The following is a 57,671-nucleotide window of genomic DNA, read 5'->3' on the forward strand; positions in this document are numbered from 1 at the left end:
AAGCCCAACCATATCAATAACTGTAAGCAGATTATTCTTCTCATTTAATTTCTTTTTTAGGAATTTATGGAAGCAAAAATGACTAATTTAGATGTAGATCCTTCATTCATATTGAAGCAAAAAGTAGTATATTTCCTATCATGGTGTTATATTGTTCAAATTATCCCATAAAATGTTTTTTTATCTCATACCATATTTCTTTATATTATGATTATGAAGGTATGGTATATTTGGATGCCTGCAAATATTCCATTTCAAGATTATCACTCCGCCATATAAAAGATTCTCCTGAATTCTCTGTCAATAACCCAAACAGTCCGGTTTTGTGAGAAATCTTCAGTAATTGATTTTCATATCGGCAGGCAAACAAAGATAGAGAGATAACCCCTTACTGTATAAGATGTTTTAAAACAAATGCTAATATGTTTATGATAAATAGAGTTCATCCGACAAATATATGTTTTGTATCGTTCAGTGAAACCTCTCTTACAGATTCTTTACCCTTCTATTTTTAAATCTTATAATGCAAGGTTGAATAAGACTCACTTCTTCGGGATTATTTATTGCATTTTATAGGTTAATTTGAATCATAATTCTTTTTTTTAAGCAATGCAACGTAAAAGGATACCCCCTGTGTCTTTTCAGCCTAATTACTCTCAAAAAAAATTCCGTTCTTTGTAAACCTATAATTTGAAATAAATAATAGTTATTATATAAATAATTTTATGAATAGGAAAATTTTATTTTGCAACATTCTGACAGTAATGTTATTCTTATTGACAGAAGTACCTTTGTATGCGCAAAACAATATCGTCCATGCATACACACCATTTACCATCCCAGCCACAGGACCGAGCGGAGTATCCTACCCTTCACATGTAAGAAATGACGTTATATCCACACGATTTGATGTGAAAGTCGCAAATGTTAGTGTACCCGCCATCCGTTACGACAACACCATCAACGGGAATCAAGGTCATAATATGGATGTTGCCCGCTTTGCCTCAAACAGCTTGACACCTAAAATTGAGATCAATATCATAGGGGGGACCGAAATCAACAGTGTCACTATCCACCCAGTGCGCTTTTATCCACAAAAGGCACTTGCGATCAGTGCTGATAGAAAAACACTCACATTCGAAATGGCGAAAGACTTACCATATGCCATAGTGATTATCAACGGAGATGACCCACAAGATGCCTCCACAACCAACCCGCAACTTACGCTTATAAACGACCCTTTGGAGGAACCGGCAAAGAAACCCTCGCTTTCTGCCCCCAATGTACTTAACTTCAAGACGTTTTCTGAAAACTATCTGCGAGAGAATCCAATTACGGACTCAGTCGGACAGATCTGCCGTCCTGCCGGTAGCGTTATAGACGCCAGTCTTAATGACGGAAGATTATTCACATGGAATCACGAAGCAGGCCATTTCGTCTCATATACAAGCCAAAAAGTAGCCTTCCCCAACTTAAGAGCAAGAGACAGCAACGACCTCTCTGATGCACTACAAGCGGCTTTGGAAAAAATCAAAAATACATCCGAACTCAATACGCTATACATCCCCGCCGGAGTCTACCTCTGGTCAGGACTTAAGATACACAACTGGAACGGAGACACCAACAACGGTGGAAAACCACTTTTCGTTTATACCGACGAAAATGCACTCATGATAAACCGTCAGAAAGAATGTAGAGAGGCTATCGAGCCGGCAATTTACATCGCTTACTCCAGCTTTATAACGATTTCCGGTCGTGGAATACACGATGGGCAGGGCTGCCTCTCTTTCTCAACCGACAGGAAAGATGCCAAAAACACACCACATCAAGGTGGTGTCGTACTAAAAAAGTCCAACAACATCACATTCAATGACACATATATGCGAGACTCCCAGCAATGGAATTGGGAGACCCATGATGTTGCGGACGTTAATCTGAACAACATTAAAGGTCTTTCTCCTTACAATCATGGATGGATTGACGGACTCAATCTTTCAAGTGGTAAGAACATCACAGTCAATGGTTCCATAACTTTAGGAAATGATGATGCATTTGCAACTGGCCATTATAATCCGTCGGATGAATTTCCGAGACGCACCTACACAGAGAACAAATCCATTAATCTAACGAATACAGATGCGAATCCGGCAGAGATACGCAACACCTTCGCGGCTGCAGGTGTCTACAACAAGGATCGTCTCAACTGGAGCAATTCCGATACCGAGAACATTCGCGTTAGCAATGCCATCGGATGGACACGTTTAGCTCACTGTATACGCGCAGGAATCAATACGAAGAGTAACAATCTTGAAACCGACACGTGCGGCAGACTACTGAAAGGATTCTACTTTAATAATTTTCATGCCATAGTCGGCAGGAATGGAAATGGTGACATCCGATTCGTGAACTACAATGGTTCCACTTCTTGGCCTTTGTATGAAAAGATCGAAATTAAAAATTGTTCGTTCTGGAAACCGGGAAATAAATGGGCTCTTATCCAAACTATGGCAGACAACAACCAGATGATACAAAATTTTGTGATGAAAAATCTATTTTTTGTAAAGCCGATAACAAATCCCTCTTCAACATTTTCAGGAATCATGAACCTGAAAGTGAAGGGACTTTACATCGGAGGACAGCGGATACGAAAGTGTGAACATTAAGTAATTCTGTAAATCCACCTGCCGATCAAATTAACTTGACAGTATATTTGAGCACTACGTTTATCATGCCTATAGCGGAAGTTTATCTGAATTACCGCAGGAACTGACGTTTATCTGAACATAGGAGCGAATGCTGCCTACAAAGTGAATACCTATATCCCCAATCATTATTGGTACAATAATCCATATAACCACGCTACTTATTGTACCAATTGATTGGGTATATTTTCCACACCTTTCCACAATTTTTCCACACCGCCCCAATAATATCGTTTTTTCAACTCCGCTGTTAATCTGTATCTTATCTTTTCAGCATTTCTTTATATCCTATTGGTATATCCTTTGTATCGACTTTATAGCAAATGTATTTTTAAATATAAAAGTATGAAGATTAATCAAAGGTTAACATTATGTTTTAGCTTACTGTTTTGTTTGTTGAGTATTTCGTATGCGTCCGCTCAACAACTGAACATATCCGGTGTTGTTATATCATCAGAGGATAATGAACCACTTATCGGTGCCACCGTCAGTGTAAAGGGGAATCCCACCAAAGGAGTGATTACCGATATCAACGGTCAGTTTCAATTGTCCGTGGAAACCGGAACCAAGATGTTGGTCGTATCTTATGTGGGAATGAAGACACAGGAAATACGCGTCCCCCGCAAAGAGAAAGAACTCAAAATAGTACTGATCCCCGAAACGATGGATATTGACGAGGTAGTAGTAACAGGGTATGGTAATTTCTCCAAATCCTCGTTCACAGGATCGGCCAATACGCTGCGTACAGATATGCTGAAAGAAGTGCCTGTGATGAGCGTTGAGCAAAAGTTGCAAGGTATGACTACCGGTGTACAAATAACCAGCAGTTCCGGTCAACCGGGTGCCAACCAAAGTATTCGCATCAGAGGAATGGGATCGTTCAACGCTTCACAGGAACCTTTGTTTGTCATTGATGGAGTACCGGTTACTTCCGGAAGTATAAGCTCCGGTGATGCTGATGCTGCATATATGAACAATTCTAAGACCAATATAATGAGTACGCTGAATCCGTCGGATATTGAAAACGTGACTGTAATCAAAGATGCGGCAGCGGCTTCCCTGTATGGCTCCCGCGCCGCCAATGGCGTCATATTGATCACGACCAAAAAAGGAAATACCGGAAAGGTACGCGTGGACTTGAACGTATCAGGCGGGTTCTCTCATGCGGCCGTTGACTTCCGCCCTACCCTCAACGGTGACCAACGGGAAGAACTGCTCTATGAAGGATTGCTGAACTACGCAACAGACAACGGTATGGAGTCTCCGACTGAATATGCCAATTCCAATATCGGCACATATGCATATAAGCCGGCCATGGGATACACGGACTGGCGAAAAGAGCTGCTCCGCACCGCTATGCATCAGAGTTATGAAGCTTCCGTCTCCGGTGGTAACGACCGTTCTACATTCTATGCTTCGCTCGGCTACAACAATCAGGAAGGATTGGCCAAAAACTCCAGTCTGGACCGTTACTCAGCACGCTTGAACATGACGCAGAAAGTCGGCAAATACGGGGAAGTAGGAGCAAATATGATGTTCTCGCAAATGAATCAGGAAATGAATGAGGAACGCGGATCATCTATCAACCCTTTCCTGTGCGTAGCCATGACCATGACACCTTCCATGGTGGTGCGTGATGAAGAAGGAAACTACGTAGGAGTTTATGACGGCACCAGCCTGAACCCGTTGCGCGACATACTCACCGATTACAACCGCGTGCGTATGACACGTATGTTTTCAACCGGTTACGCAGCGATAGAGCCGATCAAAGGTCTCAAACTGAAAGAGACATTAAGCTATGATTATACTATCCAGAAGGATTCACGCTACTATAACCCTTTGAGCTCGGCAGGCCCTAAAAGCGGAAGCGACGCCCAGACAGCCAAAGGCTTCATTGAATACGGCAAACTGATCTCATCAACCTCACTGAACTATGTGCGTACTTTCGCCCGCAAACATCATCTCGATGTATTGGCGGCTTATGAAATAGAAAGCTACCAGACAGACCACGCTTCGGGTGAAAAGTCCAAACTGCCCAGTGATAAACTGACAGAACCGGATAATGCCGCCGTACTGAACAGTTTCAAGTCTGCCACCCAAGCCTATCGGATGATTTCTTATCTATCACGACTGAATTATGACTATGACGACCGTTACTACATCGCCGGAAGTTACCGTCGCGACGGAAGTTCACGTCTTTCACCCAACAACCGCTGGGGGAATTTCTGGTCTGTGTCGGGTATGTGGCATTTGGGCAACGAGAATTTCATGAAAGCCGTAAAGCCGGTTCTGAGTGATGTCAAGATACGTGCCTCGTATGGTGTAAACGGAAATCAGCCCGGTTCATACTACGGCTACAAAGGACTGTACAGTTATGGAGAAAACTACATGGAGGCAGCCGGATCATATGAATCGGCACAACCCAATGATCTGTTGACATGGGAAAAGAATTACAGCCTGAATCTGGGCATCGACCTTTCATTTATCAATCGTATTTTTGCGAGTCTGGAATATTACAACCGGGACACCAAGGACTTGCTTTACAGTCTCCCCATCAGCGCCACTACCGGATTTACCAGTTATTTAAGCAACATCGGACGCCTGAACAACAAGGGAGTAGAGTTTGAATTGCGTACGCTGAATGTTGTTTCCAACGACTTTAACTGGACCAGTGTTCTCAACCTGAGTCATAACCGGAATAAGATCGTTTCACTCAACGGACTATTAGACCAGACGATTGAGGGAACATGGTTCATCCATAAAGTGGGACTCCCCTATCATACGTTTTATGTAAAAGAGTTTGCCGGAGTAGACCCGCTGACCGGTTCTGCCCAATATTATCTGAATACAAAAAATGAGGACGGAAGCTACAATCGGGAACTCACCACCGATGCTGCCAAAGCAGAATCCATTCCGTACAAAACCGCTACTCCCAAAATATCGGGAGGATTCACCAATATTCTGAATTACAAATGGATAGACCTGACCTTTACACTGACTTATTCACTGGGCGGTTACTCGTTCGACAAACTGGGAACCTATATTGAAAACGGCAGCAGTTCCATCTACAGTTCACGATACAACTTGCCCGCATACATGATGAACCGTTGGCAAAAGCCCGGAGATCAGACGGATATCCCACGTTTCGTATATGGTGAACCGGCTACTTCCACCAACTCGTCCCGCTATATCCACAGCACCGATCATTTACGTCTGAAAAACTTTACCCTCGGCTTCACACTGCCCAACCAGTGGACTCAAAAGCTGATGATTGACAAAGTACGGGTATATTTCTCGGGAAACAATCTGCTGACCTGGGCCAAATGGAAACAGTATGACCCCGAAACACCCGTTAACGGTGAAGTCTTTTGTGAGGCTCCCGCCATGCGTACTTTCAGTTTCGGAGCTCAATTATCATTCTAACATCCCTATCATTCTAACTAAATAAACAACATAATGAAACGAATTCATATATACATACTTACAGCAATGGCTCTACTGAACAGCTCCTGCTCGGCAGACTGGCTAGACCTTAACACCACCAGTTCGGTAGAAACAGGACAGGCCATCGTCACATTGGACGATGCCCAGATCGCTCTGAACGGAATTTATCGTCTGGCATCCGGCCATAGCTATTACGGAGACAACTATTGGTATTACGGCGATTGCCGTGCCGCCGATGTACAGGCACGTATCACCAAAGGAGACGGAAAACGTGTATCTCCCTATTATGAATACAATGTGCTCGCTTCCGATAATCTGAATATTGTACTGCCATGGAATACTGTTTATAAAGTAATACGACAGACAAATAATCTGATACAGAAAATCGAGTCGGGCAGTATTCAAAGCAGTGATACTAAAGAATTGAACCGCATCAAGTCCGAAGCACTGGTGATGCGGGGACTTTCCCTCTTCAACCTGACCCGGTTGTTCGGAATGCCTTATACGAATGACAAGGGGGCTTCATTGGGAGTACCCATCGAGACCTCCCCTTCCGATCCCACACATAAACCATCACGCAGCACTGTAGCGCAATGCTACGAACAGGTAGTCAGCGACATGAGCAATGCACTGTCCGGATTGAGACGAGAGACATCCAATGGCTATATAAACTACTGGGCAGCTCAGGCATTACTGTCAAGAGTCTATCTGAATATGGGTGAATATCAGAAGGCTTATGATGCCGCTACGGACGTCATCAAAAACAACGGCGGACGTTATCAGCTTTACAGCTATGAGGAATATCCCAATATATGGGGGCAGGATTTCCAGTCGGAATCATTATTCGAACTTTACATCACTTTATCCGAACCTTCAGGAGGTACGGGCGGTGAGGGTGCTCCGATGGTTTATGCCAACGAAACAAAGGTCGACTGGAATAATCTGATCTTGTCGGAAGATTTCCTGAACCTGCTGAATGAAGACCCCAAGGATGTACGCCACTGCCTGACAAAGGAATCTGTCATCGAAAACAACACCGGACTTCCGGCTGCCGCTATGCACGAAAAAGTCTATCTTGCCAAATTTCCCGGCAAGACCGGAGATGATCCCAAAACTAATAACATTTGCATCATCCGCCTTTCCGAAGTCTATCTGAACGCGGCTGAAGCGGGACTGAAAAAAGGAACGGATCTTGAAGAAGCACAAGGTTATCTGAATGACATCATCAGCCGCCGTACGACGGATACCAGTCAGCAAGTATCAACGGAGACTTTTACTCTGGACAGGATTCTTAAAGAGCGCCGCAAGGAACTGGTTGGCGAAGGGGAAGTCTTCTATGACTACTTACGCAATGGTCTGGCTATTGAACGCAAGGGCAGCTGGCATCTTGAGACCTTGAAAGCGTCTAACGCACAAAAGATAGAAGCTACCGATCTGAGAATAGCCCTGCCTATTCCGCAAAGCGAGATAGATGCCAATCCGAATATACAGCAGAATCCAAGGTAAGCAACGTCAATTGATGTATACCGTTTCCGGAATAAGCTGGCTATACTCACGTGTTTAGCCTCTTCCCGATATCAAAGAAGGTACATTTCACCAAAGAATGAAGTGTACCTTCTTTGTCTTTCAGCAGCAGTTCCCACTCTCCTGTTTCTCTCCTCCTTAGTGAACGAATCGATAAAACACCCCCTTTTTCACCGGCATCTATTGTGGGCAGAATTGTTTTTCCTATTTTTGTACTTGACAGAAAATTATTAAGGACTACTTTATGAGAAACATTATAGATAAGATGAACTCTTTGTATCCCATTTCGGATGAAACGATACAAATACTAAAAGAAAATACAGTATTATGTCATTTTCCAAAGAGGCATCAACTGATAGAGGCTGACAAATTTTGCAAATCGGCTTATTTTATTGAAGAAGGAATGACCCGCTCTTTCTGGCTGGTAAACGGAGAGGAAATAACGACTTCCTTTGCGTGCGAGGGAGCGATTGTCTTCAGCATGGATGAATTGTATTATAATAAGATGAGTGAAGAATTTGTGGAAACGCTTGAGGACGTTGTCGCATACAGAATATCACTGACCGATCTGCTCCGGCTGTTTCAGACCAATATCGAACTGGCAAACTGGGGAAGAGTGATTCATCAAAACGAATACAGACGCCTGCACCGTTCGCACAAAGACCGCCTCACCCTGTCTGCAAAAGAAAGATATGAAGCATTCAAACTTCAGTTTCCTCAAATGTGCCAACGGATACAATTGGGATATATCGCCTCTTATCTAGGCATCACACTATCAACACTCAGCCGCCTCAGAGCATACAAATAATTCCCATATACGGCAAGATTTTGATGCAGGACAAATTTTTAAACTTATAAATTCCGTATTTTTGCGGCTTCTTCAATGACTAATACTAATTTGAACAATAATTTAAAACATGCAAAAAATCTCTTCCTCTGCATTTGCAGACTCTAAACCCCATTACGTACTCCTTGACGGACTGCGAGGGGTTGCGGCTCTTTTGGTGATATGGTATCATGTATTCGAAGGCTTTGCCACAAGTCCCATAGACCAAAAATTCAATCATGGGTATCTGGCTGTCGATTTCTTCTTTATTCTGTCGGGCTTCGTTATCGGCTATGCTTATGACGACCGCTGGAAAACAACGATGACCCCAAAAGAGTTTTTCAAACGCAGATTAATCCGTCTGCATCCGATGGTTGTTATGGGAGCCGTTTTGGGTGCTATCACATTTTGCATACAAGGCTGCGAGCAATGGGACGGTACCCGTGTTTCCATATCGATGGTAATGGTGGCTATGCTTCTCAATCTTTTCCTGATTCCGGCTGTTCCGGGCACGGGTCCCGAAGTCCGTGGAAACGGCGAGATGTATCCTTTGAATGGTCCCAGCTGGTCTTTGTTCTTCGAGTATATCGGTAATATTTTGTATGCCCTATTTATTCGCCGACTGTCTACCAAAGCACTTACGATACTCGTTGTGATAGCAGGAATCGGATTGGCTTCCTTCTCAATATTCAATCTTTCCGGCAACTATCATTTAGGAGTAGGCTGGTCGATGATTGACTATAACCTGATCGGAGGTTTTCTACGTATGTTATTCGCATTCTCTATCGGATTATTGATGTCACGCATCTTTAAACCGGTCCATATCAAAGGGGCTTTCTGGATATGCAGTCTGTCGATTCTCATTTTACTTACCATGCCGTATGTAGGCGGTGAGACATCTCCGTGGATGAATGGTATTTATGATGCTGTATGCACCATTCTTATTTTCCCACTACTTGTCTATCTGGGTGCTTCGGGAAAAACGACGGATAAAGGTACAGCCAAAATCTGTAAATTCCTGGGAGATATATCTTATCCGGTATATATCATACATTATCCTTTCATGTATCTGTTCTATGCCTGGTTATGGAGCAAAGAGCCACATATCACTTTCTCCCAGTCATGGCCGGTAGCCTTATGTGTCTTCTTCGGAAGCATTTTGTTGGCTTACCTTTGCCTGAAACTGTATGACGAGCCTGTAAGAAAGTGGTTGAGCAAGAAGTTTCTGACAAAGAAATAAGGTAATTATCATAACAGAGAAGGGCGAACACTCCATTATAGTTACTCTTCAATAAGGCATTTTGACACAAGGTATATAATAAAAAGAAGCTTTCAATATCACTGAATTCAGTTTTTTATCGAGAGCTTCTTTCATTATATAACCTAACCAGCATTATATTCATTAAACTTATCCGAAGGAAAAGTCAAAATGACCTTCATTATAAATTTCAATTAATCCATTCTTGCGTTCAATCACTACCTTGTTTTCACGAGCCAGCCAACCGACTGCCAGAGCTGTGCTTTCCACACTCAGATTTACTTTCCGGGCAAGTTCGGGAATCGAAATTCCATCAGCTTCATTAAGGGCGTGCCATACTTTGCCTGCGTTGGCACCTACGATTTTCTTATCCATAGTAGTCTTTTTTTAGTTTAATAAAAAGGAAAACTAACTCGTTAAAAAAGCAACGCACTTTTACGATAAAACCCAAAATGAAGATCTTTTCATATGTTTTGAATGTTATGTCAAGAATAGATATAAAAAAACGTGAGCCTTTTCTTCCCAAATGTAGCAACAGGAACTACCAATCCCTACAACACAAATGAGAAGAACGCCCACGCAAAGTATATGTATAACAAGCGTAGGCGTTCAGTCATTTTTACGTGTTGTAATATTTACCCTGAGGGTAAAAGAAATTGGTAGTTTCGTTACTACGTAAAAAAGCTGAACGCTTTTCGATATTTAGTCTCAATGAACGCACCTTTCAACGGCTATACAAATATAATAAAAATCAGAATTAAAAGTTACAGTATCCCTCCTTTTTTTATTCCATTACTATTAGATTATCACATTTTTTAGCACTACAGTCGTAAAAAGACATTGTTGAGCACGATTCGGCTATACTTTTATCTGATAAAAGTAATAAATAAACAGCTATAAAAGCCGGAATTATTCTCTGGCTTTCGTCTTTTTCTCACGATAAATAACCTTATCTCTCTGACTGATTGTCCACAATCCGTCTATAAACCGTACATTTTTCGTATCATCATCCTCCACGTTCCATGCATAACCTCCCGAAGGTAAGCCACGTCTTTCCAGAATCTCATTCGGTTGTTCATCAGAGAAGAAAAGTTCCAGACGTGTGGAATCGGGGCTGAACACAATAAAAGCAGAAGCAGTGCTTCCATCAACAGCTTCTGTCCGGATACCTTTTTCAAACAACCGGATGCAGTCTTGCTGCACTTCACACCATACATATCCGGCAGAGCCGATACAACCGTATTCATCCCGATCGCCTCCAAGTTTGGGAGATTGCGGATACTGGACTAATTTTGAGGCCTGCATCCCCGGTGTATATTTACCGGTATAGAATACTTCCAGAGTATCATTCAGAAGCAAGCCATCGACTTCTTCTTTATTCGCGTTCATCGTACTAAATGAAAGAGTATCATTCTTGTCTGTAACAATCGCCACTGTATTCATGGTCGCATCACAAACAATGCCTTTTGAACTTGTCATACCTGACGAACAACTTCCCATGAAACACAAAATTCCTAATGCTGCCAATACTGTTCTCATATCTTTTTTATATAATTGTTGGTTCTAATATCATGCAAATATAAAGGTTATATGGAAAAGATGTTCTCCTAACAATCAGAATAACAAACAAGTTTGCTTTTATAGAATGCAATTCCGCATATATTTCATTCATTTGTCTATATTTGCATTATTGCGCAGTTGTGCAAAAGAAACTTTAAAACAGAAAGAGAGGAATTATGCCAGAGTTTGATTTTTCCCCAATAACAGAAGGGATTTATAATGTTATAGAGACAGAAGAAAAAGTATTAACCAGCCTGTCGGAAGAGACAATCACACAAAAACGTAACAGGCAGAATCGTACTATCAAACAAATTCTCGGACATTTGATTGATTCCGCCTCAAACAATCATCAACGGATGATCAGGTTGCAATACAGTAAGGACCTGCTTTTCTTTCCTGATTATCGGCAGGATAATGATCTGTGGATAGCCTTGCAGGATTATCAGCATACGGACTGGAATAATCTGATTCAGTTATGGAAATTCTTTAATCTGCATATCATTCAGGTAATAAAGTCGGTAGATCAAACGAAACTAGATAGTTACTGGTGTGACTTCGAAGGGACAAAAGTCACTTTAAAAGAAATGATAAAAGGATATTTAGATCATCTGAATCTCCATATTCAGGAAATTCACGAACTGATTTAGCAGCCTGTTTGCTATATGATATAGTAGAGTACAGAGATAAGAAGATTAATATTTTCTTATCTCTGTTATTGCAGCAGATTGAGTCATTGTATCATAAGTCAATAATCCTTCCGTACTAATTTTGATGCTTCTCCGGTTTTATTTTTAGAATCCCATAGCCTCTTTTACCAAAGACATTTCACGATGAGAAGTCAGTTTCTCCAATAAAAGAAGGGCTACTCCCGAAGCAGTTTGAGGACCATAAGAAGTGATTATATTGTCGTCCACCACTATCGGTTCATTGACGATTATTGCTCCGAAACTTTGAAGAACCTTTTGCTTGACTGCCCCTCCAAGATGATAAGTAGTCGCCTTTCTATCTTTCAGCACACCACTTTTACCGACAGGCAAAGCACCTACACAAACTGTTGCAATCCATTTCTTCCGGGCATCAAACTGACGAATCAGATTTAAAAGTTTCTCTTCATAAGCCTCTTCATAAAAGCCGAAAACCTCAAAACCTCCGGGGATGGCAAGAGCATCATATTCATCAACAGATATCTCATCAATCGTCTTATCCACCAAAACGGGAATATTAAAAGAACTGATGACTTTCTCGTTAAAACCACCTGTTACCACCTCAACATCACAGCCAAAATCTGTTTTCGCCCATCCCATCACATCAATGAAACCACTAAATTCAATCGTCTCAAAGCCTTTAGCAAGAAAAACCAGTAACTTCATAATCGTCAGTGTTATAAATTAAACAAACCGTTTATACTGCAAAGATAGGCAGATACCTCATGAAACAATAATAATCCGCTAAAAACTGCTATATTTACTCCATCTTTCACACATAAAAAGACTTCTGCAAATACAGTGTAAGGATAAAATTCACAAGATAGTTAGCAAGAATAGACAAGCAGATCTGACAGACGGCAGCTATCTTTGCGATTAAAAACCGTCTGACATGAATATACAAGAAAAAAGTAAAATAGAATATCGTTCCAGGATCAATCGGGTGATGGACTACATTGACATACATCTCGACCAGCCTCTGGAACTGAAAAGTATAGCAGAAATAGCTAACTTTTCGCCTTTTCATTTCCACAGGATATTCACATTTCTGATAGGTGAAACACCGATTGATTACATCCAACGCCTCCGGATTGAGAAAGCAGCCTGCCGGTTACGGGAAAATATGGATATTTCTATCAGTGAGATTGCCGATAGTTGCGGTTTTTGCACAGTATCCCTTTTTAGCCGTGTATTCAAAAAGTTTTTTGGTTTGACGCCAAGCCAGTTCCGTAAAATGGAGAAACCTGTTTATGCACAGGACGGAATCTTATTTAGCAAGAACGGACAAATGGTTAGCAAGAATTTGACACCCAAGCATGTATTATCTCCCCAACTTTGCAGCGTCAAATTTAAAATATCATATTTTATGGAAACAAAAATCGAAGTAAAAGAGATGCCGGACATGAAAGCTGTTTATTGCCGGCATATGGGAGCATTCAAAGAGATTGTAAAAGCGTATGAGAAACTTATCAAATGGGCAGAACCTCGTGACCTGTATATTCCGAATGTTACGAAATCGGCAACCGTCACACATGATGATCCTTCGGTAACGGAATTGAGTAAAGTGCGCCAGAGTGCTTGCATCATCGTGGAAGGAGACGTAAAAGGAGAAGGTGAAATCGGTTATCTCGTCATTCCCGGTGGGCAATATGCTGTCGGACACTTTGAATTAGGTACTGAAGATTTCGAGAAGGCATGGAACACAATGTGCAAGTGGTTTACGGAAAGTGGGTATCAGCAAGGAGATGGATGTACTTATGAGTTATACCATAACAGTCACCGGACACATCCGGAGAATAAACACATTGTGGATATTTGTATTCCGATAAAACCTCTTTAGAGGATCATCTGTCTTACCGGATAAAAAACGAAGAGGATGTGTCAAGACTCCCCTTTTAACGAAATCATCTTCGCCACAGATAGTTGTAGCGAAGATGATTCTTAATTTATGAAGGTTTCGACACATCCTCTTTGATTTGTTCAGAATGGCAGCCCCATCGGAACGATATGCCCGTCAGATTTACTTCGCAGTTTGAAATAACAGACTATTGCCATTGGTATCCATCCATTCCGCCATCAAGCGATAATACGCCGGATATTCAGTCGGAGTTATCAATTGTTTTTTCAGTTTCAAGGTACGGAATATCTCTATTTTATCCTCCGCCTTTTTCACTGTAACTTCCATGATGCCGACAGCATTTTCAATCTTTTTGTTAGTCGGCACAACCACTGGTTTCATTCCTGCATCAATCTTTACAATATAGGTATAAGCCTCATCGGGCAAATACCGCAAAAGCAGGTTAACGGGACGAGTTGTATTCAGAGCCGTCACACGCCCATCATAACTTGCCCATCCACCGCGAGCCTGCGGTAAGTCGAATTTCCGATAACCATCCGCCAAGACCTTTCCGGTTTTATCGCTCACCCGCAATGTGTCAGTTCGTGAAATAACATGAGAAACCTTCTCTAAAATTATCGGCTGAGCATTCAGATCAACTACAGAAACAAAATCCTGTATATCAGCAATCCCTTTATCAAAGAGAAACAATCTGCTGACAGCGGCAAGTCCGGCTGCATCTTTATCTTCTGTTTTAGGAAAAGCCGCTTTTATCTCCGCACGGATGCCTATCGCCTGTTGCAAGGCAGCCAACAAAGCAGCCTTCTCCGCTTCAGTTCCGTATGCCGAACGGATCACTTCGGAAGCCGGACGCAAACGGTATCCGGTTTGCGACAGGGTCAGACGGCAATTTCCTAATCCTTCTACATAAGCAGTGAGTAACTCCTTTTTTTGTTCTGTGGTTTGTGCTCCGGCAGTCAGCTTCTGTGCCAATTCGGTAACATCCTTTCCATTACTTTCCAGTTGTTGTTTTATCACTCTCAGTGCATCAGCCTTTGAAGCATAAGTGGACGCCACAACAGCCTGTACATTACCTGCCGGCAAAGAGACGTCAAGTGAATAAGGACGCGGTTGCACATTTTTCAGTGTCCAGGTCACTGTTTTCATACCACCCGCCGTTTTTACAACCGGAGCAGCTTTTCCATTCAACCATTCATAATGCAGAGGTTTGCTTTCGGGCACTGACAGCGAAAACACATATTCCCTGATTGGGGAAAGCTCTTCCACCTGCTCGCACACATCCAGTTCGGGCAGATATCCCGGACGAGTAACGACGGAGTAGTCCAGATAAATGGTAGCTCCCAATTCCAGTCCCGTATGAACGACTACCATCTCTTTCAGACCATTATAAGCCGGAGCATCTGCCGCTGCGGAAGGAAGCACCTCAAGGAGCGCATTTTCGGGAGTCTTCACAATAGTACCGTCTTTCTGACGAGTATAAGAATCGTGTATCTTCAGTGTCTGAAACTCCGGATTGTAAATGATAAAACTCTCTCCATACACACGGTTCATCGCTGCATGAGTATACAAAGTCAGCTCTTTTTGCACATGCATTTCCTGACTACCGTCAGCGTGTAACGTATAAGCCTTGGTCAACTTCCCAAATTCAGCTTCGGATACCGCTTTCACCGGAAATGCCAGAATCAGCATCGCCAGCGTAACTATATAATAATATGTATTTTTCATTCTGCTCTACTTTTTAATCACCAGATATTCACCATACGCCTTGTGGGCATTCACAGCATTGCGGAAACTTTCCCAATCAGAAGCCTCATAGACACGCTTCTTCAAAGCCAATCTATTGTGGAGCAACACTTTATTTCCTTTCTGTACCAACGAACCTTCAAAATCGGCTCCCACTCCTTGCATGGTTTCATCCTTGGCAGCACTCACTAGCTTGTATCCTGCCGGAAGCTGAATCGTTTCATCCAGTTCGACCAAACGGGAACAACCATCTTTGAAACCATACTTACGGTTTTCTACCGAAGTATCGATCCACATATAAGAACGTACCTGATTATAAAGGTTATTCATCACCATCGGACGGAAAAACATCTCGCCCTCTCCTCTCAAGGCATAATCGGGTATTTCATAACGAAAAGTGATTTTAATAGGTGCAGCCTGATAGTCTTTGGGATTTTTTCCATAGTCTACGCTCAACAATCTGGCTTTGGGAGAGATGACCAACAACTGACGTTCCATCGTGCTTTTCCATTCGCTCTGGAAGCCGGTGGTAAAGATGCGACGGATATTGCTGTCACTCTGTCCTTCGGCTGTAAGAGTAAAAGTACCGCGTAGTGTACCATCTGCTTCCAAGCGGTTGTCGGCTTTGATTCGCACATAATGATTTTCGGGAGCCGAAACCGGAGTGATACACAAATCAGAACCTTCGGGTACACCCGGCAGATAGTTCTGCTGCTGTTCGGCACTGCTCCATAACTCGCGGCAGAAAGGAACCCATGTAGGATCGAGAGGCATATACGTCCCATTGCTCAGTTTCACCACTGCCACACAATGATTAAAATGATCGGCAGGAATACTTTCTACCCGACTGCCTGCCATTGTCATGGCAGGATAGGCTTCGAAACCAGCCATGCGCAAGAACGAAATCAGTGTACCGGCTATATCTTTGCAGACTCCGCAACGATCAGTATAATTCATTTTAGTATTATGAAGTGTAAATCCTTCTCCTTTTCCCATCGAGATGCCGGAATAGCGGATGTTATCTGCCACCCAATGAGTCAGCACAGCTATTTTTTCCATTTCGGTCTTCTTGCCTTTTATCAGTTCATCTACTTTTTTCTGTGCTTCGGGCAATGGATCAAAACTACCATAATCTTCATTCACTTTATTGAACCACAACGACTTGTCTTTCCACTGGAGAGTGGAAGACATCATCAGTTTGGGAGCTGCATCGAAAAGGTCGACCATGTTTGGCTCTTTAGCGAAAGGCATCATATCATCCATCGCAAAGCTATATTTCTTGCGACCGTCTTCATAACGCATGGATGATGCGCACTCACCCTGATAGAACTGAAACTGAAGTTCCTTCTCCATCGGAATGCTTACTACATAAACCTTACGTACAGTAGGAGTATTGCTCCAAAAAGGAACAATATCATAAAACTGTCCGCGCATAGGCGGAATAAAGCGTGACTCATCTTCATTACCGGCTGCAAGCAACGCATAGGTAAAGCCTTTTTTGGCTATTTCGTAATCCACAATATCACCCGGCTGCAAGGCGCCCACTTCAATCATGATTTGTCTTGCGCCCCAATAAATGGCACGGGCAGGAGCAGCATAATCGCAGGTTTTCCTGACATCAAGTTCATCTACTTTTCCATTGGCACGATGGATGGTTACACGTTTAAATTCGGCATAAGCAGTCAAAGGGTCATAATCGTATTTAATCACCCGATTATCCACTGCTCCCCTCGGAGTCTGTACCTTTATCACTTTGCATACAGCAAACGACCCTTGTCCTGTAGGCTGGACAGATACCAATGTACTATCCAACAGTGTCACACAATCGGATGCTTCGTAAGTCTTCCCCTTCGCAGTCTGTTCATAAGATTTCCAGCTTTGAGCCAATGACGTAGCCGAAACAAGAAGGCAGTAAAGGAGTGATACTGATAGTTGTTTTCTCATGTTTTTCACTTACATTTTATTTATAGAAACAAATGTAAGTAAAATCTTTGGAATTTATTTACTTCATGCTAAAGCAATTATCTTTTTTCCTACTTGAACACAACAAATAGTTACATCACCTTACTTAAATCAACAAATACTGCATTTGAAATATTTGAATGTTCACTCCGGATTTGAATCTAGTTTTTAACCAATACTCCATTTCTCACCGAGAAATGTCCTCTTGGTTTTAAAGAAACGAGGCGTTGGTTTAAAAGAAACGCCCCGTTGGTTTTAAACCAAAAACAAGATTTCATAACCGTCTGATATACAACTTTTTGTAAAATGCACATAAACGCCCTTCAGAGCATTTTATTTTTCCCAACAAATAGATTAAAATTTAAAACTATATTTGGAGTGAAGTATGAAATATGTCTTTACATTTTAATTTTAAATCTCATGACTATAACTAAAGATGCCTATATTGGACAACGATTTACTAAAAGATCATCCTATCTTTGCGACATATATATCTGATTAAACAGTAAATACCATGAAAGAACCTTTTCAAATACCGACTTCCGAAGATATAGAGAATCTGATAGGAACAGACCTTTATGATGTATGGAACTCACTCTGCCAGCGCATCGAGAAGAGCTACGAAATGGAGCAACTTTGGAACCGTGGCGGCAAAGCGTGGACGTATGAATACAAATACCGCAAAGGCGGTAAAACCCTCTGTGCTTTATATGCGAAGGAAAAGACTCTGGGATTTATGGTTATCTTGGGAAAAGATGAACGTGCCAAATTTGAAATTCAGCGGGGACAGTTTTCAAACGAGGTACAGATGATCTATGATGCAGCTACCACTTTCCACGACGGCAAATGGATCATGTTTGAATTAAAAGACACAAAACTATTCAATGATATGGAGCGGCTTCTGCTTATTAAGCGAAAACCAAACAGAAAAGCAGAGTAAAGGAAGGAAAAGGAAGCTATTTTTTCATAGCTTCCGCTCTCATATCTTTAGGCATTTTCTCCAGTGCATACCGGTAAGCTGTACGAGGCATTGCAGAACGATGCTTCGTAACAAAATCGAATATCTCATTAATTTCTACGAGAACGATACGCCCATTCGCAGGCTACAACTGCTTCTTACCAAAAGCCCGACTGCCACAGTTACTCACACAATTGAAAAATATCCGGTTTAGATTCACCTTTTATCTCCTGCCAGGATACAAACATCCTTTTTGTATCTTTGCCGGATACAGAATAAGAATGAAAAGAGAAATCCTATATCAGAGGATAGCCGGTACCATCGCCTGGCAAACAGACACACTTTTCTATATATTAACAGGTACAGATATCCGGATAAATCAACATTTACGCACAGGAAATGAGATAAAGAGAGAGATAACAGTCAGAATACAACCGTAATACCATGCATATCTGTGAAGTAAAAAAATAAATTACAAAGAAACGATTACTCCACACGCAAAGTATTCCCTTTAATCCTTCCCAGAATTTTAGGGAACTGCCAAAAGAACAATAACGTGCAGCAGATGGCCGCAGTCGCGTCAGATATAGCCTCAGCTGCATACACTCCGGTTACTCCCATAAAGTTCGGCAAAATTAACGCCAGCGGAATCAACAGGATAACTTTACGCAACAGAGCAATGAAGATAGAGATTCGGGCCTGCCCCAATGCAACGAACATATTCTGACAGGCACGTTGCAAGCCGAAGATGGTCATACCACCCAAGAAAACGGGCATTGTCCAACGTACGGTTTCTATCAGTCTTTCATCACTGGTGAAAGCAGACGCAACCGTCGAAGGGAAAAGAATCATGAAAAGCATCAATATCAAGTTGAAAGAAAACATGGTTACCAGTACAATACGGAAGCAATCTTTCACACGCTGCTTGTCACCATGCCCGAAGTTATAACTTATAATCGGAACGAACCCTTGTGCAAATCCGGTCAACGGTACACTGGCAAACTGCATCGAACTTTGCAGAATCGTCAATGCGCTGATGTAGATATCTCCGAACTCCTTCAAGCTGCTATTGAGGACAAACCCAACCAGACTCTCCGTACTTGCCATAATGAAGGGGGATACTCCTAAAGCTAATATGGAAAGGATAATTTTCCGGTCCAGCCCCATATATCGTTTCTCCAAAGGCAGAGAGGCACGTCGGGAAAAAAGGAAACTTACCACCCACACCGCACTGCACGCTTGGGAAAGTACCGTAGCCAAAGCGGCGCCTTTCACGCCCATGTCAAACCAGAAAATAAAAATAGGATCAAGAATGATGTTCAATAAAGCTCCGATCAGAACTGAACACATGGCAATGGCAGGACGTCCCTGGGCATTGATAAAGCTATTCAACCCTGTGGATATTTCGACAAATATCGTTCCCAAGAGATAAATGGAAAGATAGTCAACCGCATATTCCAAGGTGTTTTCCGAAGCTCCTGTAAAGAGGAGAATAGGTTCCATAAAAGTATATGCGATGACAGAAGTCAGCAAAGTAAACAATATCAGCAGAACAAACCCGTTTCCCAATATCTTTCCGGCTCGTACACGGTCGCCCTGTCCGAGTGCAATGGCAGCCAGCGGAGCACCACCGCCGCCGACAATTGCCGAAAAAGAAGAAATCAGTATAATGAGAGAGGTAGTCACCCCTACACCCGCCAGCGCATCGGTGCCAATTCCCGGAATATGCCCGATGTATATACGGTCGACAATGCTATAAAGCAGATTGACAAATTGTGCAGCCACTGCCGGGAGTGCCATCTTGAAAATAAGCGGTAACATACGTTCTGTTCCCAGCCGTTCTTCGTATTTATTGTTCATTCCAAACTTCTTTTTCTAAAATCGGCTGCAACATAGATAAAAAACTTCAATTTTTATCTATATTGTGATAAAAATTGAAGTATAATCTTTCCTTCTGACCACATGACAGTTTTTGGCATGTGACGCCATTTATAACATTCTGCCTGCTTCGTTTCTATTCAAAAGATATATTTTCTACATGTTCTCCAATAAAGATACCGGCCATATCTCCGGTTTTATACCATTTTGGCTTTCCAGACATGTCGTCTGTAATCTTTCGCCCATTGACCACAAGATTCACAAACCTGATACCGGATATCTTGTGATTCTCATCATACCCTGCAATGATCGACAAGTTTTCACCCGATCCATTGTAAGTGACATCCTTAACAAGCACATTATGAATCCCTCTGCCGGTAGAGACACAATACTTCGGATTGAAACTGATTCTGAAATTCACAAGCTGTCCGTTACGAAAATCTTCAATCCGAATATTCTCGAACGTAATATTACGCACCAATGTATTGTCGCCTGGATTTATAGCCAGACATCCCTGATAATCAATCTGTTTTTCTGCCTGATCAAGAATGTCGATATTCCTAAAAGTGACGTTCTGCACCGTATCCATGCCATTCGGATCTCCATGTCCTCCGATATTGATTGGATGAGCCACGTCAGCCCAAAGTGTCGCATTTTTCACCAATACATTATTGCTTCCCCCTTTAAATCCTTGTGTAGAAGCATAAACAGCGGTACAGTCATCACTATTACGACAGAAAACCCCATCTAATATCACATTACTGCTTGAGAAGACATCCATTCCGTCGCCCCAACCATAATAGCTGATTGATTTCACATTCGTCAACTCTACCGAATCGCATTGTCCTATGGGGAGTTGCGAAACCACAATTCCGTCTATCCTGACATTTTTAGAACGTCTGACCCAAACACCGGCTCCCCTGCCATCAGGGTGTACCTCGCCTCTCCCGAAAATATTCACATCATGTGCTCCTTCCGTGAATATATTGCCATAAACACGGGCTCCCCCGTCGATATAAACAGTAGTTCCTGAAGGGACAAATAGAGTATCATTAGGAAGATTATGCACACCGGGACCAAAATAAATCAGATTGGACCCCTTTTTTTTCTTGAGAGCCCTTTTGATTTCTTTATCGGAAGGACGAAATTTATCAATCGGATTCGCAAAAAGATGAAGATTGTGAAAAATGTCTCCATTGACCTCTACCGAGAGATTACGAGGATGCGAAAGTGAGAATGTCACTGTGTCTCCAACACAATCCGGTGTTATCTTATAGCTTAAAGGACGTACTCTCGCACTATTGACTCTCTCTTTGTTGCTGATCACTCGCACATCTACCATTCCGTCAAAATCAAAATAAGCAATGGAGGCAACCTCCACGTTATGACCTTTTTCATCAACCCTATCAACTTTAACAGGATAAACGTCAACAGGCAACCACGGTCCGCTACCCTGACACACTTCCACAGAAAAATCGTTTAAGGTTTTCACCCCGGCACCAGCAGGGTATGTGACTACCTCTGCATTAAGCGAATGCATAGCCAATAACGCCAATGAAAGAAGTATCGCTTTTGGATAATTCATATTCTTTGATTTTAAATTTGATATTGAAATTTATTAACCACTCTAATTTGAATACGTTTTGACTATAAAAAGCGCCCAACAGAAGAATGAATATTTTTACTTTTATAAAATAGAGGATAGTGTCAATGAAATTAATAATATGATTATTCTACACATAGTGATTCGCCCGATATTTATTTGGTATACAAAATTATTTGTTGTGAAACATTTATTTCAAATATACCTTCTCTGTTTTTATAAATTACAAAGCTATATATAATAAATAAGAAATCAATTCTAATAATTACCTTTATATCATCATCCTGCATAATATACACTATCGGAAACAAGTTGATCGTGTATTATCATTCGAATGAAAAAACTGAATTTAAACCGAAAAGTTTGTTTTATAACGTTCATTATCAGAATCCGATAACCGGTTAAAAGCATTATGAAAAAAAGCCCGAATAACTAACCGGTTCCTTCCCTAATATTTATATTTTTATTCCTATAATTAGTTCGTTCCACTATAGTTTCCCTTGCGGACTACTATAGTAGAATGCAAAGGGAACTATAGTTCCTCTTGCGTACCACTATAGTGGCACGAATAAATATCAGGCAACGAAGTTAATAAATATAGTATAGAAAGTCTTTAGAAATCGCCATGAGATTGAAGATAGCCGGCAAAAGAGCATTATTTAAATCTTCGGAATAAATGCCATATTCGTTATAAAAAGGAAGCTCCAACAAAATCTATGTTTCATAGACCCTATCGGAGCTTCCATTCTATGTCATTATAACAGTTCAAATAACCTTCTCATACAACTTGAACCAATCCAGTCCGTAATGTCTCAACCCCAAGTCTACGGTATCAATATATTCGAATCCACATTTTTCGTATAATGAGATAGCAGGAAAGTTCTTCTCATAGACGTCCAGCCGGATGGATTTCATTCCTGAATTTACAGCCAGTTCCAGTGAAAAATCCATCAATGCCCGACCAACTCCCATTTGCAGGAAAGATGGATGAACAACAAAAGTACGTACTACAAAAATACGACTGTAATCTGCCTCTACTTTCCATCGGATATTCTCATAAGCCTCTTCCGGCTGATGGTCTAAAATGACAGAACCGGCTATCCTCCCGCGACATCTGGCAACAAACAGACTCTGATTGTTCACACCGGCAACGGCATTTTCACGAACCGGATAAATCCCCTTTATCCATCCGGGATAATTGGTAGTAGCCGATAAATGGTCATTCAATTCATCGTATAGTTTCTCCAGTTCGTCAATATCGGTCAGGGAACCGGATTCAATTATAAATTTCATACATATATTGTTTGAGGACAAAGATACTTTTTATTTCATAAGTTCCTCCATATCCCCATTCATGATATGAGGCAAATAATGAGCTATCTTATCAATACTCCAGTCCCACCATTTCAATTCCTGCAATTGCGCAATCGTATCTTCGTCAAAACGCAGCCGGATTTTCTTCGCAGGCGTCCCGCCTACTATCGTATAAGGAGGTACATCTTTGGTGACTACTGCCCTCGACGCAATAATCGCTCCGTCGCCAATATGTACACCCGCCATGACAACAGCCTCATAACCAATCCATACATCGTTTCCAATCACTATATCCCCTTTATTATCCCATGCCGAAGTGATATTTCCCTTATCCAACTGCCACTCCTCAAAAAATATAGGAAACGGATAATTCGATAAAGAATTCAACGTATGATTCGCACTATTGAAAAGAAACTTAGCTCCACAGGCTATCGAACAGAATTTCCCTATGATCAGCCGGTCTCCATTGACAGGATAATGATATAAAACATTGTTCTTCTCAAACTGAACAGGATCATTCACAAAATCATTGTATATGGTGTAGTCACCAACCTTTATATGAGGATTATTGATAACTGCATTCAGATAGACGGTCTGAAGGTCATTGGTGCGCGGATAAATATTTGTATTCATTGTAATTGCTTCTTTATAAGGTTTCTGAAATAATATAATAAAATATCGGGTGACCTATTTAGCCACAAAAGACTTGAACAACAGATTTCACCATTGTTCATCATCCATATAGAGCGAAGCTATTTACAACGTTGCCATTTCATTGCATTCAAAAAATAAGGTTCATATCACATAACAAATGTACAGGATAATTTTGGAAATCAGATGCAAGAATCTAAAAATTATCCCGTATATTTGCTGTATACCATTTATATCATCACTATAAACCTTTAGTATCATGGCAACTTATACTCATTACGGCAAACAGCCTGATGTACTGAAACATCTGATACTTTGCGAAATTCTTCGGAACGAGCATCCACAAGTCTATGTAGAAACAAATTCTGCCTGCGCTATCTACCCGATGCAGCAGACTTCGGAACAGCAATATGGCATTTACTATTTCTTAGAAAAAACGGCAGAGGAAGACAATCAAGTTCTAAAAGACTCTATCTACTATAAGATAGAAAGTGCAGAAATGCAGAAAGGATACTATTTAGGTTCCCCGGCTTTAGCAATGGAAGTATTAGGAAGACAGGCACAAAGATTTCTATACTTCGATATAGAAAAGAGTGCTTTGGATAATGTAGAACGCTATGCGAAGCAAGCGAAACTACAGACATCCGTCCGCCTATATAATACCGATTCTCTCGAAGGAGTCATGAAGTTACTGCCATCACTCCCCAAAGATTCTTTCATTCATATCGATCCTTATGAGATAGATAAGAAAGGAGCATCGGGACTAACCTATCTGGATCTATTAATAGAAGCTACCCAATTAGGGATGAAGTGTTTACTATGGTACGGCTTTATGACTCAACATGACAAAAGCCATTTGAACTCATACATCACGACCCGACTAGAAGAGGCAAGGATTAAAGACTATATTTGTGCAGAACTGATAATGAACTCTATCAGACAAGACACCGTATTATATAATCCCGGTATCATAGGCAGTGGTATCCTAGGCACTAATTTATCACAGAAATCAAATACAGCCATTCTTGATTACAGTGATATACTGGTCCGCCTCTACCAATACGCAAAATACAAGGACCATGACGGCAGCTTATACAGGGACATTATCGGCAATCCACCGGAAACTTGAGCCGAAAACAAGGAGTAGCCAAAATAGGAAATACATCAATCTTCCCACTAAATATGTATCCCATACCGGTGTTTCACTTCCGCCATCACAAACGTACTTTCCAGCGATCCCAGGCTATCGATGGTTCCCAACACATTTAGAATGAACTCCTGATAATATTTCATATTAGGAGCATGGATCTTCAGCAAGTAATCGTAGCTGCCCGATATATTATAGCATTCGGTAACTTCGGGAATATCCTGTATGATTCGGGTAAACTCAGCCGCAATGTCCCTGTTCAGCCGCCTTAACTTGACACTGCAAAAGACCACAAAACCCTGATTCAACTTTTCGGCATCCAGCACAGCGATATACTTCTTTATATATCCCCCACTCTCCAAACGTTTAAGGCGCTCGAAAACAGGAGTCGATGAAAGACTGACCCGCGCAGCCAACTCTTTGGTCGTCAACCGCGCATTCTCTTGCAAAGTACGGAGTATCTGCAAATCCACTTTATCTAATTTCTCAAAAGTATCCATAAGAAAAATATTCTTCTAACAGGTGATTTTTAAGAATAAAGCAGTTGCTTTATTCTATATAACAATACAAAAATAGCATTATTTTCTATATTTCTACTATATATTGTTCGATATATCTACACCCCATAACTTTGCAAGAAAATAAAGAGAGAATATTAAACTTAAAAAGCATACGATTATGGAAAGAAAGAATTTACACTTTGAGACATTACAGGTTCATGTAGGACAGGAACAAGCAGATCCGGCAACAGACGCACGCGCAGTACCTATTTATCAGACCACTTCTTATGTATTCCACAATTCCGCTCATGCAGCCGCACGTTTCGGTTTGCAAGATCCGGGCAATATCTACGGCCGCCTGACCAACTCCACCCAAGGAGTTTTTGAAGAACGTGTAGCCGTCCTCGAAGGAGGCGTAGCAGGTCTGGCAGTTGCCTCCGGTGCCGCTGCCATTACTTATGCTTTCGAAAACATTACTCGTGCAGGCGATCACATCGTAGCTGCCAAAACGATTTACGGAGGAAGCTATAACTTACTGGCGCATACTTTGCCCAATTATGGCGTTACCACCACTTTCGTCGATCCGAGCGACCTCTCCAACTTTGAGAAAGCGATTCAGGAGAACACCAAAGCCGTATTTATCGAAACACTCGGAAACCCAAATTCCAATATTATAGACATAGAAGCGGTGTCCGAAATTGCTCACCGTCACAAAATACCATTAATTATAGACAATACGTTCGGCACTCCCTACTTAATCCGCCCCATCGAACACGGAGCAGACATTGTAGTGCACTCCGCAACCAAATTCATTGGTGGTCATGGCAGTTCCTTGGGAGGAGTAATCGTTGACTCCGGTAAATTCGACTGGGTAGCTTCGGGTAAATTCCCACAGTTGACAGAGCCCGATCCGAGTTACCATGGAGTACGCTTTGTAGACGCTGCCGGTCCGGCTGCTTACGTCACCCGCATTCGTGCCACTTTGCTACGGGACACGGGAGCAACGATCAGTCCGTTCAATGCCTTCATCCTGCTGCAAGGGTTGGAAACACTTTCTTTGCGTGTAGAACGCCATGTAGAAAACGCGCTAAAAGTGGTAAACTTCCTGAATAATCATCCGAAGGTGAAGAAAGTCAATCATCCGTCACTCTCCAATCATCCGGATCATGCACTTTATCAACGCTATTTCCCGAATGGTGCAGGCTCCATCTTCACGTTTGAAGTAAAAGGAGGACAGGAAGAAGCGCACCGCTTCATCGACAGTCTGGAGATTTTCTCGTTGCTGGCCAATGTAGCTGACGTGAAATCACTGGTCATCCATCCGGCAAGTACCACACACTCGCAACTTAATGCGCAGGAACTTGCAGAACAGGAGATTTATCCGGGCACTGTACGTCTATCCATCGGAACGGAACATATCAATGACCTGATAGCCGATCTGGAACAGGCACTCGCCAAAATCTGACATTAGATTCTAACCTATTTGTCTGTTAAAATGTGATTGACAACAAGACGCAATGAAGATTCGGGGATTGAACTTTCCATCACTATGATACGTTATAACAATATAACATTAAAACATTGCAGTTATGGAGAAATATTTAATACACAGCAACGAACTGCATCTGATAGACGCAGGGAAAATCCACCAGGCAGTAGAGAAAATGGTGGAGTCACTCGATCTTGCCGCAGGATCAACCAGCAATTTTGATCTCTATCAGGTCGTAGAAAGCTACTTTAAGGACCTTGAAAAAAGAAGGAAAATCAACCATGTACTGGGGATCAAAGAAGACCGATATGAATTTGCTGAGGATTTCGGCATCAAATAAAAAGAAATTTTCCAATCACACCAGACAATTTGTTCATATAAAATGAGAGAGTCTCACCGAAGTGAAACTCTCTCGTTTTAGCATATATTGTATAGTGATCAGTTTCCCTGATGTACGGTAAGTTGCGGGAACGGGAAGTTGATGCCTTTTTCATTAAAGGTTTCATAAATAGTCTTGTTTATATCAAAATAAACTCCCCAGTAATCTGCCGTATTCACCCACACACGGACTACCACATTCACACTGCTGGCATCCAGCGCATGAAGGGCAATAAACGGGGCGGGATCAGTCAGAATACGCTTGTCGGCCGTCAGTATATCACGGACAATCTGCTGTACCTTATTATAATCTTCTCCATAATCCACGCCAACAATCCATTCTACACGGCGCGTTGTCTGTGTATTATAGTTTGTCACCACTCCACTGCTCATTGCACCGTTCGGTATATAAATCACTTTATTATCTCCGGTAGTCAGAATGGTGTGAAATATCTGTATTTCCTTAACCGTTCCGGAAACTCCCTGACTTTCAATCCAGTCTCCTACCTTATAAGGCTTGAAGAGCAATACGATCAGTCCGCCGGCAAAGTTCTGCAAATTACCGGACAGCGCCATACCGACAGCCACACCGGCAGAAGCCAACAGGGCTGCAAATGAAGTTGTTTCGACTCCCAAAGCACCGACTACAGAAATAATCAACAGAATGGTCAGCAGAATATTTACCAGACTCTTCACAAAAGTCTTGATGCTTATATCCACTTTTCTTCTGTCCATCAGACGTCCGACAAACCGGTTAAGCATCGAAATCAGGAAACGTCCTACGATGAAGACAAGGGTAGCAATCAGGATGCGTTCTCCGGCACGGATACCGAAATCTACCAATTGCTGGGTGATCAGAGAAAGCTTGTCCAATCCGTCCGCATTGGCTATCGCTTCTTCCATTAATTTATCTGCGGCGATTTGTGTAGAATCCGCAAGCTGTGTTGCTGTCGCCTGAAATAATAGTAGCATAATTTGATAATTATATTAAAATGAATAAATAGCTGACTTGTCATATTTCAACAAACTACAAAGTTATATTGTTTTTAGCAAATCTAAAAGTTTTTTTTGCTTTCCTCCCGCAAAAGCAGTAATTTTGCCAACGATTCACTAAGTAGGGGTGCCTTAACATGACGGGCTGAGAACATACCCATAGAATCTGAACCGGGTAATGCCGGCGTAGAGAACTAATTAATAAGCAAGATGAAAAAAATGATGATGATGGCCGTCGCCTTATTGGGCGCAGGCTTCTCTGTCCATGCACAAACGAGTGCAAAGGATAGTCTGAAAGTAATCAACCTGCAAGAAGTGCAGGTAGTATCCACACGTGCTACAGCAAAAACTCCCGTAGCATTTACCAATATAGGCAAAGCCGAACTTAAAAAAGTGAACTTCGGGCAGGATATTCCCTACCTGCTGAGCATGACTCCTTCCACACTGACCACATCGGATGCGGGATCGGGCATCGGCTATACGACTCTTCGTGTACGAGGCACTGACGGCACGCGTATCAACATCACTGTAAACGGCATTCCGATGAACGATGCCGAAAGCCACAATCTGTTCTGGGTAAATATGCCCGACTTCTCTTCTTCCGTAAAGGATATGCAAGTGCAACGTGGCGCAGGAACATCGACCAACGGCGCCGGTGCCTTCGGAGCCAGTGTCAATATGCAGACCGAAGGTGCATCCATGAAACCGTATGCCGAGTTCAACGGTTCCTATGGTTCTTTCAACACCCACAAGGAAACTGTAAAAGTGGGAACCGGACTACTGAACAATCACTGGACATTCGATGCCCGACTTTCCAACATCGGTACGGACGGATACATCGACCGCGCCTCCGTCAATCTCAACTCTTACTATCTGCAAGGAGGATATTTCGCCGAAAATACGTCTGTCAAACTGATCGCATTCACAGGAAAAGAAAAGACGTATCATGCCTGGGGATATGCCACTAAAGCAGAAATGGAAGAACACGGAAGACGGTATAACCCTTGCGGCGAATATACCGGAGACGATAATGAAAAACATTATTATGCCGACCAGACGGATAACTATCTGCAAAAGAATTATCAACTTCTTTTCAACCATACCTTCTCCACCGCATGGAATCTGAACGTAGCCCTGCACTACACCAAAGGTGACGGCTACTATGAGGAATATAAAGAAGACAGATCTTTCGTAGAATACGGCCTGAAACCTTTTACAACAGACGGAAAAGAAATTTCGGAAAGCGATCTGGTTCGCCAGAAGAAAATGGATAATAAGTTTGGCGGGGGTGTTTTCTCCCTCAATTATACCAACCACCGACTAACGACATCTTTGGGCGGAGGCATCAATCAATATCGGGGCAATAACTTCGGGAAAGTGACCTGGGTAAAAAACTACATCGGCGCACTATCTCCCGACCATGAATACTACCGCAACCAATCGAAGAAAACCGACGGTAACATCTATCTGAAAGCAAGCTACGACCTCACCGGAGGACTAAGTGCCTATGCCGACCTGCAATACCGGCACATCGACTACACCATCGACGGAGCAAATGACAAATACGACTGGAATAAAAATGCGTTGCGTCCGCTGGCCGTAGACAAGAAATTCGACTTTTTCAACCCGAAAGTCGGACTGAACTGGAATATCAACTCCAATCACCGTGTCTACGCTTCTTTCTCCGTAGCTCAAAAAGAGCCGACAAGAAATAATTATACGGATGGCGATCCCGACAGTTATCCGAAAGCCGAAAAGCTGCTCGACTACGAAGCCGGATACACATTCGCCAATCATTGGCTGACGGCAGGCGCCAACTTCTACTACATGGATTATACCGACCAGCTTGTCCTCACCGGAGCTTTGAACGATATCGGTGAAGCCCTGACAGAAAACGTTCCGGACAGTTACCGGATGGGAATCGAACTGATGCTAGGTATCAAGCCCTGTAAATGGTTCCAATGGGATATCAATGCGACATGGAGCAAAAACCGTATCAAGAATTTCGTAGAAAACATTCCCATTTACGATGGCTGGAACTTACTGGACGTCGTAAGCGTTTCTCATAAGAGTACCCGCATCGCTTTTTCACCGGATTTCCTGCTGAACAACCGTTTTGCTTTTACCTATCAAGGATTCGAAGCTGCTCTTCAATCCCAGTTTGTCGGCAAGCAATATATGACAAATGCGGAAGTGGAAGCATTGACTCTGGATAAATACTTTGTGAGCAACCTGAATCTGGCCTATACATTCAACCCCCGAAAAGTGGTGAAAGAAGTAACTTTGGGTGTGACCGTCTACAACCTCTTCAACGAAGAATACGAGAACAACGGTTGGGCATCCAGTTCTTACGACAAGGATGTGAATCACAGAATAGACTCTGCCGGATACGCTGCGCAAGCGGGTACAAACGTTATGGCCCATGTCTCTTTCCGCTTTTAACAATAATCATTCAAACAGACAAGACAGAAGCCGCCAACATGGAACGCGGCTTCTTATTTCCTCATTTTCTCTTCCATATATTTGGAAGGAAGCACCCCAAACTGTGCAACGAACTGCTTACGGAAGGAAATCATCGAATCATACCCTACCATTTCCGCCACTTCTGTCAGACTGCTATATCGCCCGCTCATGATAATAGAGGCAGCTTTACTCATCCGTACTCCATGAATCACCTCTATAATCGACAAACCTGTTTTCTGCTTAACCTTGCGATAAAGGGTCGGCTGGCTCATATTCAATTTGTCCGTCAACACTTTTATTGTAAAATTCCGGTTTGATAAATTTTCTTCTATAATCTGAAGCATTTTAGGCATAAAAACATCCTGAACATCTTCTGAAGATTCCAGTACCTCTTCATCCAACATAAGAGTTTTCGCATAAAGTTTTCTTAGCAGATCACGTTGCTCTATCAACGCTTTCACCTTCTCTTTCAATAACTCCGGATTAAAAGGTTTCATTATATAGTCATCTACCCCTATTTGTAAACTTTTCAACCGGTCAGCATCCTCTGCTTTAGCTGTTAAAAAGATAATCGGTATATGAAAAGTCCGCTTATTTTCACGAATCTCCCGACTACATTCAAACCCATCCTTAACAGGCATCATTATATCAGATATGATTAATTTAGGTATATATTTATCAGCCATAGCCACCCCTTCTTCTCCATTTTCAGCCTCAATAACATTATAATCTTCTTTAAATAGACTGCATAAATATTCTCTCATCTCATCGTGATCCTCTATGATCAACAAATATTCCTTATTATTTTTCACTCTGTTAACGGCCTCTTCCATAGTCTCATTCTTTTCCTCTACTACTTCTTCCATCGGACGTTCTTCTGCCGGACACTGTTCTAACAAATCCCCCTTCATCGGATCAGGTACCATTTCATATTCCCCCTGCGCAAAATGAGAAAGTCCCACCGGAATGTGCAGAACAAATCGGCTGCCTTCTCCAACACGACTGGTCAACGTAACAAATCCATGATGCAACCCCATCGTATGCTTTACAATATGTAATCCAAGACCAATTGATGTGGAATATTGCGGGATACGTTTTCCTGTTACAAACGAATCAAACACGTGCTGTTGCAAATCATCAGGTATCCCAACCCCATTATCAGACACTGTAACAAGGCAATAAGGCCTTCCGTCAATTTCCGCCTCTGACACAGTCAGTTCAATACGTCCATTCTGAGAAGTATATTTAAAGGCATTTGATAGCAAATTTTGAACAGCTGATTCTATTTTCGCCACATCCACCCATAAATACAAAGGCACTGTATCCACCTGAACCAAAAATTCCCGCTTCTTGACCATAGCCATTTGCAGAAAAGGATTAGCCACCCGGCTAACAATTTCCTTTATATCCGATTCTGACAAATGAAGTTTTATCATGCCTCCCTCTATCTTCTGTACATATAGCAGACGATCAACCAGTGTCTGTAGAGAAAGACAATTCTTGTGCAATCTGCTAAATGAATCAAACCAATTATCCGATGGGGTAATGGACTTCATTATATCATGTATAGGAGCAAGTATCAAAGTAAGAGGAGTTCTTAACTCATGAGCAGCATTCATAAAAAAATTCTCACGTTCTTCCCGTATATGCCGTTCTGCGTTTCTCTCCAAATTTGCAATCGTCAGTTCATGTTTCAATTGAATCATTTTTTTGAAACGACGTTGCCGCCGCAACAAACTATAGAAAATATAACCAACCAAAAATAAAACGGAGAAAATCAAAAGCAAACGAAACCAAACGGTCTGGCTCCAATGTGGAAGGATTGTTATCGGCAATGCAGTAACGTCTCCTTCCGTATTATTAGGGAACAATGTTTTGACTTCAAAAATATAATAACCGGCAGATAAATTGGTAAACGAGACCTTACCCGCTTCAGAAACAATCCAATCTTTCTGATATGGATATAACCGATAACTATATTTTTGCAAATCCTTCGAAAAAGCCAGATTATTGAAAAGGAGAGAGAAATCACGGTTTGCATTGACCAGTTCCAAATGGTCAATTGATGCAATATTTGAGTCCAAAACAACTTGCCCTTTTATCTTCTCACCTATATTGATTTGCTTATTATCGACTTCCAATCCGGTTAAAAGAGTTTTGCTGGCAATGGTGGCAGATGTCAGTATTTCCGGTTCAAAATAAGTTAAGCTCTTGTTATTTCCCCAAAATAAAGTATTCTTAAACAACATCACAGATTTATTGCTACTAGAAATATAATAGTTGTAGAAGACATGTTGTTGTCGGCTATATCTTGAGATACCGGATATACTCCCCAACCAAATACGCTTCTTCTCATCTTCCACTATACAATCTATACAATCATTACAAAGTCCATCTTTTACTGTATAAAAAGACGTTATCCTATCTTCGCCCACAGGAATGATTCCAAATCCATTTTTATAACCCACATATACAGTTCCGTCAGTACCAGTCAGTAAAGCACTAACTACACGAGCTCCTATATTTTCTTTTTCTTCATATCCATGAACCATCTTGAATGGACGAACATTGACCTGTGATAATCGTACAATACCTTTTGCTGTCCCTATCCAGATATTCCGCTGTTTATCTTCACAAATAGCAGTGACCCATGGCTCTGCATCTTCTTTCAAGGCTTCACGCAATGAGAATAATTCAAAATGACCTGTCTGCCGATCAAATAAGTACAATCCGGCAGAAGTGCATACCCAAAACCGATAACGGGAGTCAATCAGTAAGGCCACTATATAGGAGTTTACCTTTTTCCCTAAATGATTGAGCGGATATATATGGAAAGAATCGGAACTCCAGTCATAACCAATCAAGTTTCCGGAAGCATTTCCAAACCATAAATTAGAACATGAATCTTTGATTGCACAAAACACCGGGACTTCTTTTTGATTGCCCACAGGAGAAAAGTTCAGCGGTCGCGATTTAGCATAAGGCTGGTCACTACGCATAATTCCTTCATGGTAAGTGCCCAACCAAATTCGACCATCTTTGTCAGCTACCTGAGCAGAGATTTCATTATGTTTTTTGCTGTGATATTGCATATAAGAATGCTGTCTAAAGTCAAAATAGACAATCCCTCCTCCTCTAGTTCCGATCCATAGTATTCCCTCTTTATCATAATAAACAGAAATCATTCTTGTCTCTACATTCCGGTACTGCAAAAATGAGGTATTCGTATAAGGCGTTGCCGACAACTTAGAAGGATCATTTTCTTCAGGAGCTAACAGAGTATATCCATTCCAGGTTACTGCAATGTAAGAATCATTATCCAACGCAACCACCCCATACGCATCTGAATGTGATAAAGAAGACAACCTTGCATCCTCATTATACTGATAATAATCAGATTTTCCCGTGGGAATATGCAGACGAGTTACTCCACCCACTATAGAAGAAATCCAAATATATTCCCCTTCACTCATGATAGTAGTAGCATTAGCGCTAGGATTAATAGAGTATTTGAACTTCCGGACCACTTTACCTGCAATCTTATCAAAGAACAACAAATTTCCCTTATCGGTAACCAAATACAAGAAATGCCCGTCTTGTGAAGCACATAAATTCGAAAAAGATTCCCCCTCATCTAAAAAAAACGGATAGCCTGCTTCGACGGTCATCTCTATTTGTAAGTCACCTTTCACTAATTTATAATGTCGTTTCAAGCATTGCAATTGTCCGCCTTTCACTATCCAAAAAAGTGAATCCCCTGTTATTTCCATAGCACTTACAGAAATGGCCTTTTTCCCATCCTGAAAAGACGGAAGAACAAATTTCTCTTTCCGTCGATCAAAACAATATAAATACTCATTAGCTATTACCCACAATTTATCATCAGAAGTCTCTTTTATATCGGAAACATACATCCTCGCATTGTCTACACTAAAATTGCGAATCTGCTTCCCGTCATATCGACTCAGCCCATTAGTGGATCCAAACCACATAAAACGATCTTGATCCTGATAGATACAAGTAATGATGTTATCTACCAAGCCATTACTCATATTCAACTGATGTAGTTCATTATAAGGCAGAACAGCATAGAGAGAAGTAGTAATAACTAAAGAATTTATAATAGCAATCAAAACAAGGACGGTATATCGAACGGTTCGCTTCATTATATATTCATATTAGTTTAAGTGTCACAAAAATAATCAATATTATAACAGAAAGGCGAAGCAAATGATAAAAAAAGCAATTTTGAATGAAAAGATATACATGGATGAATAAAAGCATATGCTCCTGATTCCTTGAAATACCCTAAGTTTGTATCCTGAAAACCGAACGGAAAGTGTGCTTCACAATTATATATAGCCATTTACACCTTTGAATCTATAATATTTAAAACAATTAATCACATGAGAGAAAAAGCCAAAAGCCCTTAAGTCAAATTGAAATCAATTAGAATCTATTAAACCTTATTTAAATAGAAAGCCTAAAAGACCTTTTTTCAAACTAATAAAATCTTATAGAAAAACATGCGTAAATCATTTAATCTAATCTGGATGGTTTTCGGCTTCCTGCTACTAATAGTAGGTTGTAATGAAGACAAGAAAAGCACAGCTTTCGATCCTAATCAACCAGTCAAGTTTACAGAGTTTATGCCCGATTCCGGTGGCATACGAACCAAATTCATTGTTAAAGGCTCCAATTTCGGAGAAGACAAAAGCCAAGTGAAAGTTTACTTCAAGGATGAAGTAGGTAATGAGCGGGAGGCATTGGTTTTAGGTGTCAAGCCTGATGTTATTTATGCCCAAGTGCCCAAGCAAGCCGGAGGGGAAAGCCATGTACGGGTGGAGATTGCCGGAAAAGAAGCTGAACTCAGCAATGCTGAAAAAACATTCAAATATATTGTAACTTCTTCCGTATCTACAGTAGTAGGAAAAGCCAAAGAAGGTGGCAATAAAGACGGAACTCTTGGCGAGACCACATTCAATACTCCAAGGTATGTAGCTGTAGACAATGATGACAATGTATTCATATTCGACTCTGATGGGAGAACGCGTTTATCATCCATCGAACAAAATAAAACCATCACTTTACTGGATGGCATGGTAATTGACCAACCTTTATTTATCGATAAAGAAAAGAAACAACTATTTGGTCCATGCGATAATGCCAATTTCGGTTGTTTCTTATTCGATGCTAATGTGAGCTGGGTGGCTGATAAAATGGGACAGCTTTTAGCCAACGGAGGATGGATGCATAGTGTTGTTCTCGACCCCGTAGATTCTACTTTTGTGATATATCGCCAAAATACAGGGCAATTGTGGACACAACCTTTCGATAAAAATAGAAGAACATTAAATCCCAACAAAGCAAAACGAATCGGTACACTCTATAACACAGGTTCCAATGGATTATGTGCTTACAATCCGGTTGATAAGTATGTTTACTGTGTGTTGCATAGTAAAAGTGCAGTTTATCGCTTTAAGCTCACACGCGATGCGGACGGTTGGCCAGCTCTAGATGGGGACATCGATGAATATATCCCCGGTGCAGGCGCAGGCTTCCGGGACGGAGATGTGCAAGAAGCACAGTTTAAAGAACCACGTGGAATTGCTATTGATAAAGAAGGGAACTTATACATAGCCGATGTTGGTAATAACCGAATACGCAAAGTTGACACCAAATTGAACGTCGTAACCACGATAGCAGGTAGCGGAGCTGCAGGATACAAAGATGGAGATCCTTTGGAAGCCCAATTCAATCAGCCTTGGGGTGTCTATTTGGACAAAAATGAATTTCTTTACATTGCAGATCAAAACAACCACTGCATCAGAAAACTTGCTATTGAATAATTAATAAGGAATAGAAATGAAAACACTATATTTTAAATTAACCCTGTGTTTCTTTCTGCTATTGGCAGGAAATGCAACACAAGGGATATGGGCCCAACAAGAACCAATTCAAATTGCCGGAATCGTGTTAGATGAACATGGTGATCCGCTCCCGGGTGCAAACATATCTGTAAAAGGGAAAGAAAAAACCGGAACTATAACAGATATGGATGGTAACTTCAGTATGAAATCATTAGCTCCAAAAACAACGCTGATTGTTTCATTTATGGGATATAAGAGCAAAGAAATAGTGGTTACTCAAACCGATAAGAAGATGCGTATATCTCTGGAGCCCGACTCAGAATCATTGGACGAAGTAGTTGTTGTAGGTATGGGAACACAACGTAAAGTCAGCGTGGTAGGTGCTGTCACCAGTGTCAATCCGGCTGCCATCAGTGCTCCGTCAACTTCCGTAGCCAATATGCTGGGAGGTGTGGTTCCCGGTATTATAGCCGTTGACCGAAGCGGCGAACCGGGGCAGGATGTTTCTGAGTTCTGGATTCGCGGTATCAGCACATTTGGTGCCAACCAGTCTGCGCTGGTTTTGATTGACGGTATTGAAGGAAACCTCAACGACCTTGACCCGTCGGATATTGAGAGCTTCTCTATCTTGAAAGATGCTTCGGCAACAGCCGTTTATGGTGTACGTGGTGCAAATGGCGTTGTTTTGGTAACGACCCGTTCCGGTCAGGAAGGTCGCACCAAGGTAACCTGGAAGAGCAGTATGACTCTCTCTTATTCCCCCCGCATGCCCGAATATCTGGAAGCATACGATTATGCCAGCTTAGCAAACGAAGCCCGAGTAGTAAGTAATATGGACCCTCTTTATAGCCCGACAGAACTGGAGATTATTAAAGCAGGACTGGACAATGACTTATATCCAAACGTTAACTGGCAAAAAGAGATACTGAAAGATGTAACTATTAATCATCAGCACTATTTAAATGTATCCGGTGGTGGAAAAGTTGCCAGATATTTTGTCAGTGTAGGAGGTACATTCAAAGATGCTATCTTCAAGCAAGACAAAGTTAACAAATACAACACGAATGTCAAATGGGCTAAATATAATTTCCGCGCAAAGGTAGACATGAACCTAACTCCATCGACAATCATGGGATTGGCTATGGACGGAGCTATTGTAGAAGACAGAGCACCGGGATTCGGAACTAACAATGACGCACTCTGGGCCGCACAAGCCTATCTGACTCCCCTGACGGTGCCTTTACGTTATTCCAATGGAATGCTTCCTGCTTATGGTAAAAACGGAGAACAAATCTCACCATATATCTTGTTGAACCATACCGGATTTAAAAAGGGAAACCGGACCACTATGAACATCAATTTCACCTTACGTCAAGACTTCGGAAAATGGATCAAGGGTTTGACTGCCAGAGGAATGTTCTCGTATAACAATAACAATATACACAACGTAGTCCGCTCCAAAATGCCGGACCTATACAAGGCCTTTGGCCGTTACAATGACGGTTCATTAATGACACAACGTACGGTATCAGCCAGCAACATTCAATTCGCCAAGAGTGCCGCCAGTGACCGGAGATATTACTTCGAATCGCAACTTGCCTATGAAAGACTTTTCAATCAGGAACACCGTGTAACCGGTTTGATACATTACTATATGCAAAGCACCGAAACCACCGAAGCAAATGATGAAATTTCATCTATTCCCAAACGTTATCAAGCATTATCTGCCAGAGCCACTTACTCTTATAAAGATGCTTATCTGATAGAAGGAAACGTAGGATACACCGGTTCCGAAAACTTTGAACCGGGCAAACAATTCGGTTTGTTCCCTGCAATAGCCTTAGGATGGATCCCGACCCAATACGAATTTATGCAGAATCATGCAGGATGGCTCAACTTTTTGAAGATCAGAGCTTCTTATGGTGAAGTTGGTAACGATCAGATCGGTGGTGGACGTCGGTTCCCATATCTGACGTTGATTAACTTTGGAGGTGGTAGTCGTTGGGGTTCCAATGGATTGACAGAAAAACAAATCGGAGCCAACAACTTACACTGGGAGGTAGCCAAGAAATATAACCTGGGTATCGACTTCCAATTTCTCAATGATAAAATAGGTGGAACGGTAGATATCTTCAGAGACACTCGTGATAATATCTTCCAGGAAAGAAAAATGATGCCTTCGGAAGTAGGCGTCGTAACCAACCCATATACCAACGTAGGACGTATGCGCAGTAGCGGTATAGATGGTAACATTTACCTGAACCAGAAAATAAACGAAGACAACTCTTTCACGGTGCGTGCCAACATGACATATGCTGTCAGCAAAGTTGTACATTGGGACCAAGATGCGGTGCGCTACCCTTACCAATCGTATAGCGATGTAAATTATGGTGTTATGCGCGGTTTGGTTGCATTAGGCTTATTTCAAAATCAGGATGAAATCAACCGAAGCCCGAAACAGACATACGGCGAAGTACGCCCCGGAGATATCCGCTATAAAGACGTGAACGCTGACGGAAAAATTGACGATGACGATATTGTTCCTATTGCACACTCCAATGTACCGCAAATTCAATACGGTTTTGCACTGGAGTACAGATATAAAAGATGGACTATCAGTGCTTTATTCACTGGAGCAGCCAAAGTTAACTTCTTATACGGCGGTTCCGGATTCTATCCCTTCTCAGGCGGAGAAGTCGGCAACATTCTATCCATCGTAAACGACCCGAAGAATCGTTGGACACCGGCATGGTATTCAGGGGATCCTTCTACAGAAAACCCGAATGCACGTTTCCCGCGCCTGACTTACGGAGAGAATAAGAACAATAACCGTGCTTCTACTTTCTGGCTGGCAGATGGTTCTTACCTGCGTTGGAAATCATTGGATATTTCCTATCGTATCGGAACGAATAAAGTACTAAGGACAGTGGGCATCAGTGATATGAATCTGCAATTTGTCGGACAGAATCTGGCAGTATGGGATTCAGTGAAACTATGGGATCCGGGACAGGCATCTAAAAACGGCGCCGTATATCCGCTACAGCGTACTTTCTCTTTACAGTTAACAGCTACGTTCTAATTGAAAACTATTATGAAAAAGATATTAAAAAAAAGCCTTCATATTCTATGCACGACACTGGGGATCATCCCGTTCATGCTGACTTCATGCAACTATCTGGCAGTTGATGAATACTTTAACGACCTGACTCCACTCGACTCCATCTTTGCCAGACAAGATTATCTGGAGCGTTATGTGTGGGGAACTGCGGCATTAATGCCCGCTCAAGGCAACTTGTTTTCCGGTTCCTACGGTCCTTACGAGACTGCGGTAGATGAAGTCCTTCTGTCATGGCAGAAAGCTGAGTACGCCGGTACCTACTTGTATGCAGACAAAATTACGCAGAACGATTCTTACTACAACATGTGGGGACAATACTACAAAGGTATCCGTAAGTGTAACACTATCTTCACCCGCATCGATGAATGCAAAGACCTGAAAGGATTGGACAGACGTGAAATTATGGGTTTGACTCATTTCATGAGAGCTTCCTTCTATTTCTATCTGTTGGAGCTTTACGGACCGGCAGTCATCCTTCCCGAAGAGCCGCTGTCGGTAGATGAAAACATTGAAAACTTGTCATTCGAACGTAACACGTACGATGAATGTGTGGAATATATCTGTAAAGACCTCGAAGAAGCTTACAGCCTATTGGACCCGACCCGTCCGAGCACTCAGTTCGAACGTCCTACCAAATATGCGGCAGCCGCCCTCATGTCACGTGTCCGGCTTTACCAAGCTTCCAAGTGGTACAACGGCAATCAATATTATGCCGACTGGACCACTTCCGACGGACGAAACATGATAGCCCAGCAATATGACCCGGTGAAATGGGCGAAATCAGCTGCTGCCTCCAAGAGAATTATCGATAGCGGTATTTACTCATTATACACTGTACCCAGCGATGAAAACACGTATGCATCCTCTCAGGCGTCACAAGCGGAATTTCCGTTAGGAGTAGGAGGAATCGATCCTTACCATTCGTATATAGACATGTTCAATGGAGAAGCACTGGCTGTGAAAAACCCTGAACTTATTTATGCTACTCCCTTGAACAACAACATCATTTCAATCGCCTTCCCGTTGAAACTGGGAGGATGGAACGGCTTAGGAATCACTCAGAAACTCATAGATGCCTACTACATGAAAGATGGAGAAGATTATGTGCAACAACCTGATTATTATGAAGAAGCGGGTACTGTACCTACCATCGCCACAGGATATGAGCTGAGACCAACCGTTGCCAAAATGTATCTGGACCGCGAACCGCGTTTCTACGCATCTATCGGATTCTGTGAATGTTTCTGGCCCGCAACTTCGGTAACAGGAACCGAAGCTCCCAACGTGACTAACTTTACAGCAGGATATTACGTGAATGGCAACTGTGCAAAACAGGCTGCCAATCCAGAAGACTATAACTTAACGGGATATACTCTAAAGAAATATATCCATCCGGAGGATAACTGTACCAGTCATACAGGTGCTAAAATAAAACCGAAAACATTCCCTGTATTCAGATATGCGGAAATACTATTGAACTATGTAGAAGCATTGAATGAACTGAAAGGAGAACCGGAATATACGGAAGCGGCAGATAACACCACTTATCATGTTTTGTATAATCCGGAGGAAATCATGTACTACTTCAACATGATTCGTTACCGTGCCGGATTGCCGGGCATCACCCTTGCCGATGCCAGCGATCAAGTGAAGATGCGTCAGTTAATCATCCGCGAACGTATGATCGAATTTGCGTGCGAAGGAAGAAGATATCATGACCTGCGTCGTTGGGGACTAGCAGAAACAGAAGAAAACAAACCGGTACAAGGTATGGACGTTACCAAGAAGACAACCGAAAGAGACCAATTCTATACTGTTGTCAATGTAGTTCATAAGTATGCATTACGCAGCTTTGACAGGAAGATGTACTTCTATCCTATTCCGAGAGCCGTATTGGATAAAAATGCCAAACTGAAACAAAATCCAGGATGGGACGGATTCGGAGATTGGTAACTTTCCCCTTTCCATCATATAACTGATTATTAATCATATAAAATTGAACATATAATGAGATCAATATACAAAATAGTGGTCTGTTCTTTGTTAACGCTCTCCATCACTTCTTGTGAAAAAGACCTGCTTGAAAAAGAACAATATCAGAAAGAAATCTACCTGATCGGTGCTTACAACCGAGTATGGACCACAGAAGTAAGCTACAGTAACGAAGAAGTGAAAACTTATTTCACGGTCAGCAGTTCCGGTACATTAGCATTAGACCGAGATGTGAACGTAAAAATGAAGATCAATGAAGAGTTGGTAGATATTTACAATAAAAAATACTGGACCGTTCTGAATGAGGACAAATATTATAAATCATTGGATACTGATTTATATTCCATTCCTTCTTTGGAGAATACGGTAATCAAGCACGCTGAAGGTATTTCCGCTGAAGTTCCTGTGTTGATAAAGACAGCAAGTCTGAAGATTGACCAGTCATACGTCATCCCCGTCGAAATAGAAAGTACAACAGGATATCCGATAAGTGAATCCGGATATAAAATGTTGATTCTATTAAAATTAAAGAATGACTATTCGGGCAGTTACCAGATGAGTGGCCATACCACCTTAGAAGGAGAAACTCCGAAGACGATTCAGAAGCCTAAAACGATTAAGCCTACCGGAGTCAACACTGTCAGACTATTCTATGCCATGAACAACGAGAGCGACGAGAAGGCTGATATCCAAACGGGTACAATAGAACTGACCATCACGGATCAGATAGTGGAAGGCACTAATGATGTAAAGAAAGTTTTGATCAAAGCATGGGATACTGAAAACGGACCGGTAATTATCGACTCAGGAGAAAGTACCTACAACACAACCGCCAAAAAGTTCAGCCTCAAATATACGATCGGTAACACGCTATATGAAGAGCAACTGACCAAAGAAAAAGAAGTTTTATAATACACGACAAATGAGGAGAAGAGGAGATTTCACGGCATTGCAAAAATGCCGCTGAAATCTCCTCTTCGTTTTTTCAACGGAGGACTTGTTTTTACATGATTCCTTGTTTTCCTTCTGCTAAATTCGTAATTTTACCGCCGATTCACGCAATAGGGGTGCCCTAACATGACAGGCTGAGAACATACCCATAGAATCTGATCCGGGTAATGCCGGCGTAGAGAACGAATAAATAAGCAAATATGGAAATGAATTATCTGGAGATATTCGGTACGTTTATCGGTATTATCTACCTGTGGCTGGAGTATCGCGCCAGTATCTATCTGTGGCTGGCGGGCATCATCATGCCGGCCATTTATATCTTTGTTTATTACGACGCGGGGTTGTATGCCGACTTCGGCATCAACATCTACTATCTGATAGCTGCCATCTACGGATGGTTCTTCTGGATGTGGGGACACGGGGAAAAGAAAAGTCTCCCCATTATACATACCCCGTGGAAATGCTATCTGCCACTATTCCTTGTGTTTATCGTGTCTTTCGTCGGCATCGCCCGGATACTTATCGAATACACAGACAGTAACGTTCCGTGGCTGGACAGTTTCACAACGGCGTTGAGCATTGTCGGAATGTGGATGCTGGCACGCAAATACATCGAGCAATGGTTTGCCTGGATTCTTGTCGACATCGTCTGTTGCGGACTTTATATCTATAAAGATCTCTATTTCACCTCCGCATTGTACGGACTTTACTCCATTATAGCTATCTTTGGCTACTTCAAATGGAAAAAAATAATGAACATGCAATGATAAACGAACACTATATACCCCAAGCCGTCATACTTGCCAACGGTGAATATCCTGCGCACGAACTTCCCCTGCGTCTTTTGGCAGAAGCCCAATTCGTCGTTTGTTGCGACGGGGCCGCCAATGAATATATTTCCCGCGGACATACTCCCGACGTGATTATAGGCGATGGAGACTCGCTCCTGCCGGAATATAAAAAGCGTTTTTCCTCTATTATCCTTCAAATTTCGGATCAGGAGACGAATGATCAGACCAAAGCTGTCCATTATCTGCAAAGTAAAGGGATACGGAAAATCGCCATCGTAGGTGCTACCGGCAAGCGGGAAGACCATACATTAGGAAACATCAGTCTGCTCATGGAGTATATGAGAAGTGGTATGGAAGTACGGACAGTCACTGATTACGGGACGTTTATTCCAGTGAGTGATACGCAAAGTTTTGCTTCATATCCCGGTCAGCAGGTCTCTATCATCAACTTTGGAGCTAAAGGATTAAAAGCAGAGGGATTGTTTTATCCGCTAAGCGACTTCAGCAACTGGTGGCAAGGAACACTTAATGAAGCAACAGCAGATGAATTTACCATTCATTGTACAGGAGAATATTTAGTATTCCTTGCTTATTAAATCCCTGTTCCGGAAAAATATTCTTTCATCTGCCTTACTACTGATAGTTTCCTACTGTGGAACTATTATTTTTTTGCCTAATGAAACTTTAGTTTCACGGCCTTGGAACTAGAGTTTCCAGCGCTTGAAACTTTAGTTTCTGAAGTTTGGAACTAAAGTTTCTTCAGCTTGAAACTATTGGTTTCAAGGCTTTGGAACTATAGTTTCATTGCATGGAAACTAACTAAGCTAAGGTATTCCAGACTTATCATTCCAAGAGGTCAGTATATTATTGTAGCAGGATATAATAACACAGCGTGACGGCATTGTGACAGCATATTTTGCTATCACAATGCCGTCACGCTGTGCTGTCACCTCTTTATTAATTTATAATCAGTGCGTTATCTATCATTTGGTGACAGATGACAGCAATTTTGGATATTTTAATTCTCTAGTAGAGCGGCTCAAAGCAATTTATTCCTTTTCGTATTGTTATGAGCTAAATGATAGTCGGTTCTATCTTCCATTCTCCTCCTTCGGGAAGGAGGAGAATGGAGTTACTATTGTGTACTACTGTTTAGTTCATTCCTAAACAGATTTGAATTATTTCCGCACGTCATTTATTTTTTCCGGCAAATACAATCCTTCAAGTGATCGTTGATAAATCCCGAAGCTTGTAAGTGAGCATAACAAATCGTCGTTCCAAAGAATTTGAATCCGCGCTTTTTCATGTCCTTACTCATTGCATCGGATTCGGGAGAAGATGCCGGAATCTCGCTCAATGAACAAAAGGTATTGACAATGGGCTTTCTGTCGGGAAAGAATGAGAGAGTGTAGTCGTAAAAACTACCGAACTCCTTTTGTATAGCAAGGAATTGTCTGGCGTTGGTAATGGTCGATTTGATTTTCAGACGGTTTTTCACAATGCCTTCAAAGTGCATCAACCGTTCTACATCTTCATCGGTCATCTGTGCCACCCGTTCGGCATCAAAATCGCAAAAGGCTTTGCGATAACCCTCCCGTTTTCTGAGGATGGTTATCCAGCTCAACCCCGCCTGGGCACTCTCCAGCACAAGAAACTCAAACAGCGTCTTGTCGTCAGTAACCAAATTTCCCCACTCCTGATCATGATATTTCACATACAGTTCGTCGGTTCCACACCAACCACAGCGTCCGTTTACTATATCTTGCATAATTATTTCTTTTATACCTTGCTTTAACAACCCAATCAAACAGAAAGCAAATACTTCTTGAAGTCTGCAAATTCTTTCGTCATTTGCAAGCTCTTTTTCTCCCCTTTCATAAATTCCTGCAACTTGGCAGGTATTTCTACCGCTTCGCCAATGATACTTTCTACAGTTTCCAGGAATTTAGCAGGATGAGCAGTTTCAAGGAAGACTCCCGTTTCGCCCTGTTTCAATCCTTCTTGCAAAGCGCGATAACCGCAAGCTCCATGAGGATCGAGCAGGTAATGATGTTCCTTCCAGGTTTCTTTCACAGTTTCGCGAATCTGCTCGTCGGTATATGTAGTTCCCGAAATCTCAGCGGAAATGTCTGCATGAGAACGGCCATACAAGTCAAGCACACGGGCAAAGTTGCTCGGATCACCTACGTCCATAGCATTGGCAATGGTCACAACAGATGGGCGGGGATTATATTTACCTGTTTGCAGGTATTGATAGAATATATCGTTGCGATTGTTAGCAGCAATAAAACGTTTGATAGGCAAGCCCATCTTTTTGCCGAACAATCCAGCTGTGATGTTTCCGAAGTTTCCGCTAGGAACACAAATCACGGCATTGTCGGCTTTTCCGGCACGTTTCAGCTGTGCATAAGCATAGAAATAATAGAACGCTTGCGGCAGGAAGCGGGCTACATTGATAGAATTGGCAGAAGTCAGTGACAGATGTTCGTTCAGTTCCTTATCCATGAAAGCAGCTTTTACCAGTGCCTGACAATCATCAAACGTTCCGTCCACTTCGAGAGCGGTGATATTCTGTCCCAAAGTAGTGAACTGCTTCTCCTGTATTTCGCTGACTTTTCCTTTAGGGTAAAGTACATATACATGAATACCTTCCACACCCAGAAAACCGTTGGCAACCGCACTTCCCGTATCGCCGGAAGTCGCTACCAGCACATTCACATCCTTCTGGCCTTCTTTCTTGATGAAGTAACCCAGCAAACGTGCCATAAAACGGCCGCCTACATCTTTGAAAGCCAGAGTCGGTCCGTGGAAAAGTTCCAAAGAATAGATGTTGTCCGCTACTTTCACCAACGGTACATCAAAACTCAATGTATCGTACACTATTTGTTTCAGTGTATCGGCGGGGATGTCTTCGCCAAAGAAAGCATCGGCTACACGATAAGCAATCTCCTGAAAAGACAAAGTATCTATCGTATCGTAAAAATCTTGGGGAAGAGGCTTGATAGTCATTGGCATGAAAAGCCCTCTGTCGGCGGCAAGCCCTTTTACTACAGCTTCCTGCAAAGAAGCCATCGGCGCTTGTTTATTTGTACTATAGTATTTCATTGGATATTCTTTTGATTCATAAATTCTTTTATAAACTCATCTTCTTTCAGCACACCGTAACTGCCGTCGCATGCCGATATCTCGTCATACGTCTGCACTTCATCCGGTTCGATGCCCGGATACCAGATAAGGAACGGTATAGGATCGGAGGTATGGGTGCGAAGTTCGCAGGGAGTAGGATGGTCGGGCAATACGGCAATCGCCACAGGCTCGTCCCAGTCCTTCACTGCTTCGTAGATAGGACCTACAGCACGTTTGTCGAGGTTCTCTATCGTCAGGAGCTTCAGGTCGATATCCCCTTCGTGTCCCGCCTCATCACTGGCCTCGATATGAAGATAAACGAAATCGTCCGTCTTCAGTGCTTCCAGAGCGGCAGCTACTTTATTCTCATAATTTGTATTATACAGTCCGGTGGCTCCCTCTACCGCAATGCGGCGTAAGCCGGCATAATATCCGATTCCGTTAATCAAGTCGACAGCCGAAATAACTGCTCCTTTCTTTACTTGCGGAAAGGTTTCGGAGAAAGCAGGCATCTGCGGACGATAGCCGGGGCTCCAGGGCCAGATGCTGTTTGCAGGGTCCTTGCCTTCCGACATCCGTTTCAGATTCAACGGATGGTTCTTCAGCAGTTCCTGTGATTTAAGAATAAGATCATTGATAAGGTCCGCCGTGTCCTGCGCTTCCGGCACTAAGGGTTTCACCATTAACGGGCGGAAAGGCTTCAACGGGACATCGTGCGGAGGGGTGCAATCCAGTTCTTTATCCCCCCCCTTGATAACAAGCAGATGACGATACTGAACTCCTGTATGGAAGCGTACGCGGTCATTCCCCAGCTTCTCTTGCAGATACTGGATCAGTACATCCGCTTCTTCCGTAGATATATGTCCGGAAGAGTGATTCTTCAGAATATCTCCTTCCACACAAATCAGATTACAACGCATCGCCATTTCTCCCGGTTTCAGGTCTACACCGATACTGGCTGCTTCGAGCGGCCCGCGTCCTTCGTACACTTTCGGAAGATTATATCCCAACACGGACATATTGGCAACCTCACTACCCGGATGGAAACCTTCGGCAACAGTTATCAAACGTCCATTGCGTCCCATGCGGGCTAACTTATCCATATAAGGCGTCTTCGCATATTGCAGGAGCGTCTTGTCCCCCAATGACTTCACTGGCCAGTCGGCCATTCCGTCTCCCAGTATGATAATATGCTTCACTTCTTTAATTTTTTAATGGATAATGGAAAATGGATAATGAAAGATACAATGAGAATTCATTAAAAATAATGAGCGGTGCCACAAGCTGCAAAGCCATTATCCACTCTCCATTATCCATTCTCCATTAATTAAACGTTTGCGATACTCATGATATCAGCGAATACTCCCGCAGCCGTTACTCCGGCACCGGCACCGTATCCTTGAATCATCATCGGATATTCTTTATAGCGTTCCGTAGTCAGCAAGATGATGTTGTTGCTGCCTTCCAGTCCGTAGAACGGATGGTTGGCACCCACTTCCTGCAGGCCGACAGAGGCTTTTCCGTCTTCCAGTTTGGCAACAAAGCGCCAATGTTTATGTTCTTTCTCCAATACCTGACGACGGGCTTCGAAGTCTGCGTCGAGGCTCGGCACTCGTTTCCAGAAGTCATCCAGCGAACCTTCGAAGAAGTCGTTCGGGACAAAGAGATTCTTCTCTACGTCTTCCTGCTCGATGTGGTATCCGGCTTCACGTGCCAGAATCACCAGTTTGCGAATCACGTCTTTTCCGCTCAGGTCGATACGCGGGTCCGGTTCGGAATAGCGTTCTTCCTGTGCCATCTTGATCGTGCGGCTGAAAGGAATGTCAGCGCTGATCTTATTAAAGATATAGTTCAATGTACCCGAAAGTACGGCTTCAATCTTTAGTATCTTGTCACCACTGTGAATCAGGTCGTTAATGGTATTGATAATCGGCAGTCCCGCACCTACGTTTGTTTCAAACAGGTACTTCACCCCCCGTTGACGGGCAATCGTTTTCAGTTCGCGATAGTTCTCGTAAGCCGAAGACGCAGCGATCTTATTGGCTGCCACTACGGAAACGTTGTGCTGTAAAAGGTCTTTGTAAAGTGATGCAATGTCGGGGCTTGCCGTACAATCCACGAATACGGAGTTGAAGATATTCATTCCGACTATTTCGTCACGGATCGTCTGCAAGCTGCTGTCCTTGCCTTTCTCCTGCAGCTCTTCACGGAAATTAGCAAGGTCGAAGCCTGCGCGGCTGAACATGGCTTTCGCAGCATCGATGATACCTACGACGTGCAACTTCAATCCGTTCTCCATCATCAGTTTCTGTTGCTGGCAACGAATCTGTTCTACCAGACTGCCGCCCACCGTACCGATACCGCAGATAAAGAGATTCAGTACCTGATATTCGGACAGGAAGAAGGAGTCATGGATAACGTTCAGAGATTTACGCAATGACTTGGAATCGACAACAAAAGAAATGTTGGTTTCCGAAGCTCCCTGCGCACAAGCGATTACATTGATACCATTACGTCCCAGTGTACCGAAGAGCTTCCCTGCTATACCCGGTGTATGCTTCATATTCTCGCCAACGATTGCCACCGTAGCCAGATTTCTCTCTGCAAGGATCGGAGAAATCTCTCCCATCTCGATCTCTTTCGCAAATTCTTCATTCAGCACTTCACAAGCCAAATCGGCATCAGCGTTCCGAACACCGATAGAGGTACTGTTTTCTGATGAAGCCTGCGAAACGAGGAATACACTGATTCCATTCTTTGCCAAAGCCTTGAATATACGGTAGTTTACACCGATCACACCTACCATACCCAATCCCTGAACAGTGATCAGACTCGTATCGTTGATTGAAGAAATACCCTTGATGGCTTTCCCTTGCGGATTGGAAAGTTCTTGCTTAATGACCGTTCCTACTCCGTCAGGATTGAACGTGTTCTTTATTATAATAGGAATATTCTTATGACATACCGGATAGATTGTCGGCGGATAAACTACTTTCGCACCGAAGTTACAAAGTTCGGTTGCTTCTACATAGCTCAATTCGGAAATAGTATAGGCTGTTGAGATCACGCGCGGGTCGGCAGTCATAAAGCCGTCCACATCGGTCCATATCTCCAGACTGCTGGCATCGAGCGCTGCGGCAATAATGGCAGCCGTATAATCGGAACCACCACGACCGAGATTCGTTACGTCTCCCGACACCTTATCCGAAGAAATAAATCCGGGAACCAACGATACTTTCGGAATGGAATGGAAAGCCTCTTTTACTAACTGATTAGTCAGATCGGCATCAATCGTATGTTTATTATGCTTCTTTTCAGTCTTGATAAAAGTACGCGAATCAAACCATTTTGCCTCATCGATCAGTTCGGCAACGATGATGGACGAAAGGCGTTCGCCATAGCTGACAATGGTATCCGATGTTTTCGGGGAAAGGTCTCTGATCAGATAGATACCCTGGAAAATGTCTTTCAACTCATTCAGCAATTCGCCAATCTGACGTTGCAATGCCACTTGCCCTGCTCCGGCAGGAATCACTTCTTTAATCATCTCCACATGACGATAGACGATTTCGCGGAACTCTCCTTCGTAGGCCGAATCTCCGGCTGCCGCCATCTTCGATGTATTAATCAATTTGTCAGTGATGCCCCCTAACGCGGAAACAACTACAATTACCGGCTCGCCGGCCGACTCTACAATTCTCTTTACACTTAAAATGCTGTTCACGGAACCTACGGACGTTCCGCCGAATTTCATTACTTTCATGAAGATACATATTTAAATACAATCCCCTTGAGTATAGTTATTACAGGGTGATTGGTTGTTTACGAAAAAATTAAAATTGAGTTTTGCCTACTTACACAGGCGTGAATCACGTAGATACACAAATACTATCCATTAACCCCAAAGGGTCATGGTACACATGGATGTGACTGTATGTGGATAGTACTTCATCATAGTCTCTGTTTCTACCATTGTTTTTGATAAGTGTCGCAAAAGTAATAATAAAAACGTTCAATCTATCACTTTTTTCGGTTTTTTTCTGATAAAAAGAACATCCCGTCTCTTTTCCCTCCCATAAAAGCCCTGCACTTTTATGACATTTTGCTATTTATATATCGTTTATATTATTATATTTGCAAAAACAACAGCATAAAACCAGCGTATGACCCCGTTAAATACTTCCGTATTGTTAATATACACCGGTGGAACAATTGGAATGATTGAAAACACCGCAACAGGCGCATTGGAGAACTTCAACTTCGAGCAACTCCAAAGGCATATCCCCGAATTGCAAAAATTCAACTTCCCGATTGATACTTATCAGTTTGACCCTCCGATGGACTCTTCGGACATGGAACCCGATATGTGGAGAAAGCTGGTACACATTATTCATGAGAACTATGATCTCTATCATGGCTTCGTCATTTTGCACGGAACGGATACGATGGCTTATACAGCCTCCGCCCTGAGTTTTATGCTGGAAGGACTGGACAAACCTGTGATCCTTACGGGTTCCCAACTCCCGATAGGGGTGCTCCGCACGGACGGAAAGGAAAACTTGATGACAAGTATCGAAATTGCCGCCGCACAGGATAAGGAGGGGAAAGCACTCGTTCCGGAAGTCTGCATCTTCTTTGAGAATCATCTGATGAGGGGAAACCGTACGACAAAGATGAACGCGGAAAACTTCAACGCATTCCGCTCATTCAATTATCCGGTATTGGCGGAAGCGGGTATTCACATTAAATATAATCAGGCACAGATTCATGTCAACAAAAGCAAGCAGGAGTTAGTGCCACATTATTTATTGGATACGAACATCGTGGTTCTCAAGTTATTCCCCGGCATTCAGGAGAATGTAGTAGCTACGATGTTAGGGACCAAAGGATTAAAGGCGGTCGTACTCGAAACGTATGGTTCCGGCAATGCTCCCCGAAAGGAATGGTTTATCCGCAGGCTTTGTCAGGCCAGTGCGCAGGGGATTGTCATTGTCAATGTAACCCAGTGCAATGCCGGAATGGTGGAGATGGAACGTTACGAAACAGGGTACCAGCTACTACAGGCAGGAGTGGTCTCCGGATATGACAGTACGACAGAATCGGCCGTGACTAAATTGATGTTCTTATTGGGACACGGATATACTCCGGATGAGGTTCGTGATCGTATGAATCGGTCGATAGCTGGTGAGATCACTCTATAAGGACCTTTTGTTTAATGCGTTGAACAGATTTTATCCGATTTTGTTTTGCGCGTTGAACAAATTATGCCTATTTTTGTATTCCATAGAAAACAAATAAGGATATGGATACACTAATCAGAAGATATAAAAGGTTACTAACAGCCACTTCCACTACTTATATCAGGAGCTTAATGGATACAATCAATTGGGATAACCGACTGATTGCCATCCGCGGAGCACGTGGAGTCGGAAAAACGACTTTAATGCTTCAATACCTGAAACTTCATTATGCAAACGATAGTCAGAGCGCCTTATACACAAGTCTGGATAGTCTGTATTTCACTCAACATACGCTTAGCGAATTGGCTGAACAGTTTTATCTGAAAGGAGGAAAATGTCTCTTTCTGGATGAAGTACATAAATATCCATCCTGGAGCAAGGAGATTAAAAATATATATGACGAGTTTCCCGAACTGAAAATAGTATTCACAGGCTCCTCCTTACTTCAACTTCTGAATGCAGAAGCAGATTTGTCACGCCGATGCATATCATACAATATGCAAGGACTCTCTTACCGTGAATATCTGAAGTTATTTCATCAGATTCATATCCGCCCCTATACATTGGAAGAGATCTTGGAGAGCAGTGACGGAATTTGCAATGAGGTCAACTCTCAATGCAGACCACTGGCTCATTTTGAGGATTATCTGAAACATGGGTATTATCCTTTTTATCTGGAAGGAAATGCAGAGTATTATACACGAATCGAGAATATAACGAATTTGATACTTGAGATTGAACTTCCCCAACAATGTGGAGTAGATATCAGTAATGTACGGAAATTGAAAAGCCTGTTAGGTATCCTTTCCTCCGAAGTTCCGTTTATGGTGGATATCACTAAGCTCTCTGCCCTGGCAGAACTCTCGCGTACCACCATTCTGGCCTATCTGCAATATTTGGACAGAGCCAAGTTAATTCATCTTCTTTATTCGGACAACGACTCTATCAAAAAGCTACAAAAACCGGATAAGATATACATGGAAAATACCAATTTACTTTATGCGCTGACTTTCAAGGATGTGAACAAGGGCACATTGAGAGAAGTATTTATGGTGAACCAACTTTCTTATCTGCATAGAGTAGAATACTGTACACGTAGTGCAGACTACACGATAGACAGCAAATACACAATAGAAGTTGGCGGAAAAAGTAAGGACGGAAAACAGATAGCTGGCAGCAAACAGGCATTTATAGCCGCAGATGATATAGAATATTCAGCAGGAAACAAAATTCCGTTATGGGCATTCGGGTTCTTATATTAAAGGAAAAAGAAAATGGCAAAAGAAAAAACCGTATATGTATGCAGTAACTGCGGGCAGGAATCACCGAAATGGGTGGGTAAGTGTCCGTCGTGCGGAGAATGGAATACGTATGTAGAAGAAATCGTACGGAAAGAAACGACCAACCGCCGTCCGGTATCGGGCATCGAGACGCAGAAAGCGAAACCTGTTATCCTCAGCGAAATAGAAGCCGATGATGAGCCGCGCATCAATATGCACGACGACGAACTGAATCGTGTATTGGGCGGAGGACTTGTGCCCGGCTCTCTGGTTTTGATCGGCGGCGAACCCGGAATCGGAAAATCGACACTCGTCATGCAGACTGTCTTGCGTATGCCGGACAAGAAGATTCTCTATGTATCCGGTGAAGAGAGCGCACGACAGCTGAAACTACGCGCCGACCGCCTTTCGGAAGTCTCCAGCGACTGTCTGATCGTTTGTGAAACTTCACTTGAACAGATTTACGTACATATCAAGAACACCAGTCCCGACCTGGTCATTATCGACTCCATACAGACTATTTCCACAGAAAATATAGAATCATCTCCCGGAAGCATTGCCCAGGTAAGGGAATGTTCGGCATCGATTCTCCGTTTTGCCAAGGAAACGCATACGCCGGTCCTGCTGATCGGACATATAAATAAAGAAGGTAGTATTGCAGGCCCAAAGGTACTGGAGCATATTGTAGATACAGTTCTCCAGTTTGAAGGAGACCAGCATTATATGTACCGTATTCTGCGAAGCATCAAGAACCGATTCGGAAGTACTGCCGAACTAGGTATTTACGAAATGCGTCAGGACGGATTACGTCAGGTCAGCAATCCTTCGGAGTTACTGTTAAGTCAGGATCATGAAGGGATGAGCGGAGTAGCGATTGCTTCTGCTATCGAGGGAGTACGCCCGTTCCTGATTGAGACACAAGCTTTGGTGAGTTCTGCCGTCTATGGAAATCCTCAACGGTCGGCAACCGGCTTCGATATACGGAGAATGAATATGCTTCTGGCTGTTCTCGAAAAGCGCGTAGGCTTCAAGCTTGCGCAGAAAGATGTGTTTCTGAATATTGCAGGAGGATTGAAGGTGAATGATCCGGCTATTGACCTGGCAGTGATCAGTGCCATCCTTTCTTCCAATATGGATGCGGCTGTCGAACCGGAAGTCTGTATGGCAGGAGAAATCGGTCTGTCGGGAGAGATACGCCCCGTGAATCGAATAGAGCAGCGAATCGGAGAAGCGGAAAAGTTAGGATTCAAACGGTTCCTGCTTCCTAAGTATAACCTGCAAGGGATTGACACCCAAAAACTAAAAATAGAATTAGTACCTGTAAGAAAGGTGGAAGAGGCATTCAGAGCACTCTTCGGATAAGTTTAAATTAATATAAATCCATGACACAAGAATACCAACTCCGCATCCTTCCCGAAATCGCAGCAAACGAACAGCGACTGAAAGAATATATATCTAAAGAAAAAGGCATTAACCTGCGTAATATCACTGCTACCCGAATACTGAAACGGAGCATCGATGCACGTCAACGGACTATCTTTGTCAACCTGAAGGTACGGGCATACATCAATGAGATGCCCAAGGAGGATGAATACGAACGCACTATATATAATAATGTAGAAGACAAGCCACAGGTTATCGTAGTCGGTGCCGGTCCCGGCGGACTGTTTGCCGCCTTACGCCTCATCGAACTCGGACTACGTCCGGTTATCGTAGAACGGGGAAAAGATGTGCGCGAACGGAAAAAAGATCTGGCACAAATCAGCAGAGAACATACCATAAATCCGGAATCGAACTATAGCTTTGGTGAAGGAGGTGCAGGAGCCTATTCGGATGGCAAACTTTACACCCGCAGCAAGAAAAGAGGAAATGTAGACAAGATACTGAATGTATTCTGTCAGCACGGAGCTTCTGCGGCTATACTGGCCGATGCCCATCCTCACATTGGGACAGACAAACTTCCGCGTGTCATTGAAAATATGCGGAATACGATTATCGAGTGCGGCGGAGAAGTGCATTTTCAGACCAGAATGGATGCACTGATTATTGAGAACAACGAAATCAAAGGTATTGAAACCAACACAGGAAAGACTTTTCTCGGTCCTGTGATACTGGCAACCGGACATTCCGCAAGGGATGTATATCGTTGGCTGGCTGCAAACGGTGTTACGATAGAAGCCAAAGGAATCGCTGTCGGTGTCCGGCTGGAACATCCGGCTATGCTGATCGACCAGATACAATACCACAATAAGAACGGGCGGGGGAAATACCTTCCTGCTGCCGAGTACAGCTTCGTGACACAAGCTGAAGGCAGAGGAGTCTATAGCTTCTGTATGTGTCCCGGCGGTTTCATTGTTCCTGCCGCCAGCGGCCCGGAACAAGTTGTAGTAAACGGAATGTCTCCTTCTAACCGCGGATCGCGTTGGAGTAACTCGGGAATGGTGGTAGAGATTCAACCGGAAGATTTAATTAATGGAGAATGGAAAATGAAGAATGGAGAATGGGCTGCGCAACAAAATGAGCAGTTATTAGCCATTAACCCATTGCTGAGCAATTCTCAGCTCTCGACTCTCAATACTCAACTTACTCCCCTTCACTTTCAGGAGGAGTTGGAACGTCAATGCTGGTTGCAGGGTGGCAGGCGCCAAACGGCACCGGCGCAACGTATGCTGGACTTTACCCGCAAGAAGTTAAGCTATGATTTACCGGAGTCTTCATATAGTCCGGGGCTGATTTCTTCTCCGCTTCATTTCTGGATGCCGGACTTTATCAGCAAAAGGTTATCTCTCGGTTTTCAGCAGTTCGGGCGTAGTAGTCATGGTTTCCTTACGAATGAAGCGGTGATGATTGGAGTAGAGACTCGTACTTCTTCCCCAGTCCGCATCGTGCGGGATAAGGAGACGTTACAGCACATCACTGTTCGCGGGTTGTTTCCCTGCGGAGAAGGTGCAGGGTATGCAGGTGGAATTGTTTCGGCAGGAGTCGATGGAGAACGGTGTGCGGAAGCGGTAGCAAATTATATAAACCAACAGTAAAAACTCAGCGATAAGATGAATAATAAACCTGAAATAGCCATTATCGAGTCCAACACCCTCACTTGTCTCGGACTGAAAAGTATATTGGAAGAGATTATCCCAATGGCAACCATCCGTACCTTCCACAGTTTCAGTGAACTAATGGATGATACTCCGGACATGTATGCCCATTACTTCATCTCGGCACAAATCTATGTTGAACACAATGCCTTCTTCCTCCCCCGAAAGCGGAAAACAATTGTGCTGGCCAGTGACAGCCCGCAATTCCAACTGTCGGGTGTGCCTGTACTCAATATCTACGAACCGGAAGAAAAACTGGTGAAAAGTCTTTTGAAGCTTCATCAACATGCACACCACAACGGCTATCCTGTAAAAGATATGCCCCCGATTGCCATGCCGGAGGTACATCAGGAAATCTTATCTGCCCGTGAGATAGAGGTACTGGTACTGATTACCAAAGGATTAATCAACAAAGAGATTGCCGACAAACTGAATATCAGTCTGACTACCGTCATCACCCACAGGAAAAACATCACGGAAAAACTTGGAATCAAGTCTGTATCAGGATTAACCATCTATGCCGTAATGAACGGATACATAGAGGCGGACCGAATCTGACTTCTTAAAAAATGAAGCATAATCCTAATAAATGAGGATTGCCTACTTTATATATTTGCCGTTACTTTGCACCAGACAAATTAACTGCGAATGAAAACAAAGAATATTATGATTGCCCTCGCACTCCTGACGACAGGAACAACATGGGCTGAAGATTTCCCTAAAGATTCTCTTAAAGTAGTAGACATCGAAGAAGTGGTAGTGATCGCCACTCCGAAAGAAAACCGGAAACTACGTGAGCTGCCGGCGGCTACAACTGTATTGTCACAGAAAGACATGCAGGCTAACCAAGTGAACTCCGTGAAAAATCTAACGGGCATTGTTCCTAACTTATTTATTCCGGATTATGGTTCGAAACTGACTACCTCCATTTATATCCGTGGAATCGGTTCTCGTATCAATACTCCATCAGTGGGACTTTACGTAGATAATATTCCTTATATTGACAAATCAGCTTTCGACTTCAATTATGCTGATATTGAACGTATTGATATCCTCCGTGGTCCGCAAGGAACTCTTTATGGCCGTAATACAATGGGAGGCCTCATCAAAGTACACACTAAATCTCCTTTCACTTATCAGGGGACTGATATACGGATGGGAGCTGCCACCTATAACAATTACAATGTTTCATTAACACACTACCATCGTTTATCCGATCGCTTCGCTTTCTCCACCGGAGGATTTTACGAACA

Annotated in this window: 42 protein-coding genes and 2 riboswitches (2 of these 44 running past the window's edge); of the genes, 25 read left to right on the forward strand and 17 right to left on the reverse strand. The window is 42.6% G+C overall.

The window, feature by feature from the left end:
* Positions 1-44, reverse strand: partial view of a glycosyl hydrolase family 28 protein gene (locus ACHLI0_RS09875; RefSeq protein ID WP_055219592.1) — the beginning only. Its footprint begins 1,345 nt before the window's first position; the window shows 44 of its 1,389 coding nt (coding positions 1-44); its start codon is at positions 42-44; the stop codon falls past the left edge of the window.
* Positions 45-725: 681 nt separating this feature from the next.
* Here ACHLI0_RS09875 and ACHLI0_RS09880 point away from each other — a divergent pair.
* From ACHLI0_RS09880 to ACHLI0_RS09900, 5 genes are all read left to right on the forward strand, one after another.
* Entirely contained in the window at positions 726-2,663 is a 1,938-nt protein-coding gene (locus ACHLI0_RS09880; RefSeq protein WP_234120454.1) for a glycoside hydrolase family protein, read from the forward strand.
* 384 nt (positions 2,664-3,047) lie between these two features.
* Entirely contained in the window at positions 3,048-6,125 is a 3,078-nt protein-coding gene (locus ACHLI0_RS09885) for a SusC/RagA family TonB-linked outer membrane protein (protein WP_490749038.1), read from the forward strand.
* A 33-nt stretch (positions 6,126-6,158) separates the two neighbouring features.
* Complete coding sequence (locus ACHLI0_RS09890) at positions 6,159-7,652, forward strand: RagB/SusD family nutrient uptake outer membrane protein (RefSeq protein WP_225679674.1); 1,494 nt, start codon at positions 6,159-6,161, stop codon at positions 7,650-7,652.
* Between the two features lie 262 nt (positions 7,653-7,914).
* Positions 7,915-8,478: a Crp/Fnr family transcriptional regulator gene (locus ACHLI0_RS09895; protein ID WP_008763802.1), complete on the forward strand. Its 564-nt coding sequence runs from the start codon at positions 7,915-7,917 to the stop codon at positions 8,476-8,478.
* A 109-nt stretch (positions 8,479-8,587) separates the two neighbouring features.
* The gene (locus tag ACHLI0_RS09900; protein ID WP_490749041.1) at positions 8,588-9,736 is read left to right on the forward strand and encodes an acyltransferase family protein; all 1,149 of its coding nucleotides are present in this window, start codon (positions 8,588-8,590) and stop codon (positions 9,734-9,736) included.
* Positions 9,737-9,904: 168 nt separating this feature from the next.
* Here the strand turns inward: ACHLI0_RS09900 and ACHLI0_RS09905 are convergent, their stop codons facing one another.
* Both ACHLI0_RS09905 and ACHLI0_RS09910 read right to left on the reverse strand, forming a co-directional pair.
* Positions 9,905-10,129 carry a winged helix-turn-helix domain-containing protein gene (locus ACHLI0_RS09905; RefSeq protein ID WP_008763800.1) on the reverse strand — a complete coding sequence of 75 codons (225 nt, stop codon included), beginning with the start codon at positions 10,127-10,129 and terminating at the stop codon, positions 9,905-9,907.
* Positions 10,130-10,663: 534 nt separating this feature from the next.
* The gene (locus ACHLI0_RS09910; protein WP_490749044.1) at positions 10,664-11,293 is read right to left on the reverse strand and encodes a hypothetical protein; all 630 of its coding nucleotides are present in this window, start codon (positions 11,291-11,293) and stop codon (positions 10,664-10,666) included.
* Positions 11,294-11,490: 197 nt separating this feature from the next.
* Here ACHLI0_RS09910 and ACHLI0_RS09915 point away from each other — a divergent pair, with 197 nt between their 5' ends.
* Positions 11,491-11,961, forward strand: coding sequence for a DinB family protein (locus tag ACHLI0_RS09915; protein WP_490749046.1), 471 nt, complete (start codon positions 11,491-11,493; stop codon positions 11,959-11,961).
* A 144-nt stretch (positions 11,962-12,105) separates the two neighbouring features.
* Here the strand turns inward: ACHLI0_RS09915 and ACHLI0_RS09920 are convergent, their stop codons facing one another.
* Entirely contained in the window at positions 12,106-12,684 is a 579-nt protein-coding gene (locus ACHLI0_RS09920) for a DJ-1/PfpI family protein (protein WP_008764057.1), read from the reverse strand.
* Between the two features lie 226 nt (positions 12,685-12,910).
* On the opposite strand from ACHLI0_RS09920, the gene ACHLI0_RS09925 reads away from it, so the two are divergent.
* Positions 12,911-13,858, forward strand: a complete 948-nt coding sequence (locus ACHLI0_RS09925; RefSeq protein ID WP_490749047.1) for an AraC family transcriptional regulator — start codon at positions 12,911-12,913, stop codon at positions 13,856-13,858.
* A gap of 180 nt (positions 13,859-14,038) precedes the next feature.
* On the opposite strand, the gene ACHLI0_RS09930 is transcribed toward ACHLI0_RS09925, so the two are convergent.
* Both ACHLI0_RS09930 and ACHLI0_RS09935 read right to left on the reverse strand, forming a co-directional pair.
* Positions 14,039-15,601 (reverse strand): DUF3857 domain-containing protein, encoded by a 1,563-nt coding sequence (locus ACHLI0_RS09930; protein WP_490749048.1) that lies wholly within the window; start codon positions 15,599-15,601, stop codon positions 14,039-14,041.
* A gap of 6 nt (positions 15,602-15,607) precedes the next feature.
* Entirely contained in the window at positions 15,608-17,563 is a 1,956-nt protein-coding gene (locus tag ACHLI0_RS09935; protein WP_490749049.1) for a DUF3857 domain-containing transglutaminase family protein, read from the reverse strand.
* A gap of 532 nt (positions 17,564-18,095) precedes the next feature.
* Between ACHLI0_RS09935 and ACHLI0_RS09940 the strand changes: the two genes are divergently transcribed.
* Both ACHLI0_RS09940 and ACHLI0_RS09945 read left to right on the forward strand, forming a co-directional pair.
* Entirely contained in the window at positions 18,096-18,521 is a 426-nt protein-coding gene (locus ACHLI0_RS09940) for a DUF3788 domain-containing protein (protein WP_490749050.1), read from the forward strand.
* Positions 18,522-18,820: 299 nt separating this feature from the next.
* Positions 18,821-18,979: a hypothetical protein gene (locus tag ACHLI0_RS09945; protein ID WP_155249858.1), complete on the forward strand. Its 159-nt coding sequence runs from the start codon at positions 18,821-18,823 to the stop codon at positions 18,977-18,979.
* Between the two features lie 46 nt (positions 18,980-19,025).
* Here the strand turns inward: ACHLI0_RS09945 and ACHLI0_RS09950 are convergent, their stop codons facing one another.
* The 4 genes from ACHLI0_RS09950 to ACHLI0_RS09965 all read right to left on the reverse strand — a co-directional run bounded on the left by ACHLI0_RS09950 (position 19,026) and on the right by ACHLI0_RS09965 (position 23,967).
* Complete coding sequence (locus tag ACHLI0_RS09950) at positions 19,026-20,399, reverse strand: MATE family efflux transporter (RefSeq protein WP_490749051.1); 1,374 nt, start codon at positions 20,397-20,399, stop codon at positions 19,026-19,028.
* 154 nt (positions 20,400-20,553) lie between these two features.
* Positions 20,554-22,002 carry a glycosyl hydrolase family 28 protein gene (locus ACHLI0_RS09955; RefSeq protein WP_490749052.1) on the reverse strand — a complete coding sequence of 483 codons (1,449 nt, stop codon included), beginning with the start codon at positions 22,000-22,002 and terminating at the stop codon, positions 20,554-20,556.
* Between the two features lie 783 nt (positions 22,003-22,785).
* Positions 22,786-23,313, reverse strand: coding sequence for a GNAT family N-acetyltransferase (locus tag ACHLI0_RS09960; protein WP_490749053.1), 528 nt, complete (start codon positions 23,311-23,313; stop codon positions 22,786-22,788).
* Between the two features lie 30 nt (positions 23,314-23,343).
* Complete coding sequence (locus ACHLI0_RS09965; protein WP_225693824.1) at positions 23,344-23,967, reverse strand: CatB-related O-acetyltransferase; 624 nt, start codon at positions 23,965-23,967, stop codon at positions 23,344-23,346.
* Positions 23,968-24,244: 277 nt separating this feature from the next.
* Here ACHLI0_RS09965 and ACHLI0_RS09970 point away from each other — a divergent pair, with 277 nt between their 5' ends.
* A complete protein-coding gene (locus ACHLI0_RS09970) occupies positions 24,245-25,114 on the forward strand; it encodes a 23S rRNA (adenine(2030)-N(6))-methyltransferase RlmJ (RefSeq protein ID WP_490749054.1) in 870 nt (289 codons plus the stop codon).
* A 47-nt stretch (positions 25,115-25,161) separates the two neighbouring features.
* Here ACHLI0_RS09970 and ACHLI0_RS09975 read toward each other — a convergent pair whose 3' ends face one another.
* Positions 25,162-25,632: an Lrp/AsnC family transcriptional regulator gene (locus ACHLI0_RS09975; protein ID WP_008763774.1), complete on the reverse strand. Its 471-nt coding sequence runs from the start codon at positions 25,630-25,632 to the stop codon at positions 25,162-25,164.
* A 178-nt stretch (positions 25,633-25,810) separates the two neighbouring features.
* Between ACHLI0_RS09975 and ACHLI0_RS09980 the strand changes: the two genes are divergently transcribed.
* Complete coding sequence (locus tag ACHLI0_RS09980; RefSeq protein ID WP_490749055.1) at positions 25,811-27,097, forward strand: O-acetylhomoserine aminocarboxypropyltransferase/cysteine synthase family protein; 1,287 nt, start codon at positions 25,811-25,813, stop codon at positions 27,095-27,097.
* Positions 27,098-27,221: 124 nt separating this feature from the next.
* The gene (locus ACHLI0_RS09985) at positions 27,222-27,461 is read left to right on the forward strand and encodes a hypothetical protein (RefSeq protein ID WP_008763772.1); all 240 of its coding nucleotides are present in this window, start codon (positions 27,222-27,224) and stop codon (positions 27,459-27,461) included.
* A gap of 98 nt (positions 27,462-27,559) precedes the next feature.
* Here ACHLI0_RS09985 and ACHLI0_RS09990 read toward each other — a convergent pair whose 3' ends face one another.
* Positions 27,560-28,471, reverse strand: a complete 912-nt coding sequence (locus ACHLI0_RS09990) for a mechanosensitive ion channel family protein (RefSeq protein WP_490749057.1) — start codon at positions 28,469-28,471, stop codon at positions 27,560-27,562.
* Between the two features lie 134 nt (positions 28,472-28,605).
* A riboswitch (TPP riboswitch) is annotated at positions 28,606-28,702 on the forward strand.
* Between ACHLI0_RS09990 and ACHLI0_RS09995 the strand changes: the two genes are divergently transcribed.
* Positions 28,703-30,934: a TonB-dependent receptor gene (locus tag ACHLI0_RS09995; protein WP_490749058.1), complete on the forward strand. Its 2,232-nt coding sequence runs from the start codon at positions 28,703-28,705 to the stop codon at positions 30,932-30,934.
* Between the two features lie 53 nt (positions 30,935-30,987).
* Here the strand turns inward: ACHLI0_RS09995 and ACHLI0_RS10000 are convergent, their stop codons facing one another.
* Entirely contained in the window at positions 30,988-35,121 is a 4,134-nt protein-coding gene (locus ACHLI0_RS10000) for a hybrid sensor histidine kinase/response regulator transcription factor (RefSeq protein WP_490749059.1), read from the reverse strand.
* Positions 35,122-35,481: 360 nt separating this feature from the next.
* Between ACHLI0_RS10000 and ACHLI0_RS10005 the strand changes: the two genes are divergently transcribed.
* From ACHLI0_RS10005 to ACHLI0_RS10030, 6 genes are all read left to right on the forward strand, one after another.
* Positions 35,482-36,804, forward strand: a complete 1,323-nt coding sequence (locus tag ACHLI0_RS10005; RefSeq protein ID WP_008764070.1) for an NHL domain-containing protein — start codon at positions 35,482-35,484, stop codon at positions 36,802-36,804.
* Between the two features lie 16 nt (positions 36,805-36,820).
* Positions 36,821-39,904 (forward strand): SusC/RagA family TonB-linked outer membrane protein, encoded by a 3,084-nt coding sequence (locus tag ACHLI0_RS10010; RefSeq protein ID WP_373252455.1) that lies wholly within the window; start codon positions 36,821-36,823, stop codon positions 39,902-39,904.
* Positions 39,905-39,916: 12 nt separating this feature from the next.
* Positions 39,917-41,896 (forward strand): RagB/SusD family nutrient uptake outer membrane protein, encoded by a 1,980-nt coding sequence (locus ACHLI0_RS10015; protein WP_010535408.1) that lies wholly within the window; start codon positions 39,917-39,919, stop codon positions 41,894-41,896.
* Between the two features lie 54 nt (positions 41,897-41,950).
* Positions 41,951-42,847, forward strand: coding sequence for a BT_3044 domain-containing protein (locus ACHLI0_RS10020; RefSeq protein ID WP_195740515.1), 897 nt, complete (start codon positions 41,951-41,953; stop codon positions 42,845-42,847).
* A 141-nt stretch (positions 42,848-42,988) separates the two neighbouring features.
* Positions 42,989-43,085: riboswitch (TPP riboswitch) on the forward strand.
* A 1-nt stretch (position 43,086) separates the two neighbouring features.
* Positions 43,087-43,653 (forward strand): nicotinamide riboside transporter PnuC, encoded by a 567-nt coding sequence (pnuC, locus tag ACHLI0_RS10025; protein ID WP_011108279.1) that lies wholly within the window; start codon positions 43,087-43,089, stop codon positions 43,651-43,653.
* Entirely contained in the window at positions 43,650-44,273 is a 624-nt protein-coding gene (locus ACHLI0_RS10030; protein ID WP_490749060.1) for a thiamine diphosphokinase, read from the forward strand. The genes pnuC and ACHLI0_RS10030 overlap by 4 nt, the downstream gene beginning before the upstream one ends.
* Before the next feature lie 599 nt (positions 44,274-44,872).
* On the opposite strand, the gene ACHLI0_RS10035 is transcribed toward ACHLI0_RS10030, so the two are convergent.
* The 4 genes from ACHLI0_RS10035 to thrA form a co-directional block, all read right to left on the reverse strand.
* On the reverse strand, positions 44,873-45,445 hold the full coding sequence (locus tag ACHLI0_RS10035; RefSeq protein WP_008764076.1) for a DNA-3-methyladenine glycosylase I: 573 nt from the start codon (positions 45,443-45,445) through the stop codon (positions 44,873-44,875).
* A gap of 35 nt (positions 45,446-45,480) precedes the next feature.
* Positions 45,481-46,782, reverse strand: a complete 1,302-nt coding sequence (gene thrC / locus ACHLI0_RS10040; RefSeq protein ID WP_490749061.1) for a threonine synthase — start codon at positions 46,780-46,782, stop codon at positions 45,481-45,483.
* Positions 46,779-48,002 (reverse strand): cofactor-independent phosphoglycerate mutase, encoded by a 1,224-nt coding sequence (locus ACHLI0_RS10045; protein ID WP_225680293.1) that lies wholly within the window; start codon positions 48,000-48,002, stop codon positions 46,779-46,781. Before ACHLI0_RS10045 ends, thrC begins: the two co-directional genes overlap by 4 nt.
* Positions 48,003-48,130: 128 nt before the next feature.
* Positions 48,131-50,566 carry a bifunctional aspartate kinase/homoserine dehydrogenase I gene (thrA, locus tag ACHLI0_RS10050; protein WP_490749062.1) on the reverse strand — a complete coding sequence of 812 codons (2,436 nt, stop codon included), beginning with the start codon at positions 50,564-50,566 and terminating at the stop codon, positions 48,131-48,133.
* 400 nt (positions 50,567-50,966) lie between these two features.
* Here thrA and ACHLI0_RS10055 point away from each other — a divergent pair, with 400 nt between their 5' ends.
* From ACHLI0_RS10055 to ACHLI0_RS10080, 6 genes are all read left to right on the forward strand, one after another.
* Positions 50,967-52,004: an asparaginase gene (locus tag ACHLI0_RS10055; protein WP_008764080.1), complete on the forward strand. Its 1,038-nt coding sequence runs from the start codon at positions 50,967-50,969 to the stop codon at positions 52,002-52,004.
* Between the two features lie 101 nt (positions 52,005-52,105).
* Positions 52,106-53,305, forward strand: coding sequence for an ATP-binding protein (locus ACHLI0_RS10060; protein ID WP_490749064.1), 1,200 nt, complete (start codon positions 52,106-52,108; stop codon positions 53,303-53,305).
* Between the two features lie 12 nt (positions 53,306-53,317).
* Complete coding sequence (gene radA / locus ACHLI0_RS10065) at positions 53,318-54,685, forward strand: DNA repair protein RadA (protein ID WP_008764082.1); 1,368 nt, start codon at positions 53,318-53,320, stop codon at positions 54,683-54,685.
* 20 nt (positions 54,686-54,705) lie between these two features.
* Positions 54,706-56,358: an NAD(P)/FAD-dependent oxidoreductase gene (locus ACHLI0_RS10070; RefSeq protein ID WP_490749065.1), complete on the forward strand. Its 1,653-nt coding sequence runs from the start codon at positions 54,706-54,708 to the stop codon at positions 56,356-56,358.
* Positions 56,359-56,373: 15 nt separating this feature from the next.
* The gene (locus ACHLI0_RS10075) at positions 56,374-56,976 is read left to right on the forward strand and encodes a response regulator transcription factor (protein WP_413554787.1); all 603 of its coding nucleotides are present in this window, start codon (positions 56,374-56,376) and stop codon (positions 56,974-56,976) included.
* 90 nt (positions 56,977-57,066) lie between these two features.
* Positions 57,067-57,671 carry the beginning of a TonB-dependent receptor gene (locus ACHLI0_RS10080; RefSeq protein ID WP_413554786.1) on the forward strand. 1,852 nt of this gene lie beyond the right edge of the window, so only the first 605 of its 2,457 coding nucleotides appear in the window; it begins with the start codon at positions 57,067-57,069; the stop codon falls past the right edge of the window.

It is taken from the genome of Bacteroides sp. RCH18 (genome assembly GCF_058231005.1).

What these genes read in the sequence shown, in the direction of transcription:
- ACHLI0_RS10070 (WP_490749065.1), top strand. Translation starts at nt 54,706, where the DNA reads ATGACACAAGAATACCAACTCCGCATCCTTCCCGAAATCGCAGCAAAC.
- ACHLI0_RS10020 (WP_195740515.1), top strand. Translation starts at nt 41,951, where the DNA reads ATGAGATCAATATACAAAATAGTGGTCTGTTCTTTGTTAACGCTCTCC.
- ACHLI0_RS10005 (WP_008764070.1), top strand. Translation starts at nt 35,482, where the DNA reads ATGCGTAAATCATTTAATCTAATCTGGATGGTTTTCGGCTTCCTGCTA.
- ACHLI0_RS09980 (WP_490749055.1), top strand. Translation starts at nt 25,811, where the DNA reads ATGGAAAGAAAGAATTTACACTTTGAGACATTACAGGTTCATGTAGGA.
- ACHLI0_RS09895 (WP_008763802.1), top strand. Translation starts at nt 7,915, where the DNA reads ATGAGAAACATTATAGATAAGATGAACTCTTTGTATCCCATTTCGGAT.
- thrA (WP_490749062.1), bottom strand. Translation starts at nt 50,566, where the DNA reads ATGAAAGTAATGAAATTCGGCGGAACGTCCGTAGGTTCCGTGAACAGC.
- thrC (WP_490749061.1), bottom strand. Translation starts at nt 46,782, where the DNA reads ATGAAATACTATAGTACAAATAAACAAGCGCCGATGGCTTCTTTGCAG.
- ACHLI0_RS10015 (WP_010535408.1), top strand. Translation starts at nt 39,917, where the DNA reads ATGAAAAAGATATTAAAAAAAAGCCTTCATATTCTATGCACGACACTG.
- ACHLI0_RS09900 (WP_490749041.1), top strand. Translation starts at nt 8,588, where the DNA reads ATGCAAAAAATCTCTTCCTCTGCATTTGCAGACTCTAAACCCCATTAC.
- ACHLI0_RS09995 (WP_490749058.1), top strand. Translation starts at nt 28,703, where the DNA reads ATGAAAAAAATGATGATGATGGCCGTCGCCTTATTGGGCGCAGGCTTC.
- ACHLI0_RS09990 (WP_490749057.1), bottom strand. Translation starts at nt 28,471, where the DNA reads ATGCTACTATTATTTCAGGCGACAGCAACACAGCTTGCGGATTCTACA.
- ACHLI0_RS09970 (WP_490749054.1), top strand. Translation starts at nt 24,245, where the DNA reads ATGGCAACTTATACTCATTACGGCAAACAGCCTGATGTACTGAAACAT.
- ACHLI0_RS09940 (WP_490749050.1), top strand. Translation starts at nt 18,096, where the DNA reads ATGAAAGAACCTTTTCAAATACCGACTTCCGAAGATATAGAGAATCTG.
- ACHLI0_RS09880 (WP_234120454.1), top strand. Translation starts at nt 726, where the DNA reads ATGAATAGGAAAATTTTATTTTGCAACATTCTGACAGTAATGTTATTC.
- ACHLI0_RS10030 (WP_490749060.1), top strand. Translation starts at nt 43,650, where the DNA reads ATGATAAACGAACACTATATACCCCAAGCCGTCATACTTGCCAACGGT.
- ACHLI0_RS10075 (WP_413554787.1), top strand. Translation starts at nt 56,374, where the DNA reads ATGAATAATAAACCTGAAATAGCCATTATCGAGTCCAACACCCTCACT.
- ACHLI0_RS10060 (WP_490749064.1), top strand. Translation starts at nt 52,106, where the DNA reads ATGGATACACTAATCAGAAGATATAAAAGGTTACTAACAGCCACTTCC.
- ACHLI0_RS09960 (WP_490749053.1), bottom strand. Translation starts at nt 23,313, where the DNA reads ATGAAATTTATAATTGAATCCGGTTCCCTGACCGATATTGACGAACTG.
- ACHLI0_RS09950 (WP_490749051.1), bottom strand. Translation starts at nt 20,399, where the DNA reads ATGAACAATAAATACGAAGAACGGCTGGGAACAGAACGTATGTTACCG.
- ACHLI0_RS10035 (WP_008764076.1), bottom strand. Translation starts at nt 45,445, where the DNA reads ATGCAAGATATAGTAAACGGACGCTGTGGTTGGTGTGGAACCGACGAA.
- ACHLI0_RS10055 (WP_008764080.1), top strand. Translation starts at nt 50,967, where the DNA reads ATGACCCCGTTAAATACTTCCGTATTGTTAATATACACCGGTGGAACA.
- ACHLI0_RS09915 (WP_490749046.1), top strand. Translation starts at nt 11,491, where the DNA reads ATGCCAGAGTTTGATTTTTCCCCAATAACAGAAGGGATTTATAATGTT.
- ACHLI0_RS09910 (WP_490749044.1), bottom strand. Translation starts at nt 11,293, where the DNA reads ATGAGAACAGTATTGGCAGCATTAGGAATTTTGTGTTTCATGGGAAGT.
- ACHLI0_RS09975 (WP_008763774.1), bottom strand. Translation starts at nt 25,632, where the DNA reads ATGGATACTTTTGAGAAATTAGATAAAGTGGATTTGCAGATACTCCGT.
- ACHLI0_RS10010 (WP_373252455.1), top strand. Translation starts at nt 36,821, where the DNA reads ATGAAAACACTATATTTTAAATTAACCCTGTGTTTCTTTCTGCTATTG.
- radA (WP_008764082.1), top strand. Translation starts at nt 53,318, where the DNA reads ATGGCAAAAGAAAAAACCGTATATGTATGCAGTAACTGCGGGCAGGAA.
- ACHLI0_RS09890 (WP_225679674.1), top strand. Translation starts at nt 6,159, where the DNA reads ATGAAACGAATTCATATATACATACTTACAGCAATGGCTCTACTGAAC.
- ACHLI0_RS09955 (WP_490749052.1), bottom strand. Translation starts at nt 22,002, where the DNA reads ATGAATTATCCAAAAGCGATACTTCTTTCATTGGCGTTATTGGCTATG.
- ACHLI0_RS09935 (WP_490749049.1), bottom strand. Translation starts at nt 17,563, where the DNA reads ATGAGAAAACAACTATCAGTATCACTCCTTTACTGCCTTCTTGTTTCG.
- ACHLI0_RS09965 (WP_225693824.1), bottom strand. Translation starts at nt 23,967, where the DNA reads ATGAATACAAATATTTATCCGCGCACCAATGACCTTCAGACCGTCTAT.
- pnuC (WP_011108279.1), top strand. Translation starts at nt 43,087, where the DNA reads ATGGAAATGAATTATCTGGAGATATTCGGTACGTTTATCGGTATTATC.
- ACHLI0_RS09905 (WP_008763800.1), bottom strand. Translation starts at nt 10,129, where the DNA reads ATGGATAAGAAAATCGTAGGTGCCAACGCAGGCAAAGTATGGCACGCC.
- ACHLI0_RS10000 (WP_490749059.1), bottom strand. Translation starts at nt 35,121, where the DNA reads ATGAAGCGAACCGTTCGATATACCGTCCTTGTTTTGATTGCTATTATA.
- ACHLI0_RS09925 (WP_490749047.1), top strand. Translation starts at nt 12,911, where the DNA reads ATGAATATACAAGAAAAAAGTAAAATAGAATATCGTTCCAGGATCAAT.
- ACHLI0_RS09930 (WP_490749048.1), bottom strand. Translation starts at nt 15,601, where the DNA reads ATGAAAAATACATATTATTATATAGTTACGCTGGCGATGCTGATTCTG.
- ACHLI0_RS09885 (WP_490749038.1), top strand. Translation starts at nt 3,048, where the DNA reads ATGAAGATTAATCAAAGGTTAACATTATGTTTTAGCTTACTGTTTTGT.
- ACHLI0_RS09945 (WP_155249858.1), top strand. Translation starts at nt 18,821, where the DNA reads ATGAAAAGAGAAATCCTATATCAGAGGATAGCCGGTACCATCGCCTGG.
- ACHLI0_RS09920 (WP_008764057.1), bottom strand. Translation starts at nt 12,684, where the DNA reads ATGAAGTTACTGGTTTTTCTTGCTAAAGGCTTTGAGACGATTGAATTT.
- ACHLI0_RS09985 (WP_008763772.1), top strand. Translation starts at nt 27,222, where the DNA reads ATGGAGAAATATTTAATACACAGCAACGAACTGCATCTGATAGACGCA.